At 37.2% G+C, this 57,671-nt stretch carries 50 protein-coding genes, 2 pseudogenes and 1 riboswitch; of the genes and pseudogenes, 16 read left to right on the forward strand and 36 right to left on the reverse strand.

What is annotated here, in order from left to right; genetic code table 11:
* Positions 1–407 precede the first annotated feature (407 nt).
* The 10 genes from ACWM35_RS10445 to ACWM35_RS10490 form a co-directional block, all read right to left on the reverse strand.
* Entirely contained in the window at positions 408–1,460 is a 1,053-nt protein-coding gene (locus ACWM35_RS10445; protein ID WP_454818011.1) for a hypothetical protein, read from the reverse strand.
* Positions 1,461–1,838: 378 nt separating this feature from the next.
* Entirely contained in the window at positions 1,839–6,461 is a 4,623-nt protein-coding gene (locus ACWM35_RS10450) for a family 43 glycosylhydrolase (RefSeq protein WP_454818013.1), read from the reverse strand.
* A gap of 117 nt (positions 6,462–6,578) precedes the next feature.
* The gene (gene yjfF / locus ACWM35_RS10455; protein ID WP_454818015.1) at positions 6,579–7,625 is read right to left on the reverse strand and encodes a galactofuranose ABC transporter, permease protein YjfF; all 1,047 of its coding nucleotides are present in this window, start codon (positions 7,623–7,625) and stop codon (positions 6,579–6,581) included.
* Entirely contained in the window at positions 7,622–8,626 is a 1,005-nt protein-coding gene (locus ACWM35_RS10460) for an ABC transporter permease (protein ID WP_454818017.1), read from the reverse strand. Before ACWM35_RS10460 ends, yjfF begins: the two co-directional genes overlap by 4 nt.
* On the reverse strand, positions 8,616–10,133 hold the full coding sequence (locus ACWM35_RS10465) for a sugar ABC transporter ATP-binding protein (protein ID WP_454818019.1): 1,518 nt from the start codon (positions 10,131–10,133) through the stop codon (positions 8,616–8,618). Before ACWM35_RS10465 ends, ACWM35_RS10460 begins: the two co-directional genes overlap by 11 nt.
* 171 nt (positions 10,134–10,304) lie before the next feature.
* Positions 10,305–12,185, reverse strand: coding sequence for a substrate-binding domain-containing protein (locus tag ACWM35_RS10470; RefSeq protein WP_454818021.1), 1,881 nt, complete (start codon positions 12,183–12,185; stop codon positions 10,305–10,307).
* The gene (locus ACWM35_RS10475; protein WP_454818023.1) at positions 12,178–13,377 is read right to left on the reverse strand and encodes a response regulator transcription factor; all 1,200 of its coding nucleotides are present in this window, start codon (positions 13,375–13,377) and stop codon (positions 12,178–12,180) included. The genes ACWM35_RS10470 and ACWM35_RS10475 overlap by 8 nt, the downstream gene beginning before the upstream one ends.
* A gap of 39 nt (positions 13,378–13,416) precedes the next feature.
* Positions 13,417–15,189 (reverse strand): sensor histidine kinase, encoded by a 1,773-nt coding sequence (locus tag ACWM35_RS10480; protein ID WP_454818025.1) that lies wholly within the window; start codon positions 15,187–15,189, stop codon positions 13,417–13,419.
* 123 nt (positions 15,190–15,312) lie between these two features.
* Positions 15,313–16,323: an ABC transporter substrate-binding protein gene (locus ACWM35_RS10485; RefSeq protein WP_454818027.1), complete on the reverse strand. Its 1,011-nt coding sequence runs from the start codon at positions 16,321–16,323 to the stop codon at positions 15,313–15,315.
* A 383-nt stretch (positions 16,324–16,706) separates the two neighbouring features.
* Positions 16,707–19,421 carry a family 43 glycosylhydrolase gene (locus ACWM35_RS10490; RefSeq protein WP_454818029.1) on the reverse strand — a complete coding sequence of 905 codons (2,715 nt, stop codon included), beginning with the start codon at positions 19,419–19,421 and terminating at the stop codon, positions 16,707–16,709.
* Positions 19,422–19,629: 208 nt separating this feature from the next.
* Between ACWM35_RS10490 and ACWM35_RS10495 the strand changes: the two genes are divergently transcribed.
* Together ACWM35_RS10495 and ACWM35_RS10500 are read left to right on the forward strand one after the other, a co-directional pair.
* Positions 19,630–20,655, forward strand: a complete 1,026-nt coding sequence (locus ACWM35_RS10495) for a phosphotransferase (protein WP_454818031.1) — start codon at positions 19,630–19,632, stop codon at positions 20,653–20,655.
* 108 nt (positions 20,656–20,763) lie between these two features.
* A complete protein-coding gene (locus tag ACWM35_RS10500) occupies positions 20,764–21,636 on the forward strand; it encodes a LysM peptidoglycan-binding domain-containing protein (protein WP_454818033.1) in 873 nt (290 codons plus the stop codon).
* A 155-nt stretch (positions 21,637–21,791) separates the two neighbouring features.
* On the opposite strand, the gene ACWM35_RS10505 is transcribed toward ACWM35_RS10500, so the two are convergent.
* The 4 genes from ACWM35_RS10505 to ACWM35_RS10520 all read right to left on the reverse strand — a co-directional run bounded on the left by ACWM35_RS10505 (position 21,792) and on the right by ACWM35_RS10520 (position 25,487).
* A complete protein-coding gene (locus tag ACWM35_RS10505) occupies positions 21,792–22,100 on the reverse strand; it encodes a putative quinol monooxygenase (RefSeq protein ID WP_454818035.1) in 309 nt (102 codons plus the stop codon).
* Positions 22,101–22,254: 154 nt separating this feature from the next.
* Positions 22,255–23,007 (reverse strand): GNAT family N-acetyltransferase, encoded by a 753-nt coding sequence (locus tag ACWM35_RS10510; protein WP_454818037.1) that lies wholly within the window; start codon positions 23,005–23,007, stop codon positions 22,255–22,257.
* Between the two features lie 186 nt (positions 23,008–23,193).
* A complete protein-coding gene (locus ACWM35_RS10515; protein WP_454818039.1) occupies positions 23,194–23,973 on the reverse strand; it encodes an SDR family NAD(P)-dependent oxidoreductase in 780 nt (259 codons plus the stop codon).
* 731 nt (positions 23,974–24,704) lie between these two features.
* Positions 24,705–25,487, reverse strand: coding sequence for a C39 family peptidase (locus ACWM35_RS10520; protein WP_454818041.1), 783 nt, complete (start codon positions 25,485–25,487; stop codon positions 24,705–24,707).
* A 238-nt stretch (positions 25,488–25,725) separates the two neighbouring features.
* On the opposite strand from ACWM35_RS10520, the gene ACWM35_RS10525 reads away from it, so the two are divergent.
* Positions 25,726–26,151, forward strand: coding sequence for a DUF3995 domain-containing protein (locus tag ACWM35_RS10525; RefSeq protein ID WP_454818043.1), 426 nt, complete (start codon positions 25,726–25,728; stop codon positions 26,149–26,151).
* Between the two features lie 186 nt (positions 26,152–26,337).
* Here ACWM35_RS10525 and ACWM35_RS10530 read toward each other — a convergent pair.
* From ACWM35_RS10530 to ACWM35_RS10550, 5 genes and pseudogenes are all read right to left on the reverse strand, one after another.
* Positions 26,338–27,006 (reverse strand): annotated as a pseudogene (locus ACWM35_RS10530) (DNA alkylation repair protein).
* Between the two features lie 317 nt (positions 27,007–27,323).
* A complete protein-coding gene (locus ACWM35_RS10535) occupies positions 27,324–27,812 on the reverse strand; it encodes a DinB family protein (RefSeq protein ID WP_454818044.1) in 489 nt (162 codons plus the stop codon).
* A 233-nt stretch (positions 27,813–28,045) separates the two neighbouring features.
* Positions 28,046–28,645, reverse strand: coding sequence for a pyridoxamine 5'-phosphate oxidase family protein (locus ACWM35_RS10540; protein WP_454818045.1), 600 nt, complete (start codon positions 28,643–28,645; stop codon positions 28,046–28,048).
* Positions 28,646–28,858: 213 nt separating this feature from the next.
* Positions 28,859–29,257: a VOC family protein gene (locus ACWM35_RS10545; RefSeq protein ID WP_454818047.1), complete on the reverse strand. Its 399-nt coding sequence runs from the start codon at positions 29,255–29,257 to the stop codon at positions 28,859–28,861.
* Between the two features lie 176 nt (positions 29,258–29,433).
* Positions 29,434–29,925: a DinB family protein gene (locus tag ACWM35_RS10550; protein ID WP_454818049.1), complete on the reverse strand. Its 492-nt coding sequence runs from the start codon at positions 29,923–29,925 to the stop codon at positions 29,434–29,436.
* 567 nt (positions 29,926–30,492) lie between these two features.
* On the opposite strand from ACWM35_RS10550, the gene ACWM35_RS10555 reads away from it, so the two are divergent.
* Positions 30,493–31,125 carry a DUF2238 domain-containing protein gene (locus ACWM35_RS10555; RefSeq protein ID WP_454818051.1) on the forward strand — a complete coding sequence of 211 codons (633 nt, stop codon included), beginning with the start codon at positions 30,493–30,495 and terminating at the stop codon, positions 31,123–31,125.
* Between the two features lie 223 nt (positions 31,126–31,348).
* On the opposite strand, the gene ACWM35_RS10560 is transcribed toward ACWM35_RS10555, so the two are convergent.
* Entirely contained in the window at positions 31,349–31,864 is a 516-nt protein-coding gene (locus ACWM35_RS10560; RefSeq protein ID WP_454818053.1) for a DinB family protein, read from the reverse strand.
* A gap of 209 nt (positions 31,865–32,073) precedes the next feature.
* Positions 32,074–32,631 (reverse strand): pyridoxamine 5'-phosphate oxidase family protein, encoded by a 558-nt coding sequence (locus ACWM35_RS10565; RefSeq protein ID WP_454818055.1) that lies wholly within the window; start codon positions 32,629–32,631, stop codon positions 32,074–32,076.
* 713 nt (positions 32,632–33,344) lie between these two features.
* Here ACWM35_RS10565 and ACWM35_RS10570 point away from each other — a divergent pair.
* From ACWM35_RS10570 to ACWM35_RS10580, 3 genes are read left to right on the forward strand one after another with little or no spacing between them, the layout of a single operon-like run.
* Complete coding sequence (locus tag ACWM35_RS10570) at positions 33,345–33,686, forward strand: PadR family transcriptional regulator (protein ID WP_454818057.1); 342 nt, start codon at positions 33,345–33,347, stop codon at positions 33,684–33,686.
* On the forward strand, positions 33,679–34,161 hold the full coding sequence (locus ACWM35_RS10575) for a hypothetical protein (protein WP_454818059.1): 483 nt from the start codon (positions 33,679–33,681) through the stop codon (positions 34,159–34,161). The genes ACWM35_RS10570 and ACWM35_RS10575 overlap by 8 nt, the downstream gene beginning before the upstream one ends.
* Positions 34,158–34,685, forward strand: coding sequence for a permease (locus ACWM35_RS10580; protein WP_454818061.1), 528 nt, complete (start codon positions 34,158–34,160; stop codon positions 34,683–34,685). The genes ACWM35_RS10575 and ACWM35_RS10580 overlap by 4 nt, the downstream gene beginning before the upstream one ends.
* 205 nt (positions 34,686–34,890) lie before the next feature.
* On the opposite strand, the gene ACWM35_RS10585 is transcribed toward ACWM35_RS10580, so the two are convergent.
* Together ACWM35_RS10585 and ACWM35_RS10590 are read right to left on the reverse strand one after the other, a co-directional pair.
* On the reverse strand, positions 34,891–35,370 hold the full coding sequence (locus ACWM35_RS10585) for a GNAT family N-acetyltransferase (RefSeq protein ID WP_454818063.1): 480 nt from the start codon (positions 35,368–35,370) through the stop codon (positions 34,891–34,893).
* Positions 35,363–36,541, reverse strand: a complete 1,179-nt coding sequence (locus ACWM35_RS10590; RefSeq protein WP_454818065.1) for an MFS transporter — start codon at positions 36,539–36,541, stop codon at positions 35,363–35,365. The genes ACWM35_RS10585 and ACWM35_RS10590 overlap by 8 nt, the downstream gene beginning before the upstream one ends.
* Positions 36,542–36,693: 152 nt before the next feature.
* Here ACWM35_RS10590 and ACWM35_RS10595 point away from each other — a divergent pair, with 152 nt between their 5' ends.
* The 4 genes and pseudogenes from ACWM35_RS10595 to ACWM35_RS10610 all read left to right on the forward strand — a co-directional run bounded on the left by ACWM35_RS10595 (position 36,694) and on the right by ACWM35_RS10610 (position 41,115).
* Complete coding sequence (locus tag ACWM35_RS10595) at positions 36,694–37,569, forward strand: LysR family transcriptional regulator (protein WP_454818067.1); 876 nt, start codon at positions 36,694–36,696, stop codon at positions 37,567–37,569.
* A gap of 402 nt (positions 37,570–37,971) precedes the next feature.
* Positions 37,972–39,207: pseudogene (locus ACWM35_RS10600) on the forward strand (IS110 family transposase).
* A 724-nt stretch (positions 39,208–39,931) separates the two neighbouring features.
* A complete protein-coding gene (locus ACWM35_RS10605) occupies positions 39,932–40,306 on the forward strand; it encodes a MerR family transcriptional regulator (protein WP_454818069.1) in 375 nt (124 codons plus the stop codon).
* 47 nt (positions 40,307–40,353) lie between these two features.
* Positions 40,354–41,115, forward strand: a complete 762-nt coding sequence (locus ACWM35_RS10610; RefSeq protein ID WP_454818071.1) for an SDR family oxidoreductase — start codon at positions 40,354–40,356, stop codon at positions 41,113–41,115.
* Positions 41,116–41,273: 158 nt separating this feature from the next.
* Here ACWM35_RS10610 and ACWM35_RS10615 read toward each other — a convergent pair whose 3' ends face one another.
* The 6 genes from ACWM35_RS10615 to ACWM35_RS10640 all read right to left on the reverse strand — a co-directional run bounded on the left by ACWM35_RS10615 (position 41,274) and on the right by ACWM35_RS10640 (position 45,924).
* On the reverse strand, positions 41,274–41,690 hold the full coding sequence (locus ACWM35_RS10615) for a GNAT family N-acetyltransferase (protein WP_454818174.1): 417 nt from the start codon (positions 41,688–41,690) through the stop codon (positions 41,274–41,276).
* A gap of 92 nt (positions 41,691–41,782) precedes the next feature.
* Positions 41,783–42,319, reverse strand: a complete 537-nt coding sequence (locus tag ACWM35_RS10620; protein WP_454818073.1) for a GNAT family N-acetyltransferase — start codon at positions 42,317–42,319, stop codon at positions 41,783–41,785.
* A gap of 220 nt (positions 42,320–42,539) precedes the next feature.
* On the reverse strand, positions 42,540–43,037 hold the full coding sequence (locus tag ACWM35_RS10625) for a GNAT family N-acetyltransferase (protein ID WP_454818176.1): 498 nt from the start codon (positions 43,035–43,037) through the stop codon (positions 42,540–42,542).
* A 136-nt stretch (positions 43,038–43,173) separates the two neighbouring features.
* The gene (locus tag ACWM35_RS10630) at positions 43,174–43,827 is read right to left on the reverse strand and encodes a lysoplasmalogenase (RefSeq protein WP_454818075.1); all 654 of its coding nucleotides are present in this window, start codon (positions 43,825–43,827) and stop codon (positions 43,174–43,176) included.
* A 272-nt stretch (positions 43,828–44,099) separates the two neighbouring features.
* Entirely contained in the window at positions 44,100–44,633 is a 534-nt protein-coding gene (locus ACWM35_RS10635) for a GNAT family N-acetyltransferase (protein ID WP_454818077.1), read from the reverse strand.
* Positions 44,634–45,006: 373 nt separating this feature from the next.
* The gene (locus ACWM35_RS10640) at positions 45,007–45,924 is read right to left on the reverse strand and encodes a DNA/RNA non-specific endonuclease (RefSeq protein WP_454818079.1); all 918 of its coding nucleotides are present in this window, start codon (positions 45,922–45,924) and stop codon (positions 45,007–45,009) included.
* A 486-nt stretch (positions 45,925–46,410) separates the two neighbouring features.
* On the opposite strand from ACWM35_RS10640, the gene ACWM35_RS10645 reads away from it, so the two are divergent.
* Genes ACWM35_RS10645 through ACWM35_RS10655 form a run of 3 tightly spaced genes read left to right on the forward strand, consistent with a single transcriptional unit; the run spans position 46,411 to position 47,685 of the window.
* Complete coding sequence (locus ACWM35_RS10645) at positions 46,411–46,830, forward strand: MarR family winged helix-turn-helix transcriptional regulator (RefSeq protein ID WP_454818081.1); 420 nt, start codon at positions 46,411–46,413, stop codon at positions 46,828–46,830.
* Between the two features lie 19 nt (positions 46,831–46,849).
* Positions 46,850–47,242 (forward strand): rhodanese-like domain-containing protein, encoded by a 393-nt coding sequence (locus ACWM35_RS10650; RefSeq protein ID WP_454818083.1) that lies wholly within the window; start codon positions 46,850–46,852, stop codon positions 47,240–47,242.
* Between the two features lie 5 nt (positions 47,243–47,247).
* The gene (locus ACWM35_RS10655; protein ID WP_454818085.1) at positions 47,248–47,685 is read left to right on the forward strand and encodes an EVE domain-containing protein; all 438 of its coding nucleotides are present in this window, start codon (positions 47,248–47,250) and stop codon (positions 47,683–47,685) included.
* 177 nt (positions 47,686–47,862) lie between these two features.
* Here the strand turns inward: ACWM35_RS10655 and ACWM35_RS10660 are convergent, their stop codons facing one another.
* On the reverse strand, positions 47,863–48,750 hold the full coding sequence (locus ACWM35_RS10660; RefSeq protein ID WP_454818087.1) for a TetR/AcrR family transcriptional regulator: 888 nt from the start codon (positions 48,748–48,750) through the stop codon (positions 47,863–47,865).
* A 126-nt stretch (positions 48,751–48,876) separates the two neighbouring features.
* On the opposite strand from ACWM35_RS10660, the gene ACWM35_RS10665 reads away from it, so the two are divergent.
* Complete coding sequence (locus ACWM35_RS10665; protein ID WP_454818088.1) at positions 48,877–49,449, forward strand: hydrolase; 573 nt, start codon at positions 48,877–48,879, stop codon at positions 49,447–49,449.
* 937 nt (positions 49,450–50,386) lie between these two features.
* On the opposite strand, the gene ACWM35_RS10670 is transcribed toward ACWM35_RS10665, so the two are convergent.
* Together ACWM35_RS10670 and ACWM35_RS10675 are read right to left on the reverse strand one after the other, a co-directional pair.
* Positions 50,387–50,881, reverse strand: a complete 495-nt coding sequence (locus tag ACWM35_RS10670) for an N-acetyltransferase family protein (protein ID WP_454818090.1) — start codon at positions 50,879–50,881, stop codon at positions 50,387–50,389.
* A gap of 232 nt (positions 50,882–51,113) precedes the next feature.
* Positions 51,114–51,572, reverse strand: a complete 459-nt coding sequence (locus tag ACWM35_RS10675) for a DinB family protein (RefSeq protein ID WP_454818092.1) — start codon at positions 51,570–51,572, stop codon at positions 51,114–51,116.
* Positions 51,573–51,775: 203 nt separating this feature from the next.
* Between ACWM35_RS10675 and ACWM35_RS10680 the strand changes: the two genes are divergently transcribed.
* On the forward strand, positions 51,776–52,225 hold the full coding sequence (locus ACWM35_RS10680) for a DUF1569 domain-containing protein (protein WP_454818094.1): 450 nt from the start codon (positions 51,776–51,778) through the stop codon (positions 52,223–52,225).
* A gap of 337 nt (positions 52,226–52,562) precedes the next feature.
* Here ACWM35_RS10680 and ACWM35_RS10685 read toward each other — a convergent pair whose 3' ends face one another.
* From ACWM35_RS10685 to ACWM35_RS10700, 4 genes are all read right to left on the reverse strand, one after another.
* Positions 52,563–53,357 carry an SDR family NAD(P)-dependent oxidoreductase gene (locus ACWM35_RS10685; RefSeq protein WP_454818096.1) on the reverse strand — a complete coding sequence of 265 codons (795 nt, stop codon included), beginning with the start codon at positions 53,355–53,357 and terminating at the stop codon, positions 52,563–52,565.
* A 103-nt stretch (positions 53,358–53,460) separates the two neighbouring features.
* Positions 53,461–54,474 carry a helix-turn-helix domain-containing protein gene (locus tag ACWM35_RS10690; protein ID WP_454818098.1) on the reverse strand — a complete coding sequence of 338 codons (1,014 nt, stop codon included), beginning with the start codon at positions 54,472–54,474 and terminating at the stop codon, positions 53,461–53,463.
* Between the two features lie 621 nt (positions 54,475–55,095).
* Entirely contained in the window at positions 55,096–55,581 is a 486-nt protein-coding gene (locus tag ACWM35_RS10695) for a DinB family protein (protein WP_454818100.1), read from the reverse strand.
* Positions 55,582–55,919: 338 nt separating this feature from the next.
* Entirely contained in the window at positions 55,920–57,266 is a 1,347-nt protein-coding gene (locus ACWM35_RS10700; RefSeq protein ID WP_454818102.1) for a TrkH family potassium uptake protein, read from the reverse strand.
* Between the two features lie 108 nt (positions 57,267–57,374).
* Positions 57,375–57,559: riboswitch (cyclic di-AMP (ydaO/yuaA leader) on the reverse strand.
* Between the last annotated feature and the right edge of the window lie 112 nt (positions 57,560–57,671).

Genomic DNA, 57,671 nt, shown 5'->3' on the forward strand with positions numbered 1-57,671 from the left:
GAGGTTAAGTTTTGTAATTTTCTGATAATAAAAACGACCTATTTCTATCAGCCTATTGTTTATGAAAAAGTATGAAGAATCATCCTTAACGCGATAAGAAGTGGCGGTAACTGAAACGAAATAGTGAGTTTCGTTACCGTCACGGATCAGATACGATGTTAGCGGGTATGAATCCAAAGCTTTCGTTACTGCAACTGGACAAATTCTCCGTTAATTGGGAACGAATCGTTGGCTTTCATTACCTGCATTGCTCAAAAGTAATCCCGTAGTATCAACATATCAATTTAAGGAGGTGCTTTCATATGCCAAAACGGCCAACTGTAATTATTACCGGAAGGTGCGAATTTTTATAATTCGGGCTTCCTGTTTCAATAAAAAAGCAATCCTTTTTGGGGATTGCAATATATTTAAAGAATATCTGTAACACCACTCTCAAGTTTCTCTCTTACATCTGAATAAAATTTAGTGTAATCCGGTTCCCTTGTTGCTAGAATAGCAGATTGTGTAGCCGGGTTTAGTGGCTTATCTTCATCTAGAAAACTAATCATTTGATTATTATTTTTTACATCATTGAACATTGAAACAAACCAATAATTTAATAGAACAACTCTCACAATTTCTTTAAGTTCTCCATAGAAATTGTATGTTATTCTATCTGTTCTTTGTCCGTGAATATACAACGAACGTTCATTATACAACTTTTTTATTCTTGAATAGATTTCATCTTTCTTATCATTATCAAAATATAACTTACTTGTAAATGTTGCAACTTTTTCAGTAATTTTCTCACCGTCGTTATTAAATAATGATTCAAGTGATGCGAATAAACATAAAAGTTTAACTGGGATATCATTAACAGAAAAGGATTGATTAAAATATTCTAGTGCACGAATATACTCTCTATTTACACTCATCATTTCTGTCATTAAATCCCAACGTATATGCAATTTTAGTCTATTAGATTGTAATTCCAAATTTTTTTTTGAAAACCTTGAATTATGGTCCAATGGCGAGAAATCTTTCGCTAAACTGCGCTTTTCTATCAGGTTCATTTCTTCATCATAAACCTCAAGTTTACTTACAGGGATAAAAATATCAAGGTTTGTTACCAATCTAAGTACGTTTTCAAGGTAAAAGACTTTGTTAAATACTTCAATTAAGTTCTCTTCAAAGTATTTTTTAATACGATCTTTTGATTTCCCAATTTTATTTGAAACCTCAATTTCAATTGGAACATCATTTTCAAAGCAACAATAATAATGTTTTTCATCACCTTCAAATTGCATTAACCAAGAGAAGAGATTAGGATTTGCTAAAAATGGATTAGCATTAAATGCTTCTTCATATTTCGTTAAGTCTATTTGTTTTAGTTTGAAAATAAACTCGTCCACACTATAATCCTTTTCCATGGGATGTAATCCGTATACTACTGCTTCAAACCTCAATTTTAACTTTTTCATTTTTTCCACCTTTTTGATTTTTATTTTACAGCAATGGATATTTAAAGTGACCATTTAGTCTAACTTTTCTTAACATAAGCTTCAAGTTCCTCCCACCTAGCTATAAATCTCCATCTTATGTCAAAACCTCCTCAAGGAAATAAATGAGGAGGTTTTTTAATGGACTAAATGGATATCCAAAAGGAATGTGAACTCCGAATAGCAATGGTTAGTTTTTGTTGTGGCATATGAAAGCACCTCCCTTAAATTGATATATTCATAGTACCAAGAAGAGCTGCGTGTTTATATGCGTTGTTTGATTGGGGGTTTACGCTCAAAAACTAAAATAAAGGTAACGAAAAACTGTATTTCGTTACCGCTATCCGTTTTAAAAAGAGTTTATTTCCATGATTCTATTAAGGCTTTTGCATCCTGATTGAGAATCTCCTTCGCATCCTCCTCGATGAATTTATCCATCGACTTGTTATTTAAATGCTTTAAGAAATCTTCTATTTTTTTGCTAGCTTGTTGTTGGTTCTTTTTCTCAAGCTGATGCTCTGCTTGATCGAGATGAGTCCTTAAATGGGCGACTATTGGCTGCTTGATCACTCCCTCCGTTTCAAACCGATCGATCAGTTGTTTAATAGATTCAATACTGGTGGTCACTTTAATTTTCAGCTTATTGGAAGTTACCGAAAAGCCGTTCAAAGTTACCTTGGCATAAACTTCGGCCGTTCCGACTTGATGAGCCGTTAGTTTCCCATCTTTAATCGTAATGACCTTTTCATTGCTTGAGATAAACTCGATGTTTGCTTTGCTTAAGTCCGCATCCTTTCCATTTCGAAGCTTGCCCGTTACTTTTAGATTAGAGGTTTCAAAGCGAACAAGAGTGCTTTTTTCCGTATCAAGCTTAACGGAATCTAACATCTTATTGCTCGACGGCATCGGCTGCGGAGTAACAGTCGGTCCCCAAACCTCCATAATATCCGGTCCATTTTCTTGTTGCACAAATTGTACCCGGTCGATCGCCAGTTTTCTAGGTTCAGTCGCTTTCGTACTATTATGGGTATGGTAAACCATAAACAATTCCGTCTTGTCTGGCGAGTGAATGAGCGAGTGATGTCCGGCCCCTGGTACGACAATATTGGATTTCATAATCGGATTGTATTCATATTTGGTCCATGGCCCCATTGGAGTAGGTGCCGTGGCATAGCCGACTCCGTAATCAGGACTTTCAAAATGATTCGCTGAGTAGGTTAAATAATAGGTATCGTTATGCTTGATGACAAACGCTCCTTCATTCACAGGATAAGAAGGCTGTTTTGGACTCTTTTCCCACTCCTGTGAAGCCCGCATCACAAATTTTATTGTATCTTCTTTGATGGATTTCATATCGTCGTTTAACTCGGCGACATAAATGACATTTCCTCCCTCAAAGCGGACAAAATACATATACTGTTTGCCATCCTCGTCGGTAAAAATATGTGCATCAATTTCTGGCGTATCAGGATGTATTGGTTCCATTTTTTCCTGAATAAACGGACCCAATGGCGAATCACTTGTTGCCACTGCTAATCTCTCTTCTACCGCATAATACATATAGAACTTTCCATTTTTCTCAATGACCTCTGGAGCCCAGAAACGGTTCTCACCCCAAGAATTGTCTCGATGCAGAGCCCATTCCTCATGCTCTTTCCAGTTTACTAGATCCGTAGAGGTATAAACCTTGATACCATTTGTCATCATCGGCCAATCCGCTGTATGCGTCCCATATAAATAATAGGTTCCTTCATGATAAAGGACATAAGGATCCGCGATTCCCGGCATGACTGAGTTCGTGTAGGTCGGACCCGTAACCTCCTCTTGATAAGGAGTCACTTTCAAATTATCAAATGTGGCATCCGCATGCCAAGTTCGAAACCCGATTTTTCCCGTGGTCAAGTGCGTATTGCTGACCAAATCGAATTTCGGATATGGATTTGTATTTAACGGATTGTCGTTAATGAATGCCTGGATATGACCTTCCGATACCACGACTTTCAGTTTGTACATTTCATTGTATTTAATCGGCATTTTTCTAGACGCGATTTCTGTCCATTTGCCATCGGTAAATTGACCAAGGACGGCATACTCGTTCTGAGTATTGATTCCAAGGAAATACCCTTCAAGTGCATCAGCTCCAACGGCTAAATCAGAGGCTCTAAAAATCATCCCTGCCTCCGTTCCACTGGTAATCTGAACGTCTGATTCTAAAATATAGTCCGTGAATTCAGGATTCTCTAAGGCCGTTTTAAACCCAGCTCCACCTTTAACGGTGTACTTTCCATCTTGGATCGACCAGCTACCACCATAGGTCTTCCAACCATCTGCTTCACCGTTATTAAAATTTTCTTGGAATACTGGCTGCTCTTTATCACTTTCAACCGTGACAACGACTTCATCATGATAGACACCTGATTCATCCTCTACCTTAATAATCGTTCTGCCTGCGGATTTCGCTTTGACCAATCCTGTTTCCGAAACCGTGGCAATCGAAGGATTTTCAGAACTCCATTTTACCGTTTCACTTGGACCTAGATTCTTTAATTGCTTTGTTTCCGATTCGTTTAAAGTAAGCTTTTCTACGTCTAATTCCACTCCACCGGATATAGTCCGAATCGCAAAATAGTCAAATGTGGCATCGATTCTGTCATTGGAGGCGACGATGTTATTCGCGAAGAAACCGACTTTCAAATCCTTAAGGTCTGCGGTCACAGGATCAGCTGCTTGGATCCATTGGTATCCATCCCAATAATAGGTGGTATATTGATTTCCTATCTTCTTTATTTTTAACGTCATCGTATTACCACCAGGGTGTGCTGCAAAGTTACCTGGCTTTCGGTACACTTGTTTTAATTCATAAGCCGTTTCAATCGTCGGTCCATCCACCCATACATGGGCCAGCTTCACTAAATTATCGGCATCCTGCCAGACAAACAAGCCGGCTTGTTGATGGTTTTTCGTGATTGAAGCGGTTACTTTGGTAACAATTTCAAAATCTTTTCCCTCTTCGATGTTTTGTAAAAAGACATTGTTTTGGCTGTTATTATTTTGGTAAATATCTGTAGGAGTCGTTTGAATCGTCAGCGCACCAGGGTTCTTCGTTAAACTCCAATCTTCCTTGCTTTCTTGAAAAATAGACCATTGGTTATTTAAAGTTGTTTTATCAAAGTGATCCACTGTAAAAGCAGAAAGATCTGGCTCTCCAGGTTCACCGCGAACCGTTATATCCAATTCAGCTGTCACTTTTCCATCCGCACTTTCGGCTTTGATTTTCGCAATACCTGGAGCAACTCCATTCACAGCTATTTTCACCGTACCAGTAGCCGAATCTCTTCCAAATTCGGAAACCGTTGCAATCTTAGGATCGGATGATGAAAGTTTTAGATTCTTATCCGTTCCAACAATTGGACGGATACTCGCATTCACTGTCACCGTTTCTCCCTTAGCGATTGACACTTCTTTGTTTTCAAAGCCTATGGTTTCGATCGCTTGCTCTGTTTCAGTAGTCTCCACTGGTTGCAGAACAATTTTGTCAATTTCGGCAAAATTCGTCTTCTTTGAAAGCTTAATCGTATTTTTTCCAGCCTTTAACGTAACATCCATCGAAGTTGGATTGTAATTCTCCCAACCATAATTCTTATACTCGATTGCTTGATTCTCTCCGTCGTTCACCTTTACATGGTGCTGTGTCGGAGCACCTGCGGCGGTTCCGTTCGCTGCCATAACAACAAGGCTGTATAATCCTGCATCTTTGACATCGACTTCAAATTGAACATAATCACTATTCTCATTATCAAGCCGGCCAACTACTTTCCCTCCGGAAGCATTGGCTGAATTACGAACAAAAGCAATTCCACCGACAAGGGCATTCTCTGCTTCGTACTCATATCTTGGGATGACGGGTGTTCCCGACGGTTCTTGAAGCTCTGCCCCATAGGCAACTGGGGCACCAAAGTTAGGTGTTCCATCTTCATTCCAAGTAAATTTCTGTGCTCTTACGCTGCGGTTCGCCCAGCCGCCATTGGAATTTTTAAAAGCGTGATAAACGATCCAATCCTCTTTCCCATCCGGTGACTTGGTAAAGCCATGATGCCCAGGGCCGTACACTCCCCCTTCAGGATTCTTTACAAATACGGGTGTCTTTTTCTTGGTCCAAGAAGAAGGGTTCAGAACATCGCCATCGGTATTGGTTAATTGACCTAACACATAATCATCCATCCAGCTTCCATTAGCAGAGTATATGATGGAGATCGTTCCATCCTTGATGATGACTTCCTGCCCTTCCTGAATCGTCCCTTCCCATGGCTCGGTTGGTGAGGAGATTTCAACTCGAGGTCCACTAATCGTCCAAGGGTTACTCATTGGGGCAATATAGGTGCGCTGCGGCATCCCATCGTTCACATTGCGCCAACCGGACCAGACAAAGTACAAGGAACCATCTTCCTTTTGGAAGGCCATTCCATCAATCGCCCACATATCGGATGGGTCCGCTATTTTCCCTTTAAAGGTATAGGTACCTTGTGGATCTTGAGAATTCCCCTCCAGAACATACATCCGATGATTCTCATTTCGTCCATCATCAGCCGCAAAATAGATATACCATTTGCCATTGATGTATTGTATTTCAGGTGCCCAAATCTCCTTTGAATACATCGTTCCGCTTGTCGGGGTATATACAGTCACTCGCGGGGCGGTTCCGATATCTTGTAGTCTTTTGGCTTTTGCCACAATAATCGAGGAGTCTTTGTCCGATTTTACGTAATAATAATACCCGTCCCGATAGACCACACTGGGGTCAGCCGAACCCGCGTGGCCAGAAACAGGAACGATTGGATTCTTAAAGGTATTGGCTGAGGTATTTCCTTCTACAGCTGCCTCCACATTTTCTTTTATAAAAGAAGGTAAAAACGTGAAAAGAACAAGAACAAACACTAAAACCTTGTGAAATATTGTTTTTCGTTTAGGCGAATTTCCTTTCAAAATGTGAACACTCCCTCACTTTAATAATTGACTCTAGCAAACCATGAAAATGGTAAACAATGAACAACATACACGTACCCTTACCTGTCAAAAGATAAGGGCAAGCGATGATAGTTCCTACTTAAAATCACTCGAAACAGGCTGTGAATGAACAGGGAGAGTGGACGTTTGTTTCTCGAGGCGAATGACTTTCCTTCTGCCTCTTCTCATCACAATCAAGCGTTGCAGGAGAATGAACAAGAAGAGCAGGAAACCGACAACAATCTTCGTCCACCAAGAACTTAGTGTTCCTTGAAACATAATCAGTGTTTGAATGATTCCCATACTCAACACACCAAGTGTCGGTCCAATTAAATAACCGAACCCGCCTGTTAACAAGATCCCGCCAATGACACACGCTGCAATCGCATCCATTTCCATCCCTAGTAAATGCAACCCATAGCCTGACAGCATATACAGGGTAAAAACTAATCCGCCTAAGGCAGAACAGAATCCTGAAAGGGTGTAAACCAAAATAATTGTTCGTTTCACTGGTAATCCCATTAATTTCGCCGATTTGACATTTCCGCCAATCGCATACACATTGCGGCCGAATTTCGTAAACTTCGCCATGAAAATCGCGATGATCACCACTACAATGGCCACAATCGAACCGATGGATACATAACTATCACCCACGATGTAAACCTTTGCTCGTGAAATTGCACTATAGGTTTCATCGGTAATGACGATGCTGTCTGTACTGATAAGGAAGCTGGCTCCTCTGGCTAAGAACATCCCAGCAAGGGTAACAATCCAAGGGTGTAAATCAAATCGGTCAATCATATAACCTTGAAAGGCACCAAAAACAATTCCGATTAACAAGGTCAATAGGATCACCGCATAGGCATTCACACCCTGCTCCAATAACGAGGCAGAAACCATACTGACAAAGGCAACTAAGGCGCCCACAGATAAGTCGATTCCACCTGTTATAATGACAAAGGCTAAACCGGTAGCAACGATGATTAAATAGGCATTATCAATGAAAAGATTGAGAAAAACTTGGGTACTGAAAAATCCTGAAAAAGAGAAGGAACCGTATCCGTATAACAGAAGAATAAGGACGGTGGTGGCAATGATAAATATATGATTCTCTTTCACATTCACTTTTAGTGTTCTCATGAGAAGCTCACCTTCTTCTTCGAAAACTTCAAAAATAGCTTTCTAAATTCCTGAGATTGGAATAGACAAACAAGAATGACGACAATTGCTTTTACGACCATAACAATTTGAGGATTAATGCCGACAGAATAAATGGTGGTAGACAAAGTTTGAATAAATAACGCACCCACGATGGTTCCACCCAAGAAATACCTGCCGCCTCGCATCGATGTCCCGCCAATGACGACGGCTAAGATCGCATCCAGTTCAATCCACAAGCCGGCATTATTCGCATCAGCACTGCTCACATTCGCACTGACCACAATCCCAGCGATTGCCGCACATAAACCACAAATGGTATAAACCAACAGAATCATTTTCTTTGGCTGAATTCCGGCAAATTTACTCGCGGTCATGTTGTTTCCAATCGATTCAAGGAACAGTCCCATCGCGGTTCTCTTCTTTAAATACATCATGATGAGGAAAATCGCAGCCCCGATAAAAATCGGAAATGGCAGTCCTAAGAGAAAACCTGAGCCCAGATATTGATAAACTTCATTGTCAATCGTGAGAATTTGTCCGCCCGTGATCAATTGGGCAATCCCTCTGCCCACAGTCAATAAAATCAATGTTGCGACCATCGGCTGGATTTCAAATACTGACACCAAAATCCCATTCCAAAATCCACAAACAATACCCACTAAAATGGCAGCTATGAGTGCAACCCAAACGGAGGAGTTTTCCATTAAAGCAGCAGCTAATGCGCCCGAGATGGCCAGTACCGAACCAACCGAAATATCAATTCCCTCTTTGGCGATGACCAAGGTCATCCCAAGGGAAATAATCAATAAGGGCATGACTCGATTTAAAATGTCGATAACGCTTCCAAACAGATGACCGTCTTTTATTTGAATCGAAAAGAAGCCAGGCAATAAGAAGAAATTCATTAGGAGGAGAACGGCCAATGCAACAAGCGGCCAGAAAATTTTCATTTGGGTAAACTTGTAAAGATTATCCTTCATGTATTGGCACTCCTTCCGCAATCATATCCATGATTCTGGATTCGCTCATTTCATCCCGATTGAGTTCTCCGATTTTTTTTCGATCGCGAAGAACAATGACGCGATCACAGCAAGCCACCATTTCTTCCAGCTCGGCAGAAATAAATAGAATGGATATTCCTTGAGCAGCCAAGTCCATAATCAACTTGCGAATCTCAGTTTTGGACCCAACATCGATTCCCCTAGTAGGTTCATCTAAGATTAATAGCTTAGGGTCGGTTGCCAGCCACCTGGCGAGGATTACCTTTTGTTGATTACCACCACTTAAATTTTCAATTCTTTCCTCCATATTCGGAGTTTTAATGTTTAACAGCTCTATATATTTTTGAGCGATTTCCCTCTGCTCTTTCATCGGAATGTACTTGAACATCCCTCGCTTCGTTTGTAGACCTAAGATAATATTCTCACGAATGGAAAGATCATTGACGATCCCCTCGACTTTTCGATCCTCTGGACAAAAGCTTAGTCCATGATCGACGGCTGCCTTTGGTGTCATGGTGCGGATTTGCTGGTGATCAATCTTCAGGATCCCTTGGTCAGCCTTTTCAATCCCAAACAGTACCTTGGCAAACTCTGTTCGACCAGAGCCCAACAACCCTGCCAGCCCTAATATCTCTCCTTTTCTCAAGCTAAAATCAATCGGACTAATCATCCCTCTGCGTCCTAAATTTTGCCCGCTAACAAACACCTGCTGTTCATTTCTAATATTCTTGTTCTTTTTGTTCGTATCTTCTCCCCATTCTCTGCCGATCATTTTCGATACAAGCTCTGTTCTTGAGATTTCTTTTGTGAGGTATTCGCCAATTTGTTCTCCATTTCTTAAGATCGTGATTCGATCGGTAATTTCATAGATTTGGTCCAAAAAGTGGCTGATGAAGACAATACCCATACCTTCATTTTTTAACTTTTTCATCACTTCAAATAACTGTTTCACTTCGTTTTTATCCAAACTAGAGGTTGGTTCATCCAGTATCAGAACACCACTTGAAATGTCGACCGCTCTGGCAATCGCCACCATTTGTTGGATCGCCGTAGAATAAGAGGATAGGATTTTCGTCACATCAATATTAATTTTTAGCCGCTCGGATAGAATCTTCTCGGCCAGGTGATTCATTTCCTTCCAATCAATTCTTCCTCGTTTCTTCGGTTCCCTGCCGATAAAAATATTTTCGGCGACAGAAAGGTTTTCACATAAGTTGATTTCCTGATAAACGGTACTGATTCCTAAACGTTGGGCATCTAGTGGCGAAACAGGATTGATTGGTTTTCCTTCTAAATAGAACGAGCCCTCATCCTTTTCATGTACGCCTGTTAACACCTTGATTAACGTCGATTTCCCAGCCCCATTCTCCCCCATAAGGGAGTGAATTTCTCCTCTTCGCAAATGGAAATTTACGTTTGATAATGCTTTTACCCCTGGGAAGGACTTTGATATCCCTACAGCTTTTATTAAAATCGCAGAACTCATCTATATCACCTACTTTTGTCAATTTCACTCCAAGTTCATTTCATTCATAGGTTAAGTATAAAGAAGCCCCAAAAAGAAGTATTTAAAATATATCGTCATTTTTTATAATTTTCAGTTAACTAAAGCTAAAAAGACACGTATGGTTTGCATACATGTCTCTTCCGTTCACGATTAATAATTTCGTTTCTTCATTTCCTTTCGTGCTTCCTCTTGGGTAAAGGTTCGTTCCGAAGTAATAATTTTCATCGGGATTTCTTTTCCAAGCACGAGATCTTTCGCCGATTTCATGATCTGTGGTCCTAACAACGGGCTACACTCTACCGAAAAATTTAATTTTCCGGTACTAAGAGCACTAAAGGCTTTTTTGGTCGCATCAATGCTAATGATCTTAATATCGATTCCCGGCCGTAAACCGAATTCTTCAATCGCTTCAATGGCCCCAATCGCCATATCATCATTATGAGCGTAAACGACATCGATTTCCTTGCCGTATTGATTCAGCGCCTTTTTCATCATTTTTTTCCCTAAACCGAGGGTGAAATCCCCTTGATAGGATTCTAAAATTTGATAGTTTGGACTTTCATCCAATACCTCTTCAAACCCTTGTTTTCTTCCTTCTGCCGGAGCCGAATTCCGCGTTCCCTCTAATTCAATGATTTGTACGGTTTTAGGTGATTCATCCTTCACTAACCATCTAGCCGCTCTTCTCCCTTCCTCGACAAAATCCGAACCAATAAAGGATGTCCAAAGGGAGGGATCCTTTACATTGATCTCTCGGTCGGAAAGAATGACGGGAATACCGGCCGCTTTGGCTTCTTTTAGCACCTCTTCCCATCCATGTTCTACTTTTGGAGAAAAGGCAATCACATCTACTTTTTGTTTGATAAAATCTCGTATGATTTCGATTTGCTTTTCCTGGTCGTTATCTGCGTTTTCTAAAAGCAGTTCGACTCCTGCTTCTTTGGCTGCCTCGACGATGGACTGAGTATTTGCCGCCCGAAATTCGCTTTCATTTCCCACCTGGGCAAAGCCAAGGGTTATTGGACGATTTTCAACCTCTTGAGTATGGACGAGCTTTTCTTTTTCTTGAAGATAATCCTTTACATTCTCTTTATTGACCTCATGATTTCTTAAAATGATTTTCTTGGGAATGACTTCTTTTTTTCCAAGAATTTCGATGGCATACTGAATCGCTTCCTTACCACCTGTAGGCGTGATGAAGGTGGTATTGATTTTCTGCTCCTGCACTAATTGCAAACCGCCATTCGGCTTGTTGACCCCGTCACTACCAATAATGACAATATCCTTCAGTCCTAAGGATTGAATCGCTCGATAGGCACCTAATGCCATCGCATCATTATGGGCATAAATCAAATCTGGCGGATTTTCACGATGCTGCAGCACAACCTTTAATTGATCCTCTGCCGCATCCCGTTGCCAGTTGGCCACCAGGACATCGCTGATTTTAAAAGCTGGATTTTTAAGTAATGACTCTTGAAACCCTTTACTTCTTTCCTCTGCTTGCAGTGCATTCGTGATTCCTTGGATTTCCACAATGGAGCCACCCTTTTGATCCAGTAGATTCATAGCGGCTTCAGCAGCCATTTCACCAATAAAATAATAATCGGATCCAATATAGAGGCTATAATTGTAGCCAGTCACTCCTCTTCCAAGCACTATCACAGGGATTTCCTGATACATCTCAGAAATAACGGGAGTAAGTTTGGAAGAATTATCAATGGAAACAATTAATAAATCGATGCCATAATCCTTTAAGGTTTGAATATCCTTAATTTGCTGTTCCGTACTTTGCGCGGCATCTGTATAAATGACCCGGATATTATCATGTTTGGCCACTTCGTTCTTTAATTCCTCATTCATCAAAACTTGCCAAGGTTCTAGCAAATTAGGCTGTGATACACCAATCACATAGTCCACTTCTTTACCTAAGGAAGCGCTTCCAGTTGATTCTGCCTGTCCCCATAAATAGAAAAGGAAAAGGCACACACTCGATCCCAATAGAACGGTGCCAACAATCAGCTTGTTATTCATAGACCTTTGCACCGCCCCTATACACCGTTGGCGAAATGCCTGTTTCTTTTTTAAAGGCGTTACAGAAATAGTGTTGCGTGCTATAGCCTACTCGATCGGCGATTTCATAAATCTTTAAATGGGGATCTTTCATTAACAAAAGGGCTTTTTTTATCCGTACTTTTGTAAGGTAATTAATAAAAGATGCTCCTAGCTCGGTTTTAATCCTTTTACTTAAATACGTCGGACTGACCTGAACCATTTCCGCTACCTTATTTAAAGAGAGGCTTTGTTCAAAATAGTGATGGTCGATATAATCCTTTGCCAGGATAACGAGAGGAGAAAGCGTATGATAAGAGGTGATCTCCTCTTTTAACAATCTGTATTGCGTTGGAAGCTCCCATACATTCCCCATCATTTTTTCGAAACAAATAATCACTTTTCCTAAAAAGCTTTCTGCGTAGTCTTTGATCTCTCGGTTGATTCGCAACAATTCCTCACTATCGACATTAGGTAGAAGGAAAATCAAGTGTCCCAGTGGATCTTCAAACACTTCAGCATTTGGATGCGCTTTCAAATAATCCCAAATGATATTTTTCATCGAAAAAGAAATCAGCGAATCATTCCATTGTTCCCCTGTGGCCGTTTCATCAATTTCGCTAACGACTTTGAAAAGAGCGATTCCGACTTGATTTTGTAAATGAATATGTAATATTTGAGATTGTTTCCTTACTTCCTCCAGTGAAAGAAGACCTGTTGCCCATTCTTGTAGAAATTTCTCTTTTAGTAAGGCTCGGTTGTCTTCGATTTGTAAATCTAATAGTCTATTTCTATTATTCTTCTCAAGGACTTTAACCGCATTCTCGACGGTCTTGATCAATTCTTCTTTATTGACAGGTTTTAATAGATAGTCAAATGCATCCATTTTTAGTGCTTGCTGGGCATAACTGAATTCATCATACCCGCTGATGACGATAAAAATGGCTTCCGGTAGCTTCTCCCTTAATTCTTTCATTAATTCTAATCCATTTAAAAAAGGCATATTAATATCCACAAATAGGATGTGAGGCTGTCTTTCTATCGCCATTTCTAAGGCGATTTCTCCATCCTCCGCTTCCCCGACGACGGTAATGCCGTAAGCCTCCCAATCAGCTGCAAACCTAAGGCCTTTCCGAATGGTGAGCTCATCTTCGGCAATTAATAATTTCCACAATCGTAACCCCCCTCACTTTTCTATCTATATAAAAACTAGTTATGGTAATTTAATAGGAAGTAATGCGATGATGGTCGTCCCTTTTTCATATTCGCTTTCCACCTGTAAGCCAAATGGGGAACCATGGGTCAATTTAATTCGTTCATTCACATTATATAATCCATACCCTTTTTTATGTTCATCGCTCATCGTTTCTAGAGCGTGATTTAATTGCTGCAAACGTTCTTTTTCGATGCCAATCCCTGTATCATGGACGGTCAATTCCAGTGCATCATTCTTCTGTCGGATACGAATCGTAATTTTCCCTTTTCCGCGCTTATTTCTGATTCCATGATAAATCGCATTTTCCACTAGTGGCTGCAAGGTTAGCTTTAGGAGTTGATAATGCTTCACGGCTGGATCCATTTCGATTTCATACTCAATCTTCGAATCATAGCGTGTCATTTGAATGATAAGATAGCTTTTGATATGTTCAATTTCTTCTTCGATGGTGATGAATTCATTTCCTTTATTTAAGCCAATTCGAAATAATGTCGTCAGGGCATTGACGATATCGACAATCTTATAGGCTTTATATTCCTGCGCCATCCACTGAATCGTATCGAGCGTATTGTAGAGAAAGTGTGGTTTAATTTGTGCCTGCAGTATTTTCAGTTCGGCTTCTCGTTTACTTTTTTGTTCCTGATAGACCAATTCGATCAGTTTTTCAACCTGCTGGATCATCTTATTGTAGCTGTTACCGAGCTGACCAATTTCATCCTGGTATTTGGACTGAAATCTCAGGTCGAATCTTCCTTCCTCTACCTTCCCCATCAGGTCCATCAACTTCTTCACTGGCTTGGTAATGGTACTGGCAAAAAACAGAGAAATGATCGAACCAATCAGTAATGTCACGAACGCAATGATTAAGGTATAGCCTTGGACTTTCGAAACCACCTCAGTCGTTTCGTCGAGTGAAAATACTCCGGCAATCTTCCATTCGATATCGGGAATGGTATTGTAAATGATTTGGAACTTATGGCCATCCATCTCTTTTTCAATCGGTGGTGAAACTTTATCAGCAATCCACGAGGGATGGATATGATAAACCGTGGAATTCACTGGTGAATAGACAACGTTACCATCTTTGTCCGTTATAAAAATAAAGCCACTTTTCCCAATCTTGATTGATTCAATCTCATTTTTTATGAAATCCAATTTTAAATCGATTAGAATGACTCCTGTCACTTCGTTTGTAACCGGATTGACAATCGATTTTACTAACGATAAGACATTATTTACTTGATAACTGAATTGATTTTTTAGATTTCTACCAATGGGGTTACTGATTAATTGAACTTTCCCAGGGGATTCCACGGCCCTTTTGTACCAGCTCTCTTCTGTAAGCGGATCTCTGGAAACGCGAATTAATTCATTGCTGATGGATTGATCGTATTGATTGACGATGATGGTACCCGCAATCTCAGGATGGCGTTGTTGATAGACCTCCATTTGTTCTTTTAAACGACTGGTCATTTCTTCCGATGTGGTTTCCTGTTCCATAAAATGTTTCACATCAACTTCATTTGCTAAATAATACATGATATTCTCATTCTCTTGGATCGTACTATCAATCGAATCCCACACTTGCTCGAGCATTTGATCGGTGTAGGCATTCGCCTCTTCCTCCATCGATTGCTTATAAATGTTACCACCTAAGATACTTAACGTTGCTATACATAGGATAATAATGACGATAAAATAGAATAATAGTTTAAATCGAATACTAACGTTTCTAAGGCGCGAAATCATTCTTGAAACAATATGGCTCACCCTTTCATTCAGGCTTATATCTTTCTATTATTATCAAGTTTGCAAAGGATTTCAAACATTTTTAATATTTCGTTAATAAAAAATCGAAATTGCGACCTCACAATTTCGATTTCTCTCTGTCTATTAATATTTGCGTGATGGTAATGCTTCCTCTGCTGCTTCTTTTCCAACGAAAACGGTTTCTTCTGTTTTAATCCATCTTTCGATTTCTTTTCCTTCTTTTAAATCGATGGCCGCTTGTGCAAGTTGTGGTCCAAGTAATGGATTACATTCCACGATGATATTGGCCTTTCCTGCTGCAACGGCTTCAAAAATATCTTTGATCCCATCAACCGAAACAATTTTGATGTCTTCGCCTGGTTTTAATCCGTATTCTTCAATCGCTTGAATCGCACCTAAAGCCATGTCATCATTATGGGCGTAAACAGCATCAATGTTCTCTCCATCCGATTTTAAGAAAGCTTCCATTACTTCTTTTCCTTTAGCACGGGTAAAATCCCCAGTCTGAGATTTTAGGATTTTGTAGTTTGGATTTTCCTTAATGACATTTGCAAAGCCTTCCATACGGTCATTGGCTGCACTAGCGCCAACGGTTCCCTGTAATTCTACAATGTTTACCTTTGTATCTTTACCCATGAGATTGATTAATTCAGTGGCAGCGTTTTCACCTTCAAGGATAAAATCGGAACCGATAAAGCTGGTATAGAGGGATTCATCTTTTACATCAATACCGCGGTCTAATAGAATGACCGGAATTTTAGCATCTTTTGCTTCTTGGAGTACGGTTTCCCAGCCTGATTCCACAACAGGTGCTAACGCAATGATATCTACCTTTTGTGCAATGAAGCTTCTAAGTGCTTTAATTTGATTTTCTTGTTTTTGCTGGGCATCGGAGAATTTCAATTCAAAGCGAGGATCGTTTCCGATGGTCTCTTTGATGGATTCCGTTTCTGCAGTTCTCCAGCCGCTTTCTGCCCCAATTTGCGAGAAGCCAACAACGATCTTTTCTGACTTTTTGCCACCTTCTTCATTTTTACTGCCTGTACTAGTGGAATCACTATTACACGCGGCCAGTAATAGTACCAAGATCACGGCTGAAAATAGGTATGTTAGTAGTGTTTTCGTTTTCCTCATTTTCTTTTCCCCCCAATAGTTTTTGTCTCCTTTAGAATACAAATAATCGAAAAAAATGTATTTATAATAAAACGGTAATATTTGCAATTTTCAGTTTTATAGTATTTCCTTTTTCAATGTGATTATGAAAATAAATGGAAAAATTCCGTTTATTTTGGGAAATACCACTATTTCCTTCAAAATAAAGGAAGTTTTTCCGCTTATCTTTCCCAAATCTATGGATTTTGTCATATTTTGAGCAGTTAAGCGGAAATTCTCCGCTTATTTCTGCTTATTAGCTTCTCTAAATACAATAGCGGAAAATTCTCCGCTTAACGGATTCTCATTTACACACAAAAAAAGGATGTTCCAAAGTTACCTTTAGAACATCCTGAAAAATATCTCTATTTCATCGAATCTAGCACAGCATGAATATCCGTAACTAGGTTTTCCTTTGCCTCTTCGTCAATAAATTTATCTTTAATGTGGATTGCTTTTAAGCAATCATTTAGTTTTTTCTCTGCTTGCTCCTGATGGCCTTTATCGAGGTGATGTTTTACCTGGTCAAGCGTATTGTGAAGTTGGCTTGCCAATGGGTGTTGGATCTCACCCTTCTTTTCATACTCACTTACCAATTGATCAATCGTATCCACACTCGTGGTGACCGTAAACGCGAGAACATTCGAGGATACGGTATTGCCATTTAAAGTTACTTTGACATAGATGTTGGCTGAACCTGGGCCATGTGCCGTGATTACGCCATCTTTTACGGATAGCATGTCGTTGTTAGAGCTCACATACTCAATGGCAGCTTTAGATAAATCAACAGGATTCCCATTCGTATCCTTTCCGCTAATGGTTACGTTTGTTGATTCATTTCGGTGCAGGTTCAACTTCTCAGCAGAAATGGTGACCGAATCCACGGTTGGTAAGACTGGGTTTGGAACATCTGCTTGATACATCGTAATATAGTCTAGATTCACATTACCAATGGATCCTTTGTCAATCCGATAACTAATTACATTTTTCCCTGCTTTTAAGGATAAACGCTCGGAAGCGGTAAACCATTCTTCCCAACTAATCGCTGTTTTATCAGGTGAAATCGTCTTAACATGGATTCCGTTAACGTAGACATTCACTTTTGCTCTGGCCGGCAATTGAGTGGAAGGATTATGGTTATATTCGCCATTCACTTTCTCTCCATAGGCATACCTGAGACCAACAATATAATCTCCAGCTTTTTCAGCATTGACGGTAAAGCTCGCTTCTGCCCCTGCTGTTTTTGGAAGATTGATATAACCTTTTCCTTGATAGTTTGCATAAGAATTACCTTTTGCGGTTTCCCCATAGAGAATCGCTTCCTCTGCTTGGTACATATCCCCTTGACCTAAATCACCAGAAGGCAAATCTTGCCAGTCATAAGGAGATACCGGTTCACCAAAATCAGGCGTTCCGTCAGCGTTCCAACCAAATTTTTTAATATTCACTTGCCGCCACCAGTTGCGCTCGACATCCTTGTAAACTCTTGAATGGTAAATCATCCAATCCTCCGTACCATCTGCCGATTTCACAAAGCCAGCTCTGGCAGGACCAGAGACATCACCAGTTGCAACGAACACATCCTCTTTACGAGTCCAAGAGGCAGGATTTAAAATATCGCCATCGGTATTCATAAAATAGGATAGTCGATAGGCATTGGATTGATAATCACCTTCTGATAGGGTAATAAATACCTTTCCATCTCTTTGCAGGACACGTGGACCTTCCCCGCCACCGCCTGGTAAGAAAGAACGATCTGCTGAAATCGTATACGGATTATCCATCGGCGCAATGGCTGGACCTTCTGGTTCACCGGCACCTAATGTTCCCCATACCCCATACAATTGCCCGTTATATTCAAATACCGTAAAATCATTGGCTTGTTTATATTCGCCATTTTCACCTGTATAGAGAGCCCCTTTATCCACGTACTCACCTAGAGGGTCATCCGAAACAGATTCCAATACCGTGGCCATATGCTTGTAGCCATATTCTTTTAAATCTGCACAATAGTAGATATACCATTTGCCGTTAAAAAAGAAGATTTCCGGGGCAAAAATACGAGTCTGTGTTCCTTTTGAATCAAAAACCATGACCTTTTCCCCTTGATCGGTCAGAGTCCGAGACCTTGATACATAAACCTTGTTGTTCGAGTCTAGGTTACTGGAAGATACAAAGTAATAATACCCGTCCTTATAGGTAACAAACGGATCCTGCCCCTGGTATAAAGGATTGTTAAATTTATCAAAAACAGAAGAGCTTGTCACTCCCATCTCCATCATAAAGTGTGAACGGGCGACCGAAACCTTTTCGGCCTCTTTAATTAGTAATTCTGCCTTGTCCCGATTATTTAGTTCTGTCCCATCAATTGTCTGAAGAAATTCCTCTGCCGTTGCTTTTACTGTCCTTAATGTTTCTAAAACGGTTTCATTTACTTTATCAGCAAAGTTGTTTGTTAAATAGTCTACTTTTTGGATTTCTCCTGCTAAGTCCTCTTTTTTCGCTTCAATCACACGATTGATTGGGAAATACAGCGCTGATTCTGGAACAACTTCTCGTTTTTGACTGGCACTTTCCCATTCCATTTTCAGCCAAGCACCGCCCCAGCCTTGGAGATATTCAACTTTGATATCATAATGCTTTCCAGCTTCCAATCGAATGGGCGCACTTTGTTGTGGGATTTCCCATTTTTGCTGCCAGAAATCAATGATTAACTCACCATTGATCCAAAGTCTAAAGCCGTCATCCCCGACCATGTGGAAGGTATAGTCCTCAGAATATTTCGGTACGATTGTCCCCGTAAATCGGGCTGTATTATAATCCGGGGTACCAGAAAATTCATTGAATATGCTAGTGAACGAGTCACCATTCAAATTGGCCATGGCTCTTTCTCCACGGAAGTCATTGAATTTGAATACCGTGATATCCTCCCGATCATCAGGATTTCGTTCTACTTTAAAAAACTCACCCAATAACCCATGACCATCCATCGTCGGATCGGCTGCATGACTCACGCTGAGTGGGCTGAACATACCAGCCAAGAGAATAAGAGTCATAAAAATCCCAAACACTCGTTTCATTTCGGTTTCCTCCTTAAGATTTGACTATCTTAAGCTTACAGAGGTAGAAAAAAATTGTATTTATAATAATGCGGGATATTTTGCAATTTTCAGATTAATGTCATTTTGATAATTACCATAAAATATGAGTTTCTTTCTTATTCTAGTAATGAATTTTACAGCATGATAGACTATCCTCAAACACTTATCGTAAAGGAATGGCAAACCCATGGCACAAGAAACTACACAAATGGATGAAATCCTCGCCCACTACTTCGCACCTGATAGCTGGACGACAACGGTTGGAAAAAGTGGTGCCAATAATACCACCCGATTTGTTCAAGCTCAGGATGAACGATTCGTGCTTCGCATTTACGAAACTCATCAGGATGAAAAAAAGGTCATCTATGAGCATGCCATTCTCCTTGCCTTAATGGAGAAATCCCTCCCTTTTTCTACACCTAGGCCGGTCTTCACTCAAGATGGCCATTCGATCGTGAGAACGAAAGAGGGAAAACTTGCTGGGTTATTCTACTATTTGGAGGGTGTCAATCCAGTTCTTGAAGAGTTGGGAGAAATTGTGTCTTATGGAAGATTGGCTGGTCAGTTATCCTCTTCGCTTGCCCAGGTTCAAATGAACAAGCTTCCGGTTTACAGACCGTACTACGAGATTGAGAGCGCTCATCCCCATTGTCCATTACCAGAGGTTTTGAACTTTTGCAGCCACCCTTCTGGTGAATTTTTGGAGCAGACTTCAGAATTAAAGGTGATTTCTAATCAGCTAGTTACCTTCATCAAGCAAGTACCCATGTTAAAACAATTGCCACATCAACTCGTTCACGGTGATTTAAACGGGTCCAATATTCTGGTTGATCAGGACGGAAATGTGTCCGCTGTCCTGGATTTCGAATTTGTTACCCATGATTTAAGGGTGATGGAGCTGGCAGTTTGCTTATCAGACTTTATCCGTCCTAACAATGAGGAGACCCTTACTTTTTCAAAAATTGAGGCCTTTCTTTCCGGATATGGTCAAACTCCTAGATTAACAAAAGCGGAAATTCAGGCCCTACCCGTCTTAATCCAGCTAAGAAGTCTCGACGTGTTCATCCATTTCCTCGGCCGCTACTGGGATGGGGTTAACCCTAGTGATACCGTACAGACCTATATTCAAAGGTGTGCCGGACGCTGTGATTGGATTCAACATCATCAAGACCGGTTGATTGCCTTGTGTAAGAGGTATGTATTAGATTACTAACGGATTTATTAATGAACATCGCCCATTTTTGTTACTCCGCAAAAATGGGCTTACTTATTGGAATCAAAATGGAAAATCACCTCGTCAAATGATATGAGGTGATAAAAAATGAAGAAGTTAAAACGTTTCCTGCAGGTTTTCCTTTGTACGGTGCTGTTCGGTTCGGTCTTTTATTTCTCTACTAGCGAGGCAATCGCGAAGGATCAATATATAACGATAAAGAAAGGAGATACACTATACAGCCTTGCGAAAAAATACCATATTTCCGTGGCTGATTTAAAGGAATACAATCAATTGACGAGCGACAAGATTATTGCTGGTCAAAAATTAGTAATCCCAGACTTTGACGAAAGCAAACCGTTTTATGTTGTCGTTGGTGGTTCCTTTAGCAAGAAAAGCAATGCCGATAAACGCGTCACTTTTTTGAAAAAGAAAGGGATTGAAGCGATTGTTGTGAAGAAAGTTATCGATGATCAAATCTACTATCGTGTTCAGACAGGGGTTTTTTCCAGTAAATCCAAAGCTGAAAAAATGAGTAAGAAGTTAAAAGATAAAGGGATAAAAGATGCTTATTTTTATACAGAAAAGGATCTTCAAATTAATGGAATCACCGTAGGTTCCACCTATAATCAGCTAGTGAATAAATTCGGTCAACCCACAAAAACAGAAGACGATCAGAATTCAAGAGCTCTTTATTATCAAGGTGAAGCTCCTGGGGTTCGGGTGACTTTTAATGCAGCCAACGACCCGATTGATCAACTGCAAGTGTATCCAGAGTTTTTAAACACCACTTCTATTCCTACAGACAAAAGCAAAATCCTCGATGCGTATGGAAATCCAAATGAAATCAAGATCGTTACCTGCTATGAAAGTGCCAAATGTGAACAAATCGTTTATCAATTTAATAAAAAACAATTAATCGTTGGGATTGACCGGGATGGAAAAACCGTTCAGTATTTGGATTTACAAAAAGTGAAATAACAGTTCGGTCTGACTTATTTTCCCTTAACAAGACAGGTTGCCCATTCCTTACTTTGCCCCATTTCCACGAAGGGATTAGTAGAAACCAAAAAAAGCTTGAGATTCAAGATCTCAAGCTTTTATGTGTTGTCCTAGTTGGGAGGTTGGTGCATTTTCTACGAAATCCCCTTTCCTCCCATTGCTACTAAGGTGCTAATTCTCTCCATTCCCGTAATAATCGGTTTTGCCCGACTTATTAACGTTTGGGTCGCTTCAAGTGCTAACGAGGCTTGGTGCGCTACTTCATTCGTCCACACTTCGTAGACATAAACACAATTCGGTTCTTTTTCAGCAATATTGACGAGATAGATTTCACAGTCATCGAGATTGTTCATGGATTCAGCTGCTTGTAGCAAAATATCCACCATGTTATCCCGTTCGCCTTCCTGTACCGTAAACTTGCCAAATAGACTAAATTTACTCATTTTGATGGTCCTCCTTCCTTTATGACCTGTTACTGATTTCTATATTTTTCCACCATTATCCTACTATATTTATAAAAAACATCATTTCATTTCTGCCCGTTTCTCCTGTTTTTAAACCAAGAACACGTTAAAGAGCAGTGGACATCCACTGCTCCTATACTTCCACTACTTGCGTGTAGTATTGATACGCTACACACTGATAGTTCTGCTTCTGATACATATCTCTTGGGGTGTCTTGACCATCTGCAACTAGGATCACCGTCTTATCGTCAAACGTGTCCATCACCCATTTTTGGATTCGGCTGCCGATCCCTTTTTTTTGTAACGACGGGAGCACTCCCAAATTATCGATTTCGACCATTTTTCTCGATAGAATTAAATCCACGGCACCTGCAGGCTCCCCTTGGTACAATGCCATGAGCTGTATGATTCTCGGGTTTTGGAAAATGCTTTTGTTTAATTCTTTCTTTTGATTGGCAAAACGGTTACCAAAGATAAGATCCTGTTGATACTGTAATTCCAGAAATGCCTCTAATGTTTGATTGGTTACCTGTTGAATGGCAATATCCGGGTTATGCTCCACGCCTGGAAATTGATCAGGTTGAATGGCATATAGTTCGAGAAAACCAATATCATAGCCTTTTTGATTGAGATAATACTCTAATTCGAGAGGAATTCTCTCATTTTCCGGAAATTTAAATTTGATATGCTTCTGACCATGTTTCTGATGATAGTCTCTTAAATAGCTTTCTGCTAATTTCAATTCCTCCAGTGTAGGATAATGTTTATATTCAATAAAACTACTATCATATCGAGTTAGCATTTCTGGAAAATGATACTGTTTTAATAAACTATCTTCAGCGACTTTATGTCCATGAATGAAAATATCGTTAAATGTGATTTCCATACGTTCCTTTTCCCCTTTGTAACCGATTCGTTCTCACACCTCAGATCGAAGTAATTCTATATTTCTTTTACTATATTTATTTTTTCCTATAATCATACTAACCTTACCCAAAATTCACCATCAAAATTTCAATCATAAATAAATGCTTGAAGTATCTTACCATACTCCAAGCATCGCATATGTAACCTACAATGTTCCTGCCACACCGCCATCAATATTCACTGAAGTACCCGACACATAAGAGGCAGCCTCAGATACAAGGAACGTAATCACGTTCGCTGCTTCTGCTGTATTTCCGATACGTCCTAATGGAATTTGACGTTCTTTTTGGGAGAATTCTTCCCATGTGAGTTCTGGTGCTTCTCTTTTCCACATTTTTTCGATTTGCTCACTACGAATTAAGCCGATGCATACCGTGTTGACTCGAATATTGTCCGGGCCAAGATCCTTGCTCATCGCTTTTGTCAGCGCCATGCCTGCTGCTCTGCTAACGGAAGTAGGCATAGATGTAGCCGGCGGTGTCTTCCCACCAACTGCAGTCACATTGACGATGGCTCCTTTTCCCGCTTGGCGCATATAAGGTACGGCGTAACGGGAACAATGAATCGCTCCAAATAATTTTAAATCGAGGTCCTGTCGCCACAGCTCTGTTTCAACTTTTTCAAAATGATGGGCTTGTGCCGTTCCGGCATTGTTGACTAATACATCTAGACGTCCATATTTTTTGACCGTTGCCTCTACTACATTTTTGCATTGGTCTTCCTGTGTGACATCCGTTACCACATAAAAAACCTCTTTACCCGTTTGTTCAAAAATATAGGCAGCGGCTTCCTTTAAACGCTCCTCATTTCTGGCACATATCGTTACTTCTGCGCCTTCTTGCACTAAATGAAGTGCCGTTTCTAGGCCAATCCCCTTGCTCGAACCAGTGATAATAGCGACTTTTCCTTTTAATCCTAAATCCATGATTATATTCCCCTTTCTAGTACCCCGTTTTTTCTATTTCTACATTTATTTCTTTGCTACCCCTTTTACTAACCATCTTCTCATTATCCCTCATTAAAGGAAAAAATTATAGAATGACACCCGAAAAATCCCCTTTTATTCAATGATTGTTTTAATGACATCGTAACCTCACATATGTCCAGTTGCAATCTGAATATTTCAATAATACCACTTTCCTTGTTAAAAATAGTTTTCGGAAGCTTGGCAACAAGGACGATTTCATTTTTTGTAGAATGTCCTTTGTTAGGTTCTCATTACCTTGTGAGTTGGTTAACTGAAGTCCTTCTTCTCCATGGGGGATAAGAGAAGTTTTTTCCGTTATTATTTGCAAAGGTGAGTTCTTTTCGGGATAAATTAGCGAAGTTTTTTTGCTTATGCAAGGAAAAAATGCCTTTTTTTAAACTTTACGAATCAATAAGGGAAATTTCTACTTCTATAAGACTTGTTTTTTAAAAATATATTAAAATTAGCGAAAATACTTCCCCTATTTCCAACTCGCGGCCAAACCTGATCCCCACCACGGGCGTCGTTGATTCGGAAAAAGATAAAAGCACGTAGGGAAAAGTTTTCACCACGTGCTTTATCAGTAAACTCAATTTATGATTCCACAAAATGCCCCGCGATAGCAGAAAAATTCTCCATATCCTTTCTCAACTCCCGAAACGAAAACATGTTTAATATGATTTAAACGATTATTGATAACTGACAGCTTGTTTCCCCATTTGAATCCATGATTCCTCGAAGCTGGCCCTTGGGACCGATTTGTATGGTTGTTCCGCTAGAGGATCATTTAAATAGACATTTTCTTCGTCATAACCCACTACTAATACACTGTGCTCACGATAAGTAATTTGTATTTCCCCTGAGGCGGTATTCCAAGTCTTAAATTCACTTTCCGGAAGCGTTGCAAATCGAGAATTGGTAATCACCCATACAGGAGAACCATTGTTTATCATCGAATAAATCGATTCGATTTCTTCTCCTGTTAAATCTATGATTCTACCAGGTAAATAGGATTCAGCCAAATTGGCAATAGGAGTATGGTATACACCTAAACCTGGATGATCAAAACTATACATATCACCCACGAATCCAACATTGGGATTCCCATTAAAGCCATTTTCATCCCAGAAAGGAATGGTATTGATTTCTTCGGCAAGCGTCATTTTGTCGACCGTAACACCTGCAAACTGAAGAAGCATCGCGAGACTGGTTACCTCGCAGCCTCGCGGCAGTTCAGGCAGCTGCTGAATCAGCGGGACGTTCTCGATCATGCTTTGACTAGCTGTATGAGGTTCCACTATATTTTCTGATGATAAAGCTTCTGTTTCCTGTCCTTCTTGGTTCATTTCTTCTATGACATTATGATTCTCAGTAGCTTTAGTATTGGATGGTTTTTGCGCTTCAGCATAATGCACACCTACAAAAATAAGCATCCCAATCGCGAGCATGAATGAAATAACGTTCGTCTTCAATCAATTTCTCCTCCAGTTTCTCACTTTTTTATCCTATGCAAGTTTCATTGGTTAGCCCTATTATGAAGGGGCTATCTTAAACTTTTCTTAAAAAAGGGCAATCGGGAAGAAAAAATTATTTTAACGAGTCAATTATCAAAAGTTTGCTCAGTAAACTCCTTGCGAATATTTTGCTAAAATACTTGATAATAGAGTATACTAATTTTACCAATTTAGCAGATACGGATGAGGTGGTAAATTGATAAAGATTTTAATAGGAATAACCTCTTTAATATTCATTATTATCGGTGTGTTACACGTTTTTTGGGCATTTGGTGGAAGTTGGGGAGTCAATTCGGTTCTTCCAACTAAAGATGACAGTCAATTGCCAGCTTTACAACCAAGAATGTTAGGTACACTTTTTATCGGATTCCTTTGCTTTTTTGCATCTATCCTTCTATTAGTTCAAATCGATTTGTTCGCATCTTTTAACTCCTCCCCTCTTTCAAAATGGCTTTGTATGGCAGGAGGACTTGTTTTCTTGCTTCGTGCTATTGGTGAAGGAAAATATGTAGGTTTTTTCAAGAAAATCAAACATACTAAATTTGCAAAACAAGATACTGCCTTCTATTCACCCCTTTGTGTATGGATTAGTCTTACTTTTTTTCTAGCATCTTTTGTTTGAAATCATTGATATTTACTATTACCAACAAATGGTGATAATTCAACAATAAAAGCAATGGAGAATGAATTCCATTGCTTTTTCTATGGCTATTTTTCTGTTAAAATCAACACTAATTATGATGTTTCAAATGAGTCTTTGAATTCCTTTATTCTTTGCATCAAACCCTAATGAACCTTTCAGAGGTATCTAATTATTATGTCGTTTGTTAACTTCAATCTTAATGAACTCCGGTAAATAGCTGGGAGTACATCCTTTTGATACTATTTCATCTTTGTAAAGACCCGTTTTCTCACCAAGTTTAATACAACGTACACGATTCTTTTCATCATAAACGCCTATCCAGCCTGCAGTGAAATTCATAGCCCATTGAACTTCCGGTTCTTCCTGCGTAATATTAGCTTCTAATGCAGATAGCAAGTATGCGGTGTTATCAGGTGGTGTTTGTCCAGTCCATCTCAATCGCCCTTGATAATATCAGAAAGCTCGCCTTTGAAGAGCAGAAGGACTATTTTCCCATGACTCCATCAAGGCAATGTTCTTCTTGTCTTTGGTGAGCTGATTGGCCATTAACCAATCCATTAAGTTATTTCGCTCATCAAAAGTGTGAGTCTGCATATCCTTATCAAGCTTATTTAGCACTTCTTGTGAAAGAAGTCTTTTGTCCATAATTAAGATGGCTAATAGTCTGGGTAAAAACCCTTCGGTCAACCAAAGTTCCATAGCTAATTCGTGATCTTTTTTAATGTCCTTCGCGATTTTTCGTAAGTCGCCTAGTTTCGTTTTACTATTGATCTGGAGTAGAATGTTTTCTGCTTTTGAAGAGCGTTTTATTTCTGTACCTTTTTTTTCATTCATTTTACACAACTCCTTTAGTAAAGCAGTGTTTCATAATATGTACTTGACAGGATATATCAAGAACTCAATATCGTTTTAAGTCTTATTACAGTGGTATGCCTCCAAAGTTAATATTGTAGCATTTATCATATTAAAGCTTTCGCCACCTATAAGAGAAGAGCATCCATATTAAATTTACTTCCTTTTAATTGGATACGAAAAGAGCATTCCTTTTTAAAGAAACGCCCACGTTACTTTAAGTATGAAACTTCACAACCTTACTCAACGAAATAGGCAATATCATTTAAACATTTCTAAAAAAAACTTCTTGAATAAAATTAATCTTCTGTTCCTATAACATCTGTATTTGGGGGTTCATATCCCATCTGTCTGAGCATAGCTACTATTTGTCCCTTGTGATGAAACTCGTGGGTAATGGTGTGCGTTAACAATTTACCTGGAGTAATAGATATTAGTTCGGGTGCTTCTCTCCAAGGGATCTCTTTTTCAATAAGTACGTTTAATTTATGACCATATAGTTCAAATAATTCATTTACTATTGAATCTACTTGTTCAAATAGTGTTATTATTTCTTCTAAACCGAGGTTCTGTATTTCTTCCTTTGGAGTAAGTGGTTTTTTTGTCTTCAATAAAACAAATGAGCCAAGCCAAGCAACATAGCAATCTGCTATATGAACTAATGTGTCTCTTACACTTTGCCAACCGAAACCATTTGTATGAGTAAAATGATCAGGATCTAATTTCCTACAAAAATCTATCAGAGTTCCTCTGGTTTGTCGAACCCATCCATATTCGTGTTGAAGCATCAAAACACCCGCCTTTAAAAAATATAACTACTTATTCAATAGATGTATAGAAAAACCCTTTCTTTATTGGATATTCATTTCTTATCTCTAATCACTCAATTGTTTTATATCCCCCGTCGTCTATGCTTGTTCAACTAACCTGCCCCGTTCGTTCAATAAGAAAAAGCTGCCTGAAATGGCAGCTGACCTTGAAGAAACGCTCCCTTTAGTTTAAGGGCATCTCTTCACTATCTTTACTGTTTCATACTTTGTTTTGTCTTGAAGAAGTCCCCACCCTTTTGTTTTTCATCATCAGTTCCCCAATACATTTCTTTGTTCATTTGTTGTAGTTTTGGGATATGTTTTGAACAGTGAATATACGCTTCATCAACTTTAACCATCACCCACCGTTTGGGTTTGTTTCCTTCTTTTTCTTCAATATCATTTAATATCAATTCAGGAATATTAAATGAGCATAAATGGCTATTTTCTATAATGGCAGCTTTACCATTAACATGTAACCCTATGTTATTCTCAAAAAAATCTATAAACATTAGTCCAATATGTGGGTTTTCTATGATGTTTCCTAAACTTGCCATAACTCCATTCCCTTTATATTCGGGATAAATGATTGTTTTATCATCAATAACACGTACAAAACCTGTTGAGCCAGCTCTAAAAGAGGAGTCACAATTTCCATTAGAATCAGCCGTTGCTATGAACATCATACTTTGTTTCGAAATAAAATCTGTCATCTTATTGTTTAGGTAATTAAGCATTTGATTTTCATAAAAAGAGGATGCTCTCTTGGTTGTTCCATATTGTTCTTGAAGTAAATGTTCTCCTCTTGACATCATCCAACATCCTTTTTAATAATTTGACTATTATTTTAACACATAGTTTGGACGAAATAAGAAATTGTTAAATCTCAAAGTATTGTAATTATTTGAAGTAACCTGACCCGTCACATAAATAAGAAAAAGCGATCCAATTAAAGAATCGCTCCCGTTAGTTTAACAATATATGCTTTTTATTATTGGTATGAACAGGATATTAAGTTCTTCATATTATTTAGGTAGATTTAGTTGCCACGAAACTCCAAAACGGTCATTTAACCAGCCAAATTTCTTACTGAATCCATAATCTCCTAGTGGCATAAGTGCTTGTCCACCTTCGTTCAGTTTCTGATAAAGATTGTCAAGTTCTTCTTCAGTATTACAAGTAACAAATATTGAGAACGAAGGTGTGAAGGAAAACTGATGTTTTACATTACTATCAATGCACATAAATTCTTGACCTTTTAAGGTGAAAGTAGCCTGCATGACAGTTCCTTCATCCCCACTTTCATTTGCACCATATCGAACAATATTTGTAATTGCTGAATCCTCAATCAGAGATGTGTAAAAATTCATTGCTTCTTCTGCTTTGCCATCTTGAAACATTAAAAATGGTGTGACCTTATCCATAATAAATCTACTCCTTTTAGTATCTATTTTCTAAATAATAATTCAACTTGTATTATAATATCAATTCTTTTACTAACCTGCCCCATTCGTGCAGTAAGAAAAGGCTCCCTATTTGGCAGCCAGATTTTCAAGTAACGCTTCAGAGTGATGAACAAATATAATGTAAGTTGTCAAATTTATTCGCCATTAATATTTGCTTTCCAGCTTTTTTGTAGCTTCCGTATGTAAACGATTTGTCCGATGTGGTAAGCGTTATGCGTGGACAAATTCCCTAAAACCTCCCACCATTTTACGGACTCAGGGAAACCATTCACATCGTTTTCTACCTTTTCATTAATCAGAAGGTCCTGCCATTGAAGCAGGACCGCTAAGAGGGCGTCTTTTAAGTCAACAAACTTTTTATTATCCCTAATCATAAAGCTTTCATTATTGTCACTTAAGGGAGCAACAACATTCACATTAGATTTTTTGTACCTCTTTTGCCAAGTGTCATTCCAGTAAAGAAGATGTTGTACGATTTCTGCAATACTGTTGCTTTCATCATTAGGTTTCCAAAAGGCTTCTTCTTCTAATAAGTTTTCAACGGATTCCGAAAACGGAACGTACCAGCTAGGGTCGTTTGCATTTGCTAATAATTGATCTGCCAAAACATCTTTAGCGTGAGACATACGAATCACACTCCTTTTAATGATAGATTCTATATTCGTCTCCCTTCTGAAAACTCCTTCATATTTCTAATGATATTTTCCTTTAACATTTGATGCTTCCTTGGGCATTTCACTTTCAACAATTTTGCCGGATTCTAAATCGAAAGCATCTGCCGAAGCCCCAACATCATTGGAATGTAAATTTTCAAAAGACGTACCAAACAATCTAATTGTTCTCATGTAGTAATTAGCCATTTGGAGGTTCTATCTTATAGATTCTAATAAAGAAACCTAAATTGGATAATTTAATATATATGTTGAGGTTGTCATAAAGCTATTCCAAGAATTATTGATTATTTTTTATTGATGTTCTTCATTTTGAATTTCTTGATTACGGGGGCTTAATGCTGTCATTGATGGATTGAGTTTGTTGAGCTGCGCTTTGCTACAATTGTTTTGCGCCTTTAAAGCAAAAGTTTCAATAGTGCTTGTGTACTTTTTACCCACGCTAAAGTTGGTTTTATAGATGATGGAAATCTTAAAAAAATATAATTATTAAATATCGTATAAACATAAGGAGTGAAAAAATTGGCTAAAGACGGATGGTCAAAATATCATGTATTTCTGTTACTGCTGGTCATTGCTGTTTTTATTTGGTCTATGATTAAACCAGCTGGATATTTAATATGGACTATGGAAGTACTACCAGGCATTGTTACTCTTGCTATCGTCCTTGTAATATATAATAAGTTTCGTCTAACCACATTGTCCTATCTCATCATAGCCATTCTTTGCATCATGATGTTCATAGGAGGTCATTACACTTACTCAGAAGTTCCATTTTTTAATTGGATCAAAGATTCCTTTGATTTAAAGAGAAATCATTATGATCGCTTTGGACATTTCCTTAAGGGAATGTCTGCGATTGTCATAAGAGAACTATTTATACGAAAAAGCCCTCTTAAAAGGGGCCCTTGGCTGGTTTCAGTGGTATTAAGTTTTTCATTAGCAATTGGAGCCTTATATGAAATTATTGAATGGATTGCTTCTAATATAGGGGAAGGCACTAAAGCAACTGAAAAGTTTTTGGGAGCACAAGGAGATATTTGGGATGCACAGTGGGATATGTCGTTAACATTTGTTGGTTCAATCCTCTCCCTTCTCCTGTTCACAAACGTTCATAACAAGCTATTAGAAAAACAATTTCGTAAAAATTTTTAAAAAAACGTAGGAAGAATAAATGGAAAAGATTATACCAAAATTAAACACTTCATTTACATTCCATTTCTTCCTCTAACCTGATCCGTTTGCATAAGAAAAAGCTGCCAACGGCAGCTCCGATAACATCATTTAAGCACCACAATTCGAAAGGTAGGATTTCAATTGATCGAGATTACCTATAAATCCCAATTTAATAGCCTTTTGTCAATTGTTCATCGATTACTTAATTATCACGTAATTCCCTAAGTAATTGGAAAATCTGTCCCCTATGATGTGATTCGTGCTCAACCAAATGATAAACAACCCATTCTGGGGTTACTTCATATTGTTCAAGTACCCGAGGTTTTCGCCAATCGTTTACGTCCATTGAACGAAAGTAGGTAAGAAATACTTCACGAACTTTTTTTAGGCGATAAAAATGTTGTTCTAAACTTTCCCCCTCAAAGTGAGTTAAATTATTCTCAGTTCGACTTTCTAACGGAAATAATGAGCTAATTTCAGGATCCCAATCGGTCCCAATTACTTCCACATATAGCCAATCTGCCTCGACTAATGCAATGTGATACAAAAGAGTTCCAATTGATTGCCTTTGACCTATTCTTCTATCTAGTAAGCTATGGCTCATTCCCGTTAATTCAGTTATAAGGGTACGACGAACATCCTCTAAACACCATAACCACCGGCCAATTTCTGCTTCATATCCTGTTAATGAAGATACAAGTAACGATTTTTTATTCAATTTACCATCCTCCTTTTAAAGTACTAACATTCTACTAAAAGTTAACTCTTCCTCTTTTTTTAATATTCCCATCCATCTTTTTAATGGATAGTACTATTTTAATCTTCAGCTAACCTACCCCTAAGTGGAAAAAGCAAAAAGATCGCCGCAGCGATCTTCATCTTTAACTCTAGCACCCGTACGTTCAACTAGGACTTTACTATTTACCGTTAATAAAACTTTTCTCCAATTGGTGTAACTATTCCATCCATACTAATAGAATTTTTCTTTTTACGATATTCTTCTAAGTCTTGTTCGCCTTTATTGGTAGCCCACTGTTGAAGAGTATCTCGTTCACCATTGTATGAATAAAAAGGAATACTAAAACCACAAGACGTTTTTACCGTTTCAATCTTTGCATGAATTATTTGACGAGAACCAGGTAGGATGTCAAAATGCTTAGCCATGTCATTCCATTCTGGTGAGTCTGGTAATACTACCTTACCTCTTCCGTATAGACGTAAAATCATAGGGGGACCTTCAAAAGCTAAGAACATAAATGTGATTCTACCGTTATCTATTAAATGGGCACTTGTTTCGTTTCCACTACCAGTTAAATCTAAATAAGCAACCTCATTTGGTGAAAATATCCTTAGTACGTCATGACCTTTAGGTGAAATGTTAACATGTCCGTCTGCTGATAGTGGTGCTGAACCAACGAAAAAAATCCGTTGTTTTCTTATAAATTCTTCATGTTTTGGAAGTATTGATGAATAAACTGTTGCCATAATATATTTCCTCCTCGTCTCACCAATTGTTTTAATAAATAGTACCCGGTCATAATCTTTTTATTGCTCTATTTTTCAATAGACACACCAGGTATGGATATATTTCCACCCATTGTGGATTGGTAGGTGAGTAAACCAGTTGATACTCCCATGATCGAAATGGTTTCATCTTCTAAAACCCTAGAAGTGACAATAGGAGAATCAAACTCTCCAAATAGGATTGTATCATAATTATCACCATCAACTAACCTTATTTGAGTCGTACCTTCACCTTCGATTACTTGAACACCCTTGCCTTGGAATTTAACTTTTTAAGCGACATAATGATCAAGAGTTCTTGCTAATAGATCGTAGGTGATCCCAGTATCATTGCCTTTCTTAGCTTGTTCTTCTGCTACTCTTTTTGCATCCGCTTCAGCGGATGCCGTAGCAACCTGATCTTAAAGTATGTCCTCTGTTAGTTTAAGTACAATCCTTCACATTCTAATTTCTATTTCCCAGGTTGTTTTGCTATCACAAGAGATGGAACTGTTATTCCATTCTTAATCCACCATCCAACTAACCCATAAGAAAGCAGAACAGAAAAAATAAACAAGAATTTTTTTAAAAAAAGACATACTGTCAGTGACATATTACTGTCAATAACAGTATACTGTTATTAACAGCAATAAATTACCAAAAAATTTTACATTTACATTAGGAGGTTATATATCATGAAACATACAGGGAGACATACAGGTGCATTTCTTCTGCTGTTTTTAACAGAGGGAGATAGCTATGGAGGAAAACTCCTTCAGAAATGTGAAGAAGAGCTTCCCATCAACCCAATTGATAGTGCCATTCTTTATCGCACATTAAAAACATTAGAAAAAGAAGGTGCTGTTGAGTCTTATTTGGACACATCTGATCAAGATAAGCTGATAAAAATGTACAAAATTACTACAGTTGGGAAAAGAAAATTAGAAGATTTTCAAATAGATATCGAAGAAAAAATGAAAAACTTATCATTCTTCTTAAATAAATTCAAAGAATGGAAGGAGTCTAGTCATGATTAATGGTGCTATTCTTTATGCTTTGGCTATCATTCTCCTCAGTATTTCTTTTATAAAAGATCGAAATAAAACAAGAGATGCTCTATTAAAGTCATGGAAAAGCTTTCTGAATATTCTTCCTGACATCTTATCAATTATGCTTTTCGTTGGGCTATCTCTATCAATATTAACTCCAACCTTAATTTCTTCCATTATTGGAGAAAAATCTGGATTGACAGGTATCGTTTATTCAACATTAATTGGTTCTATTGCACTGGTTCCAAGCTTTGTTGTATTTCCTCTTGGACACACATTAGTCCAAAATGGTGCAGGACTCCCTCAAGTAGCTGTATTAATGTCTACATTAATGTCCGTAGGAATCACAACTTTACCTATGGAACAAAAGATATTTGGGCGAAGTTTTGCCTATTCTCGTAACGTTTCTGCAGTGGTAATGTCTCTACTATTTTCATTTATTATTTGGGTGGTGATGGGATGAATGAATTAAAAAGGTATCGTTTTTTTTTCATTTTATTATTTGGGCTCATTATCCTTACCTTAATAAACCAATCGGTGGGATGGAACGCATTTCAATTAACAGGAAAAAGCATTTTAGATATGCTGTTTCTACTCCCTCCTGTCTTACTATTTGTAGGTTTGCTTGACAAATGGGTGGAGAAAGAAACACTTATAAGATATATGGGAGAAAAATCCGGGATCTATGGCATTTTGTTCTCCCTATTATTAGGAGTAATTGCAGCCGGTCCCCTCTACGTAGCTTTTCCAATTGCGGCACTATTACTAAAAAAAGGAGCAAGCATACGCTATATTGTATTTTTTTTAGGAGTTTGGACAACTGCGAAATTACCGGTTATTGTGTATGAATTAGCTTCATTTGGAGTTAAATTTACACTCATTCACATTTGTTTTGGTTTGTTATTTTTCTATTTAATGGGTATTATTTTTGAAAAATTTTATAAGCCTCAACATTTGTTAAAGTATGATCTAACTAAAGACGTGTAGATATAGATCGATAATCTATAAGCCCTCAATCCCAGATTCTTTTGTAGCTGCAACATTTACTAAAAGAATAGAGGATACAGTATGCACTGCATCCTCTTTTTAACTCGCTTTTACACCTTAATATAACTCCAAGGCAACATAAGACTAGAAACTTAATCGTCTAACTAATTTAAGTATTTTTGGCATACATTCTTCAAATTTTATATTACAAATAAAGTGACATTATTTTTTGTTCTCCATTCTTCCCAATTTTTCTTTTTCCTGTATCATTAAATCCCACATTTTCGTACAACTTTTCCGCGGGGGAATTTTTACAATTTACTGCCAATACAACTTCGTTTTTATTGGAGAAATGTTTTTTAATGTAATCTCTTAACCTCATTAATCCTTCCTTTGCATATCCGTTTCCTTGATCAGTATGGTTAATAGAAAATGCAATTAATAATAAGGCATTTTGATTATCCGTGTAATCCAAAACAATTTCTCCTGAACAAAGAACGAAAAAACCAACTGGGTGTAAATTATTAAGAATGATAACAGGGTTTCTTGTAGGATTTTCTTTAGCCTTACTAACCATTTCTAAAGGCATTCCTGTAAATTGTGCTTGTTCATCGGGCAGAAAAAAATGCATTAAAATGGAGTCATATTGAGCATCATAACTGGTTAATTTTATTTTATTATTCATTGTAAACACCTTTCATTTCCTTATTACGATTTAGATTTTTATTAGATATACTTACGATCATAACTGAAAGTAGACTCAACAGGCATAAGAATAACCAAAATAGATTTGGTTGATTTATAGAATTTAGATAACCAAATATATCCCCTCCCAGGACGTTTCCTAGTGTTCCTCCTATAGCCATCGAAATATTTGAAAATCCGATATAAGCTGCTACTAATCCCTTGCTTGGAGCTAAACTTATTGAGATTGAATGGTAGCACGGTAATAACATCATATTACCAATCGATATACCTATTAGGCTTAAAATAATACTGTACATATTAGAAAATAATATACTTAGTGGAATAAATAGTAGTGCCATAATCAAATATGAATTTAGAAAGATAAACCATATACTCCGTTTCTCGACTATTTTGCTAACGCGAAATTGGAAGAATATAATTAGTAATGTAAAAATCGGAAAAAGCCAACTTGATGAACCAGTATCCTTCTCTGCAATAATAGGAATCGATAAATAAAGTTGCTGATTCATGAAATAAAATGGAATCATAATAAAAAAAACAGAAATGTATTGTCTATCTTTCACAATTTGAGAGATCTTGCTAATCCATTTAACGCTGGTTGGCTCTACCTTAAAGTCCGGAAACTTGGTATAGATCAATGCGATGACAAAAAAGATACCTCCCGTTACAAAGGAAAGAGTATCGAATTGATTTTTATATAATATCATTCCAATCATGGGTCCTAAAACAGCACCAAGATTTTCAACCATATTCATAAGAGCATATGTATCTTTTTGCTTAATTGGATTAGAATAAAAAGCTAGTGTTGCTCTCAAGGATGGGCTAAAAAAAGCACCTCCTAATCCACTTAAAGCTGCTGATATCAGGATAGTTAAACCATGTGTTCCGATTCCCAAACCCATAAAACCAATGCCTCGCATAACAAAACCTATAATGGCAATTGTTTTATTGCCAAACCTCTCTGCTAGTAAACCACCTAAAATGGCAAGTCCCTGTTGTGCGGTTATTCGAATCGCTAATATCCAACCAATAAAGCTTACAGAATATCCCCTAGACTCACTAAAATATGTTGATATATAAGGGATAAACATAAAAAAGGTAAATGAAACGATAAAATCTATAAATAAAATTCCATTCCTTCTATTCACTAAATATAAGTATTTTTGTATATCAGGTCCTCCTTTCCATTATCGCATCCGTATTTCTTCACTTACATTAATATTAATATTTACTTATTCATTAGAAAAACGAAAAAATATGCTATAATTTATCAAAAGTATTGATAAGCAGGTGGGGTTTAATGGAATTTGAACAAATGGAAACATTCCTATTCGTAGCTAGAACCAAAAGTTTTTCCCGTGCTGCAGAATTACTTCACGTAGCTCAAACCACAGTATCTGTCAGGATTCAACAACTAGAACGTCAAGTAGGAAGAAAATTAATTGATAGAAATACTCGAAGTTTAGAACTAACCGCTGCTGGTACAGCCTTATATCCATATATCGAAAGGGTTATGGATCTTATTGATGAAGGGAAAAGTGTCGTGGAGTTATCTGATCGATTTAGCGGGAGACTCATAATAGGAGGACTAAACTCATTATGGGATCAAACCTTTTCAAACTACTTAACTTCGTTCATAAATCAAAATCCAGATATAGCAATAAAAGTGGTAAACGGCCATACAGACGAAATATATTCAAAAATTAGAGACGGTACAATTGATATTGGCTTCGTCTCAGCACCTGCTCCCAATCATTCTTTTGAAACTGTACCTCTTTATAATGAGGGAATAATGTTAATGAAGTCTCCTTCCTATCAATTGAATATGAAGACGATTAAACTTGCATCTATTACGGATTTTCCGATGATACATATGGATTGGGGACCACCTTTTTCTGATTGGCTCAAAACAGAAACTGGAGGCATGAACTTTTGGGGACTAGAGGTTGATTCTTCAACATTATTAATCGAACTCTTAAAATCAAACATAGGAATAGGATTTCTCCTTGAAAACTTAGCTAAAAAATATATACAAAATGGAGAATTAGAGGAAATCTCCTATATAGGAAAACATCGAACTCCCTTGAAGACAATCTATTTAGCTTACTCTAAGCGAAAAAAAGACAAAGTTGTGATTAAGGAATTTGTTGCATACATGAAAAATATTTATAAATAGATGGGTAGAGTCATCCTACCCATCTTTTTTTGTCCATGAATCTTTGCTTCAGTTTAGATAGAATCTTTTACATATTTATTTAACGCTAACAAAACTATAGAGTTTCCTTTTAATATTGCTCCACAATCTGGACAGATTGTGGAGCACAAGTTAAACAACGATCTTCAACTAATCTGCTTCTTTCGTATTATAAGGTTAGCCAGAATGCTAAATTTTTCTGGTTGACCTTATTTATTTTGGTCTTATTATATCAGTAGCCAGGGTAGAACGTAACTGCCCGTGGGGCTTCGACCCCGTCAGCTAAACGGTTCGCCCCCTACTTGTAGAAACATGATTGAGGCTGGTTGGGACCTAGATCTCGTATAACAAGCGAAGCTATGATACTGCATGGAGGAATTAGAAATGAATCCAGTCATTGGTCTGGATGTTTCAAAAGGGGAAAGTCAAGTTCAGGCATTTTTAGATAAAGGCAAACCATATCGTAAGAGTTTTAAAGTGTCTCATACTATTGAAGGTCTTGATTTACTTGTAGAGTTTCTGGAGGTCGTAAAGAGAGAAACAGGTAAGAAACCACCTATCGTTCTAGAAGGAACAGGACATTATCATTCCTCTGTTGTTCAATACTTGGAGGACCGTGGATATTTAATGATCATCATTAATCCACTAATTTCTTATAAAGCTAAAAGTTCAAGTCTTCGGAAAGTAAAGACAGATGCGGTCGATGCTTACCATCTCTGCGAGATATTTTATAAAGAGGATCTTGAGCCATATAAAAAGCGTGGAGTTCAACTTTTAAACCTTCGAAATCTTACCAGATAGCACGAGAATATAACTGGGGTATTAATCCAAACAAAGCTACAATTTCAAGCCATTCTGGACCAGCTCTTTCCTGAATATAGAGGGGTTTTTGGCGACTTATATTCAGTAGTATCACTATTAACTCTTTCAGAGTTTCCCTCATCTGAAGATATATTAGAGGCAAGTGTTGAAACCATAGCTGACAAAATCGCTCGATTATGTAAAAGCCGTTCATACAGATGGGCTAATGAAAAAGCCATACAACTCAAAGCTGCCGCAGAAAGAAATCCTTTTGAAAGGACTTTGTATCAGAGTCATATTTTGAGTCTTGGTATGTATATAAACATCATTCTTCAATACAAAGAGCACCTATCCAAGTTAGAGTCTGAGATAGATGCCCTCGCTAAAGAAGTTGAAGAATATAATATTATCAAATCTATCCCTGGTATCGGTGAAAAGATCGCGGCAACGATCATTTCAGAAATTGGGGAGATAGATCGATTTACTGATCCTAAAAAGCTCGTAGCTTTCGCTGGAGTTGATCCTAGTGTATTCGAATCTGGTAAGTTTACAGCCACCAAAAATCGAATCACGAAAAGAGGCTCTAGTAGGCTTCGTCACGCCTTATATATGGCTGTGCGTTGTGCAATACGTGACTGTCGTAAGAGCAAAACAAGTGATGAAATCATTCCTCGAAATAAGAAATTACGAGAGTTCTATGATAAGAAACGTGATGAAGGAAAACCTTTTAAAGTAGCAGTTATTGCTTGTGTAAATAAACTCTTACACTGGATATTTGCCCTTTTAAAAAACAAAACGACTTTCCAAGATATAGCTTAGAGTCTAAATTAAACTAAATAGTACAAAACCTTCCAAAAGCAGACTTAAGGAAGGTTATTTGATATGCACATTTTTAGTATAGCATGAGCTATATTAAGTTTTTATTGAAAAATATTGACAAACTATTAGCTTCTTTAGTGGAACAAGAAAAAACTGAGGCAGCAGCCACAGTTCTTAAACGCTAGCACCCATTAGTTGAAAAAAAATAAATGATAATTACCCTTTTATCTCATCCAAAAATATATTAGGAAGGTTAGGATTGTTCTTCTTCAACTTATACTTTTGGACTTTATTTATGTAAAAGTTCTGTTATGCTTTCTAAATTGCTCAAATTTATCACTACCCAAAAACTTAGTTATTTATCCTATTCGTCAAAAGGATAAGAATGTCCTTCTGCAACTATCCTCCTTCTTTAGCTCAATAACAAAAAAGGATTGCCGTAGCAATCCTCGTTCTTCAACTATTGCACCCGTAGTTTAAGTTCACCTTTTCACATTTTTGTTTCTAGTGGGAATAATTAACGATTTAACTATTGTGGTTCACATCATAAATCTATTAAAGGATACTTTATTTTCCTTTAATGTTCCTTTTGTGACCATATGTCTGAATTCATTAACTGGTACAGAATCAAATATTTTTTAGTTTTTTTGTTGACTTAAACCACGGTTTAAGTCGTATTATAATCCTGTCGACAAGAGTAAAGATAAAATTTGGAGGTCTCCCGATGAAATATTGTTCAATTAGCGAGGCTGCAGCAAAATTCAATATTACAGAATCAACGTTACGTTATTATGAAAAAAAGGGACTACTGCCACTGATTGAGCGTGATGATGCTGGTAGGCGGTTATTTTCAGAAGATCAAATTTCACTCCTTGAAACCGTTATTTGTTTAAAAAATACGCACATGCCCATAAGTGGTATTAAACAATATATTGATTGGGTAGTAGAAGGAGACAATACCATTGAACATCGACTTGAAATGATGAGGAACCACAAGCAGGCAGTGCTAGATGAAATTTCGTTAATGACAGAATCTTTAAAGAGGATTGACTTGAAAATTACACGTTATACAAAACGCACTGTTCCAGAAAAGGTATAAATTTGTTTTTATTAAGTGAAGAAAATAATTGGAAAAGAGGAACTAAAATGAAACTTTCAGGAAATACAATACTTATAACAGGTGGAAGTGCTGGGATAGGATTAGCTTTCGCAGAGCGCTTTATAAAAGCTGGAAATAAAGTTATCGTTACTGGACGACGTGAAAATGTACTCCAAAATGCAAAAGAAAAATTCCCGGACCTTATTACCCATGTAAGTGATTTGAGCACTGAATCTGATCGTATATCATTGTTTGATTGGGTAACAGAGAACTATCCAGAAGTGAATGTGTTAGTGAACAACGCAGGGATTCAACAACGTTTTAATGTGTTAAAAGCAGATGCGAAGAACAATTGGAATTATTTCAATAAAGAAATTACAACTAACATTGAAGCACCTTTCCATCTGTCTATGCTGTTTGCTCCATTTTTTGCTACTAAAGAAGAAGCGACTATCATTAACGTCACATCGGGGTTAGCTTTTACTCCTTTTGCCATTGCTCCGATCTATTCAGCAACGAAAGCGGCACTTCATTCATTTACAATAAGTCTACGACACCAACTTTCTGATTCATCTGTAGAAGTAATTGAAGTTGCTCCTCCGGCAGTGAATACAGATTTAGGCGGAGCAGGGTTGCATACTCATGGAGAACCGTTAGATGAATTCGCAGATGGGATTTTTAAAGGATTAGAAGAGGGTAAACAAGAAATTGGATATGGTACTTCAGTGGAACGACTACGCATGTCACGAGATAAAGTTGATGAACACGTAGCAAATATGTACAATGCAATGAAAAATACCATTGAATAACTATCTTTGATTCATGTTGGAACATGAAAAAGCAAAACTCGCTCAAACGTAGCGAGTTTTCTTTTAATTATCCATTCCTTTTTCAACTAAACTGCCCCTTTTGTTCAATAAGAAAAGGCCACCAAATTGGCAGTCAGATCTTAAAGTATTTTCCCCTGTTAGTTGAGTAAATTTTTTTCAAGTATGATTTTATGTAATCCTTTTTCATCCGTATAAGTATCAATTACATCAAAACCATTTTTAATGTTTATAATTAACATTTTACGCCATTTATTCATTGTTTTTGTTTGAACAACTTTATAACCATTTTCCTTTAAATAATGATGTTGCTTTTCCATTAACACTGAAGCAATACCATGTTTTCTGTAATTAGTATCAACTCCACCTAACCAACTATAAAATTTATTACTATCAATTGCATATCCAATCTTATACCCAATAACTTTTTTGCCATCCATTGCAGTGATTACTAATAATTGAGGTTTACTTGCCATTTTGTTAATCAAGTCATTAGTAGTACCGAATATATCTTTATGTAGTTCTAAAATTCCATTTAAAACATCAGCATCAGGCATTGAATTGAAAATAAAGCACTCAAATCTCAAATAATATCCCCCTTTTCTAATCTAATCGCTAAGAATATATATTTCTTGGTTTCCTACTTTTTTTAAAAGTCGATTCTATAATATTTAAAAGTCACTGGGATATTTTTAGGCTGCCATATTTCATCATAAGAATATCTATAAGTCATACCTGATTTTTCTAGAACTTTACCGCTTCCGATATTATTTACATCATGAGTTGCAAAGATGAACTTAAACTCATCATGTTTTAAACGTTGTATTAAAGCCTTGCTTGCTTCAGTTGCTATACCCTTACCCCAGTAACCTTTTAAAATTCCATATCCTAATTCGGCGCTTTCTTTTCCTTCATCGATCCCAGAAACACCTATATAACCAATGACTTTATGACTCTCTTTTTCTTCTATCGCATAAAAATAAGCTATTTCTTGTTCATATTTTTTATAGATATTCTTATATAGATAATCCTTTGTTTCTTCAATAGATTGAAACGGGAACCATGGAAGAAATTTATTTACTTCTTCATCGCGATAGATTTCATACATATCTTGCAAATCATCATCAGTGAACTTTCTTAAAATTAATCGCTCTGTTTTGATTGTCCGCGTATTTACTCTTTTCACTCTAAACTCTCCCTTCCAATTAGTATAAAACTACCTCTACAACTACAAAATCATAATTTTAAAGTACAAATGTATTACTAGAGTAAATAGATGATTAAACTAAACTATCCTTTAACACAATAAGAAGTTCGACAAAAAAAGAGGCAAAAATCCTGCTTTGGAATCAGTGCCCCTGTTAATTTAAATTCACTTCTACACACTCTTTTATCTGTATTAGAAATTATCGTCCACTTATTAATTTATAACGCCAATTGTTACACTGCATAAAGTTTCTTGGAGGATATTCAAATTCGCATTCAGAAATATACTCAAATCCAACCTTCCGACAAATTGCATTTGAAGCAGGATTATTAATTGAAGGGAATGCATGAATGTATTTGTATATATTTTCAGTAGATGCTTCCTCTATTGCCAGCTGAACTGCTATTGATGCTATACCTTTTCCTTGATAAAGTGGAAGAACGCTCCATCCCGTTTCATATACACTTTCATTATTCCAAGTAGTTTGCCAATAACCCACTGAACCTACTGGTACTATTTCAGGTAACAATTTAATACTAAACATTCGTCCTTTATTTCCAAGGTCAAGATATCGTTTATGTCGTTTCATAATCTGCTTGGTACTCTCTGGACCTCCAAGATAATGCATCATTTCAGGAGCATTTAAATGAAAAAGTAAATCGAGATCGCTATCCTCCCAAGGTTTTATTTGAACCATATCGTTAATTGCCTTCAAGTTTTCCCATCCCCCTATTCTTATTAACTATTAACTATATTTCTGGAGAAAAGGTATAAAATCTCTTTATCTAATGGTATTGTTGTTAAACCATCTTGCCCTTTAGATGAAAGAAAAGCTACTCTTCTTTTCTAAAATTATTTAATAAGCTTCCTAGGCTATGAGCAATTAAAAACTGTGCCGTGTAATAAGTAGACATAATAAATAAACTTGATTGTGGCACATCCGATACAAACATATTCCACGATAAGATAGAATCAGATAGGACGAATAAAATACTTCCCCCTATTGCCCATTTATCTCCTGTCATAATGGCTGACCAGGCCATAAGAGAAATCACCAAAACATAAGCAACAACAGGAATAACAAGATTATTATCTCCATTTTCCAACATAGCTTTGATCAGCGAGTTACCAATAAAGTAAGAATAACCTAAAATAAGAATGATCATTGCGAAGCGGGTTTTAGAAAACTTCCATGTTCTAAGGAATCCGAATAAGTAAAACAAATGCCCTATTAAAAATGCTGCTAATCCAAAGATAAAAGAACCTGCGATTAAACCATCTCCCAACATACAAAAAAACAATCCAGTTAATATAATCCAATGTGTAGCTTTAGGTTTTGGCATGCAATGAAGGTATGCATAAATAATGATTAAAACCATAGGAATCAATTTGAAAGTGACTTTAAGAGGTTTAGGATCTTCGGGGATCAAAAAGATATAAATTCCACTCATTATTAGAATTAAAAGAGGTAGTGCAAATTTGTTCATACCTAGCTCACTTCCCAACATTTTTTATATTATAGGTTGTAGATTAATAGGACTTCTACATATAAACTAGATATCCTCTATTTATCGCCTAATTTAAACGCATGATATTTTACGGAATGAAACAAAAAAAGGCGGTTAATCCTTGCTGGATCAACGCACCGGTAGTTGATTTGTATCAGATAAGTCTGTTTCCTGATTTAAATAACTCCATTATACATTTTTCTATATTGAAAGACCCTTCATAAATTGATGGGTATTAGTATTTATCGGCATTAATTTTCTAAACAACAATAATCTAATGAATAGACATGTTTAAATACCCAATTTTTAAAAGATTGATATTCTTGTTCATGGAATGGCTTCGGGTAAGACATTAGTACAAGTGAGACCGGGTTTTGCCCTTTTGCAAGTGGTGGTTGAACATACCCCCACTGACTAAGGCTAAAGCCATTTCGTTCATAAAAACTAACTCGTCTTTTTTCGATTTCCCCCTCCGGCGGTTCGATTTCAACCACAACAGGTTTTGTCTGTTGCTTAAAAAATTCTTGGAGTAGTTTCGACCCTAAGCCGCCATTGCGAAAGCTTTCTTTAACGGCAAAATGCTCCAGGAAGATAAAATGAGGTCCATTCCATGTGGCAAAAAATGCACCAAGCTCATGATCCTTTTCATAAACATAAATTTGATAGTGAGGATGTGAAAGTAATGCTCGTTGTGTTTGGTAGGGCCTATATTCATCACTAGGAAAAGAATTTTCTATTAATTGATAAAGATTTTCAAATTGTTCTTCTTTTAAAATCGTTAGCATATGCTGCTCCTTACTGACTTGTTGTTTTGTTATGGCTCGTAGAATATTATTGTTATAGTCTAGATTAAATCACTTCAATCCCTATTCTTCTATTTGATAAATTTCTGTATCCCCATTTGTACGTGAAAATGCAGCTCAAAATGTAGGGTTACACTGGCTATTGTCCCCCTACATTTCTTATACAATTTGTACAATAATTAACCTTGATTTTATAACTAGACCCTTAAAATCAAACAAAAATGACCTACAAATTAGGATACCATTTTGTAGGTCATTTTACGTTACATTTTTACTGATGATAGGCAACGGAATCCGTTATAAAAATAGCAGCCTTTCTTCACTTTTTTGTTAAATATTTATATAGCTAATTTATTTACTCACCCACTAGTCCATCACCATCGCGATCGTCCATATATTTATAGAGCCAGTGATCACTCGTTATTGGCATGCGATAACCTGCTGCTTTTGCTTCTTTAATCGTCACTTGTCCATTTCCATCTGTATCAACATTGGAAATATCTTCAGTAACATTCGAATTATTTGAGTTAGTTGATTTACTTTCAGTTAAGCCTAGAGATTTATTTATCTCATCAGGGTTGACGTTATCAAACTCATCTACAATCTTATTTCCTTTTAAAGTGTAAGTGTACTTATAATGAGAAGGAATCTGTGTTTCCTTATTCGGATAGGTAATAATAGCTTCAAAATTAGTAGCCCCACCAGCTTTACGTATGGCATCTTCCATATAAGCTTGATCACCATGTCGGTTAAGCGTACTTTCTTGTGGAGTAATATTGTAAGCATTGGAAACCCCTCCGAGAGAATCTGCAATGATATGTCCTTCATCTAAATCTGCTCTTTCTACACCAGGAACTTTTGCTTCATCAGCGAAGTATCTGCCAGAAGATGTTATAGGCTCGGTACGATCATCTTGTAAAATGATTTCGTCAGCAATGACACGCACTAGTTGCCCGTATTCATTCGTAAAGGCCCAATACTCCCGGTCTCCAAAACCAATCTTTACGACGACGTTAGGTTCGCGATGTCCAGACAAATCACCTCCATCAACTTCAATTCGTTTGTAACCCTGAAACAGTTGATCTTTTGATTGAGTTGATGTTTCCTCTACTACTTGTTTTTCAGACGTAGTTTGTTCTTGTTCACTATTTTTTTTAGTTACTTCTTGTGAATCAGCTTTCCCATCAGTATTTGATTTATCTTCTACGTTAGAACAACCAACTATTAATAAGGCAGTAAAAAGTAAGATTAAATAGTTTATTTTCTTTTTCATTTTAGGTCTCCTAACCGTATTTTTTACTGAACATTCTAGAAATCTTTGAATAAAATATAATTTAACATTATAAACCTATTTATAATAGTATAATACATTAGATACTTTGTTCGAAGTATGGTGTTAAATTCCAAAAAAGATTAGTAGAGTCCAATGCACTAAAAAAGGCACAATTCCAATTCAAGAATTGCCCCCGTTTATTTTTCATTTATGCATCGATAAAGGTTAATAAAGGATCAACTACAATTATCACAAAATAAGCAAACATGCCTTTGCTGAGGCATCTTACCGCAATGTGAATGAAAGTCTTAATATTTTATTATTAAGACCAAATCACTTATTTCCTCATAAACTTTTAAGGAAACCCCTGCCATTCAAAGTTACTGTATTTCAAAACTGAAATTGACTTAAGTACTTGAATTCTAAAAATTAATCAGTTAAACTGATTATATATTTTACTGATTATATACCGAGGTGATTATTTAGTTGGAAAGATGGAATCAATCTTATGGTTTTTTGCTAGGAAAAGTTCTTCAACAAATGGAAACTAAGTTTGCTGAAGGACTGACTCCTTATAAAATTAACGCTAGACAATATGGAGTCCTTTTATTTATTAGGGGAAACCCTTATTCTTCACAAAAGGATATTTCTGAAAATCTACAAATTGATCGGACAACTATGGTAAGCCATATTGATCACCTGGAAACTTTAGGATTTGTAGAGAGAACTAGGAATCCAAATGACAGAAGATCCTATAGTCTTTTAATCACACCAAAAGGGACTCAAGTATTAGATTCACGTTGGGAATTTCTCATTGAAACGGAGTTAGAAGTACTAACCCCTTTAAACAATCAAGAAAAACACTTACTGAAGGAGTTTCTTGTAAAAATTTGGAGTACACTTTGAAACAGGAGGTAATCTATTTATGAATGCACTTGATTATTTTAATGCACGTCTGGAAGCAACTATTAGTCCTATGGATTATTTAAGATTGGCACAAGTTGAACCAGAAAGATACTTTTTAATTGATGTCAGAAACGGTCCTGAACAGGTAAGAAGTTTAACAATTAAGGATGCTAATGTCATTCCTCAACAAGAGCTACCAGAACGCTTACATGAAATTCCGAAAGATAAAGAAATTATTGTTTACTGTTGGGATGTCTGGTGTAACACAGCAGCCAAAGTAGCAGCTTTTTTGTTAGAACGTGGCTATAAAGTAAAAGAGTTAACTGGTGGGATTGCAGCTTGGAAAGAGATGAATTTTCCTGTCTCTGATTCTCCACTAAATGCTAATCCATCTGATAACTGTGGATGTTAACGCTAATGCAGAATAGAAAGCGGTTTTGGATTGGTGTTGCTTCAGGTGATCATGTTTTTAATGCAGTTCAAGGTGGATTCGCTCAGCTTTGTCATGGCAAACATGCACCTTTAAGAAAAATGAGCTCGGGTGATTGGATTATTTATTACTCTCCTAAAGTCAATTATAATGAAAGTACTCCTCATCAAAAATTTACTGCTATTGGAAAAATTATTGATGATGATGTTTATCAGGTGAATATGGGGAATAATTTTATCCCTTTCCGAAGAAATATTGATTTTATTCCTTGTATTGAAACACCCATTAAACCACTAATTTCCAAACTGTCGTTTATTAAAAGTACAAAATACTGGGGTTATTCCTTTCGATATGGTCATATAGAGATAAGTGAAAAAGATTTTAAACTAATAGCAGAAAAAATGGTTAATTTAAAAGGAGATTAGAACATTCTAATCTCCTTTTTGCTCATGATATAAGCACCAAAACTTAAAAACTTCTTCAGCTATCCTGCTCCGTTAGTCGAAGAACCACCAGGTCAAAATTGTATGATTTGACACGACTCGTATTCCTTCAAAACTGCTGGTATTGCCCCTTTAGATAGACTGAAAAGCGGGAAAAATCTAATATTCCGAATGAACAATATTCCTCAACTGGACGACCAAACTTTTAAACTCCTTCTCCCTTTCCAAATAGTATAGCGAAGCTTGTACCAAAGGGAGATTTGGTTCCGCCTTTCTAACCTCCGTCTGGATAAAATGGCAAATTTCTTTTAGCTCCGAACGATATTTGGCACTGGACGGATGAGTCTCAAGAACCAAATTCATCTGCAGAAACAGCTCAGTAAGGATTTGTTCCTTCTCTATTTGACGGTCCTCGAGCCCCCAGCTTAAATACCTATCGAAAGAAGCCTGTTTCAGAAGAGGCTTTCGATTGGAATCCCTCATATGCTTAGAGAGCACATTGAGTTTGTCCAAAATGAAATTTGCCGTTTCCTCGAGTGATAACGATTTTTCCTCATAAACAAGCCAAAATAGATACTCCTTCAAAATCGCTCGATAGATGGAAACCATATCCCACAGAAACGGATAGATTTCTTCGCCGTACATTTCCAGCAAGCAGTCTCTATGCCATCGAATGAGCCGCCCTCTAAACTGGTGTCTTAGCGGTCCGAACTTGGGATCCTGCTGTATGGGGAGCTCCGTAAATTCGACAAGAATATGCTTGTACTCTATAAAATAACGAAAACGGAGAATGATCTGTTGCAGAAACTTCTCCTTTGAAGCGAGTTCTGGAAGGCGTGCCAACTCATCGACTTGATCAAAATAGACATTAAGGCATTGATTAAACACCTCGCTGAATAAGTCTTCCTTCGAAGGGAAAAATTTATAAACTGATCCCTTGGCAATGCCGCAATCCTCAGCAATATCCTGTATCGTCGTTGAAAGAAAACCCCGTTCTTTAAAAAGCAGCGTCGCCGATTTTATAACCTCTTCCTTTGTCACACTCATAAACAAAATCTCCCCACTTGACTATTTATGAATTAGAGTACAAAATATAGAACATAAAGTCAAATGACCGTGTGTTTATGATTTATAACTAATGGTCAAACATTGAAAACGAGGAGAATTATGAAAATGGAAAAATGGTTGGATTTGCAAAAAACAGCGTTGGTTGTCATTGATTTGCAAAAATGGCTAGGCAGCCAATATGCCCCCTATTCCGCTGAGCAGGTTGTTTCTAACGCAGCCGCCTTGGCAGATGCCTTCCGTGAGCACGGTTCGATGGTTGTACTAGTCCGAGTATCGAGCAAAGATATGAAGGATATCCCGAAGCCGAAGCTGGATTCACCTGCCCCACCACTATATTTGCCAGAAGAATGGGATCAAATTGTCCCAGAATTGAAAGTAGCCGAAACGGATCACGTCATCACCAAGAAGCAATGGGGAGCTTTTTACGGAACGGAGCTCGACCTGCAACTGCGCCGCCGAGGAATCGACACTATCGTCTTATGCGGCATTGCTACCGGGATTGGTGTAGATACGACCGCTCGGGAGGCATTTATGCACGGGTATCAGCAGATTTTTGCTATCGATGCAATGACCGGGTTTTCTCAAGCGGAGCACGATTACGTGAAGGATAATATTTTTCCACGCATTGGGCGCATTCGCACAACGCAGAAAATCCTCTCTGCCCTTGCGGAAGCTTGACTTTATCAGATGTGCCCTCGGATATATCACTTGGTTCCAGGGGTGTTTTTTTTATTTAGAGGTTCTAGGTTTAAAGTACACCTTTTCTCCATCTTTGTTATGTATCCAAAGAATTTTCGAATGAATTTTTCGGTTTTTTTTATTGATTTAAACCTCGGTTTAAGTTGTATGATAGTCCTGTCGACGGAGGCGTCTCCCAGATCTGAGTAATCTCATTTCGCTTCACTGTTACCACATATGTCAATTGCCATATTCTTCATTAATTTCATTTCATTAATGCATTTTCAAATGAGGTTCCCTGATTATGGGAACCTTTTCTACATAGTATTTTTTTATTCATCAAACCAATCCCGTTAGTACATCAAGGAAAAAAGGGCACAGTAGCGTTCCCATCGTATATTTTTTGTATTAATTGGATTTTTTTAGATAACGTTTAAGATTTGAACAAATAATGATACACAAAGACTTATAAAGAAGGTCATGAGCCAATTTATTTTTTTGGTTGTCTTTAAAAGTATGTTTAGTACCGAACCAATAGTCATACAAACCAAAAAAGCAACTAAAATCATTATAAATCCCAATAGAATTCCTCCTAATCAATTAAGTTTTACCACTACCACAATTCATTATTGAAGGTTTCTGTCCATTTGTCCTCATCCATAAGTAGGAAGCCACACTTCTCTAAATTCAATTTTTCTGGATACACTACATTTAACTGAATTTAGTTAGTTGTTTCATTGCATCATATTCTACAGGGTGTCTCCGGATCCTCCACGTTCCATTAGCCTTTATAAACCTATAGGTCATCGAACCTGGCACGGTAGTTCAATAAATCTAATAAAAAGGCATTAATCCTCCTTGGATTAACCTCGATTAACTTAATAAGAAAAAGAGCTGCTGAGCAACCCCTACGATACTCTTTTACCCTAGAAAATTTCTAACTGGATGATATTTTATATATCATTGTCCACGATGATCCTGATGAACCACAATGTTCAAATCCAAGTTTTTTATATAGTTGTAAGGCCTGTGTGTTCTTAGGATCAACGCTTAGAGATAGTGATGAATAACCATCTCTAGAAGCAGTTTCAAATAACTTTTCCATAAGCAGGTTACCTACTCCCTTACCCCTTACTTTATTTATAACGGCTATACCTAGTTCAGGAGTTTTATCATCTACATATCCATAACCTTTTTGATTTTCTGTAAATAGACGATACCATGCAGCACCAACAGGTAAATGATCCTCAACAGCAATTATTGCTCTATCACCTTTTCTTCCCCATCCTTCACAATATTTTTTGATATGAGGTAAATTTAACAGTTCTTCTTTTGGTGGTTTATTCTCAGGAATATGAAAAGCTTCATACATCATATCCGTTAAAAAATCTAGTTCATGCTCACTTTGCTCCAAATATTTTACATGTATCAAAATAAATCACCCCAATATATTTATAATCATTTGGTATATTAAAATCTAGAAAAACAGCTGTTCCTTGGCAGCTGTTAATGGAACATTAAATCCAACTTATATTGTTCACCAGATACCCCTGAAAGTAAATTAAGTGGAATTAAGTTATTTATAATTTTACGGCATTCGTTCATAACCGTTCCTCCCAAATCTTCAACTCTTGCACCCATTCGTTAAAGAAGCAGTATCAATATTAAGCATTATTTTTAATAAGGATTTGGTTGTTAATATGATGTTCCATATGTTTAAGATAATCTTTTACGAGCCACTCTAATGTTACTTGTTGATTATTTCCTATATCACAAAGAATTGATAATTTCTCTTTTGGAATTTTCGATATTGTATTTATGATTTGCTTATTTAATGCTAAAAATAGGTTTAATATCTCATCAAGTGGTCTTTCTTGATAATTCTGAAGTAATACCCATTGGTTTTGATTATATGTTTGGATATCAAATGGTTGTTCTTCGTACTGAATCTTTATAAACCTATTAATATTATTTATTGCAGAGTCGCATAGATGTCCTAAAATTTCTTTTTTTGACCATTTATTTGGTAATGGGCGATTTGATATTTCTGTTTCTGACATTGAGTTATATATCTTCGGTAATATTTGTATCCAGTGGTTTATTCCATTAATTATATCCTCCACACGCCTTCACCCCTTCAGTTTGTATCTAAAAAACAATATTCGTCTAAAGACATCAATATCCCTTCTTAAACTAAACTGCTCCTTGAAAAAGCCGCCAAAAATGGCAGCTGATCTTGAAGAAACGCACCAGTTTGTTGAAGAAGGATTAAGTGCAGATGAGGGTGAATATAAATAATAGTCAATATGTAAAGGGGATTTCGCTTATGAAAAATATTTTTAATCATTTGCAAACAGAGGAAATTTTAAACCGTATAGACAAGTTAAATCCGAATTCACAACCGCAATGGGGAAGAATGGATGTTGCTCAAATGCTAGCTCATTGCTCATCGTTCCAAGACATAGCGATGGGGAATTCTTTTCCCCCGAGAGGTTGGTTAGGAAGGTTAATAGGAAGATTTGTAAAACCAATTTTGTACAATGACAAGCCGATACCTCACAATATGTCCACTATTCCAACCATTTTGATAACAGATAAAAAAGATTTTGATACAGAAAGAGAAAAACTGAAACAAAAAATTATTGCATTTCAAAATGGTGGACCAGAGAAATGTACAACTCATCCACATCCTTTTTTCGGCAAACTTAGCTCCGAGGAATGGGGGAAAGGAATTTATAAGCACCTTGATCATCATTTAAAGCAGTTTGGAGTTTAGTCATCTAAATCCCAATTTTGTACATCAGAATTTAAATGGTACTGCTCCCCTGAAAAATAGTGTACGACGAAAAAAAGAGATTACAACTTTGCTATTGCACTAACCTGCTCCGTTAGTGAAACAAGAAAAATGATCGCCACAGCGATCACTTCTTCGACTCTTGCCCCCTATAGTTTAAGTGATAATCTTCACAATATAAAAAGTCGCCTTCTTACTAAAGAAAAGCGACCTTTTGTGGAATAAGAAAGGAAATAGGAAACTCCAATTCTATAGTATTAGAGCATACTATTGTTATACTTTTGTTAAACTTATATACAATATTTAAAATAGAAAAATACTAAAAAATAGTCGGTACCATTCCCCCATCCATACGGATAGGAGAACCTTTAAATGCGGATGCATAAGGACTACAAACAAATGTAGCTAGTCTACCTATTTCAATTGGCTTGATAAATCGTTGTATTTCAGATTGAGGTAGGTTTGTAGTCATAAATTCTTTCTCTTTTTCTGAAAAAGTCATATCAGCATTAGGGTATATACCCTCAATTATTTGATGAACATTTTCAGAGAGTGTTGGTCCTGGCATGATTGTATTGACTGTTACTTCTGTTCCTATTGTTAATTTAGATAAGCTTTTTGACAATGATAATAGCATTGATTTTGTCATACAATACTGAGGCATTTGTCCTGATGGCATGATTGCTTCTTCACTCGCAATAAAAATAATGCGACCATAATCGTTTTTTATCATTTTAGGTAAATAAAATTTAGATAGTCCATTTGCAGCAAGTACATTAGTACGGAAGTATTTTTCCCATACTTCATCGTCAATGTCCTCGTATTGCATAATTTCATATATACCCATATTGTTAACTAAAATATCAATAGTGGGGTATTTTTTAAATAAAACTTCTCTTTGTTGAATATCGACAATATCGGCTGTAGCATTTTGAGGAGAGGTAGCCGGGAAATCCGATTTAATTTCATTTACGATTATTTCTACCTCTTCATAATTTCGTCCATTTATTAGTACATTGACACCTTCTTTGGCAAGTTCAATGGCAATTGCTTTACCTATACCTTTCGTTGATCCTGTAACTAAAGCTGTTTTATTGTTTAATCCCATATCCATAATACATTTCTCCATTTCATTTACCTTTTATTTATTAAGTTAAAATAACTCGCTTCTACCCTTTGAGGTAATAATTTGTTAAAAAATTCCTTTTAAGACAAAGTTAATTTATCGAGTTTGTATCAAAATGTTCAGTACGCCAATTTGAGGGAGTATCACCTTCCCAAATGCGGAAGGCTCGGTAGAACGAGTTCTGGTCTTCATATCCAATCATGAAGGCTACTTCTTTAATATCGAACGAGGGGTCTGCGAGATACTCTCGAGCTAACTCATGTCGAACTTGTGACAAAAGATGCTTGAAGCTCGTGCCTTCGTCAGTAAGGCGTCGCTGCAAGGTACGATCGCTCATCCCCAACTCGCTTGCGACAGTCTGAATGTCAGGGCGCCCTCCTGTTAGGCTACGTCTCAAAATCCACTTGACCATTTCGGTGATTGAGCGACTGCGTTGCTGCTCATCCAACGATTTGTCTATTACGGGAGTCAGAATCTCCAGCAACTCTTCGTTGTACGAGACAAAAGGGAGGTCCAGATCTCCTCGATGTAGCGTCAACCTGTTACAATTTGCACCAATCCGGATATGGCAGCCGAAGTAAGCTTCAAGTGATTGTATATCGCCCATTGAGTGTGTAAATTCGACAGATTTCGCCATCAACTTTTGGCCTGTGCCCCTACGTCCAAGCTCCAAAAGAAATGCCAGAGTGATTCCAACCAGCATCGGTGGACCTGGTTGCTCGGTATACAACCAATCTAGTTCAATTGTACAGTTCTCACCTCCCTCGGTGATACGTAAGCTTTCAGGGGGACACATTTGTTTGTACCGTGCCATTCGTTTTAGAGCGTCACGGTAGTCACGAGCATGATAAGTAGCTAAGACTGTGGGTGGAAAATGCGCTGTTTCAAAGACGGTCGTAAGCTTGATAATTCCTTTGGCAGTGTCATCAATGAGATCGGAATAAGCCTGCCAAATCGCGAAATATTGGTCGGTAGTGACAACTGGGTCAGTAATAATGGTGAGCGGTAGTCGTGCTTTTCGAGCAACTTCGTGGGGGGCAATCCCTAATTGATGTATGCCTGCCCAAAATCCTGCTGGGATTTTAATACGAGTATGAGACTTCATAATGGGTCCTCCTTTAGCTATCTACACATTCACTAGTTTTGGTTGTGATAGTGTTCTGCCTAGTTAACGGGACAGATATTATATTACCTATTCAATATAGCCTTGTAACTAGCAAAGGGCGACATTTTACTAGCCAACTACGTCGAATTAATCCGTTAGTAATAGGCACCAATAACGTAATGAAGCTGCCGTTTATACAGGCAGCATCATTAAAAGACACCCTAAATAATCCCAATTACCTAAGTGGTTTAAATTTGTTTTAATGTTTTTATTTGTACCTACACTTCAGAAAGCAACTCATTATAATCTTGTGCTTAATTGATCTTAGCATTAAATTCAATTTACCTGGTATCAATATGTCTATACTCACTATATGACCAGATTTTTAAAAAAAGCTAATGACGATTGTTCAACTAAACTCCCCTTTTGTTCAATAAGAAAAGGCCACCAATTTGGCAGCCAGATCTTCGAGTAACGCCCCCATTTGTTTAAGTACAATACTTCACAAACCCTTTTTGCTCCACAAAACAGTCCTGAAATTGCCAATGGAAAAGGCGATGCCACTTTAGAGCATCGCATCGGTTAATGAACAGAAACTAAATAAATTAATATCTATTTGAATTATTTTTTCGAATAAGAGGAAAGCCCCCGACCGATAAGGTTTGCAGAAATGGGCTTTCTTCCCAATTCTCTTGCCCAAATTGATAATTGTCCTATATGGTGAATTTCGTGAGCAATGGCATGTCGCATAACTTCACCCCAAGTATCCGTTACAATTCTTCCATCTGGCAGGGTATCGTAAAATAATTGATTTTCCATACTAGCATCCCAGTTGTTCACAAAGTTCTCTACTTCTAAATGAAATTCTGCGTCCAATTTTCGAACCTTGTTCAAGCTTTTATAATTATCGAAACTCTCCTGAAAGTCAGTTTTACCCTGTAAGATACGTATCCAACTCCACTCGACGTCAACAATGTGGAAAAGTGTTTGCAATATACTTCCCATTCCACCCGTTCGTTTTTGCAAAAGCTCTTCTTCACTTAACTCTTCACACCAACGATACCAGTCTTCTCTTACCATCCAGTTATATCTAAAAAGTGTTTGCAATAAAACCCCTCCGCAATAAGAAAATAAATTAACCGTAAAATATACTTTAGGAATATTAAAAAACCTTATTTAGTATTACAAATTCAACAGACAAAGTATAAATTCCTTGTTCAACTAAACTCCTTTAGTTCAAGAAGAAAAAGCCACCGAAATGGTAGCTTGATCTTAAAGGTGTTGAGTAGAAGGGCAGAGTCTATGGACTTATAACTCAACAAAAAGGCCGTTAATCCTGCATGGATTTACGCCCTCGTTACTATAAGCTTTTCTGGGTCACCTGAAGACCAGCCCAATTGTTATCGTTGAGGGACTGCCACTGCAGTCCCTTCCTTCGTTTTTCCCTAGCCAATTAATATTTTTTCCTCCGCATATCTCACCTTGGCTTCTTTTCGATTATATAAAAGCGCAAAAGCCATGGTTAAAGGTCCAAGCCTACCAATAAACATCATAATGGTAATCAAAACTCTGCCAAAAGTAGATAGTTCGGGAGTGAAATTTGCAGACAAACCTACTGTACCAGCAGCTGAAATCGTTTCAAATAGAAGTATACTCATATCAGCATCTTCGGAAAAAGTTAATAGGAAGAAGATGAGGAAGATAAAAAACATCCCTGCCACAACAATCGATAATGATTTATTAACCAATTCCCACGAAATTCTCCTTTTAAAAATATTTACTTCATTTCGATTCGTAATCACAGCCCAAAAAGCGAAAATGATGATGGCGAAAGTTGTGACTTTAATACCGCCTCCAGTAGACCCTGAAGATGCACCAATAAACATTAAAGCCATCATGAATACAAGGGATGAAAGGTTCATCGCCCCAATATCAATCGTATTAAAGCCTGCAGTCCTTGTTACAACGCCTTGAAAGTATGATGCCCATAGCTTATCTCCGAACTGCATATTTCCAATAGTAGCTGGATTGCTAAATTCTGAGAGCAAAATGACTAAGGGTCCTAAGATGTTTAATATGAGTGTCATAAGTAGTGCCACTTTTGAATGTAAGGATAATTTTCGAATGGATTTTTTAAAAAAGAGATCGAGAATTACTGTAAAACCAATACCTCCCGTTATAAAAAGGAAGGTGATCATTATATTTACAGTGGGATCACTTACCCATTTACTCAGATTGTCCGGTTCAAGACCAAACCCAGCATTATTAAAAGCAGAGATCGAATGGAATATTCCATAGTAAATGGCTTTCGTCAGCGGCATTTCAAATGACCAACGAATGGCTAAAACAGCTGCACCCAATAGTTCCACAATAAAAGTGATGAAAATGATCCGTTTTACCAGGCTAACAACTCCCGCAAGAGAAAAAACATTTAATGATTCTTGAAGTAATAAACGTTCCTTTAGTCCAATCTTTTTACCCAGAATAATAAACATAAATATTCCTGTGGTCATAAATCCCCAACCACCAATTTGAATCAAACATAGCAGAACGATTTCTCCAAATAATGTAAAAGTAGTTCCCGTATCTACTACCGCCAAACCTGTTACACAAACCGCAGAGGTCGCCTCAAATAAAGCATCAACGAAACTAAGTCCACGTCCCTCTTCATGTGTGGCTATTGGTAGCATAAAGAGTAACGTACCTAATAATATTAGGCTTCCGAAACCAATAACAAGTATTTGGGCAGGATGCAATTTAATTAAATTCCCATTTCTTTTTAACAACTTCAAAATAGACTCTCCTTTTTTATTAAATAATTTTAAAAGGAAAAAACCACGAAGAGAATATCTCTACGTGGCTACTTTTTGCATGATAAAAAATATGCCAAAACACGATGATTGATGTCTCTTCAAACGCTTACGAGGTTAGCTGTCGGACTCGGATCTGAATGTAACCCTACCAAGAAAGAATGCGTAAAACATCTTTTCTTAAGATTCACCCCAAGACAATAGTTTATGAGTGATTTTAACTATTGCCAAGTTGGTTCCCCCGTTTCCTAAACGGAATTAAGCGATAATAATATATTTTTTATGAAGAAATCTTACTCCCAATCATACCTATTTGTAAAGAAATAATTTAAAATGCACCCATTAATTAAAAGTAACTGAATAAAATACTGCAAAAATCCTTAAATC

Source organism: Neobacillus sp. K501, assembly GCF_053749995.1.

Coding starts and splice junctions, on each gene's coding strand:
- ACWM35_RS10445 (WP_454818011.1), bottom strand. CDS start 1,460: ATGAAAAAGTTAAAATTGAGGTTTGAAGCAGTAGTATACGGATTACAT.
- yjfF (WP_454818015.1), bottom strand. CDS start 7,625: ATGAGAACACTAAAAGTGAATGTGAAAGAGAATCATATATTTATCATT.
- ACWM35_RS10460 (WP_454818017.1), bottom strand. CDS start 8,626: ATGAAGGATAATCTTTACAAGTTTACCCAAATGAAAATTTTCTGGCCG.
- ACWM35_RS10465 (WP_454818019.1), bottom strand. CDS start 10,133: ATGAGTTCTGCGATTTTAATAAAAGCTGTAGGGATATCAAAGTCCTTC.
- ACWM35_RS10470 (WP_454818021.1), bottom strand. CDS start 12,185: ATGAATAACAAGCTGATTGTTGGCACCGTTCTATTGGGATCGAGTGTG.
- ACWM35_RS10485 (WP_454818027.1), bottom strand. CDS start 16,323: ATGAGGAAAACGAAAACACTACTAACATACCTATTTTCAGCCGTGATC.
- ACWM35_RS10490 (WP_454818029.1), bottom strand. CDS start 19,421: ATGAAACGAGTGTTTGGGATTTTTATGACTCTTATTCTCTTGGCTGGT.
- ACWM35_RS10495 (WP_454818031.1), top strand. CDS start 19,630: ATGGCACAAGAAACTACACAAATGGATGAAATCCTCGCCCACTACTTC.
- ACWM35_RS10500 (WP_454818033.1), top strand. CDS start 20,764: ATGAAGAAGTTAAAACGTTTCCTGCAGGTTTTCCTTTGTACGGTGCTG.
- ACWM35_RS10505 (WP_454818035.1), bottom strand. CDS start 22,100: ATGAGTAAATTTAGTCTATTTGGCAAGTTTACGGTACAGGAAGGCGAA.
- ACWM35_RS10510 (WP_454818037.1), bottom strand. CDS start 23,007: ATGGAAATCACATTTAACGATATTTTCATTCATGGACATAAAGTCGCT.
- ACWM35_RS10515 (WP_454818039.1), bottom strand. CDS start 23,973: ATGGATTTAGGATTAAAAGGAAAAGTCGCTATTATCACTGGTTCGAGC.
- ACWM35_RS10535 (WP_454818044.1), bottom strand. CDS start 27,812: ATGCTTCAACACGAATATGGATGGGTTCGACAAACCAGAGGAACTCTG.
- ACWM35_RS10540 (WP_454818045.1), bottom strand. CDS start 28,645: ATGTCAAGAGGAGAACATTTACTTCAAGAACAATATGGAACAACCAAG.
- ACWM35_RS10545 (WP_454818047.1), bottom strand. CDS start 29,257: ATGGATAAGGTCACACCATTTTTAATGTTTCAAGATGGCAAAGCAGAA.
- ACWM35_RS10550 (WP_454818049.1), bottom strand. CDS start 29,925: ATGTCTCACGCTAAAGATGTTTTGGCAGATCAATTATTAGCAAATGCA.
- ACWM35_RS10565 (WP_454818055.1), bottom strand. CDS start 32,631: ATGGCAACAGTTTATTCATCAATACTTCCAAAACATGAAGAATTTATA.
- ACWM35_RS10570 (WP_454818057.1), top strand. CDS start 33,345: ATGAAACATACAGGGAGACATACAGGTGCATTTCTTCTGCTGTTTTTA.
- ACWM35_RS10575 (WP_454818059.1), top strand. CDS start 33,679: ATGATTAATGGTGCTATTCTTTATGCTTTGGCTATCATTCTCCTCAGT.
- ACWM35_RS10580 (WP_454818061.1), top strand. CDS start 34,158: ATGAATGAATTAAAAAGGTATCGTTTTTTTTTCATTTTATTATTTGGG.
- ACWM35_RS10585 (WP_454818063.1), bottom strand. CDS start 35,370: ATGAATAATAAAATAAAATTAACCAGTTATGATGCTCAATATGACTCC.
- ACWM35_RS10595 (WP_454818067.1), top strand. CDS start 36,694: ATGGAATTTGAACAAATGGAAACATTCCTATTCGTAGCTAGAACCAAA.
- ACWM35_RS10605 (WP_454818069.1), top strand. CDS start 39,932: ATGAAATATTGTTCAATTAGCGAGGCTGCAGCAAAATTCAATATTACA.
- ACWM35_RS10610 (WP_454818071.1), top strand. CDS start 40,354: ATGAAACTTTCAGGAAATACAATACTTATAACAGGTGGAAGTGCTGGG.
- ACWM35_RS10615 (WP_454818174.1), bottom strand. CDS start 41,690: ATGCCTGATGCTGATGTTTTAAATGGAATTTTAGAACTACATAAAGAT.
- ACWM35_RS10625 (WP_454818176.1), bottom strand. CDS start 43,037: ATGGTTCAAATAAAACCTTGGGAGGATAGCGATCTCGATTTACTTTTT.
- ACWM35_RS10630 (WP_454818075.1), bottom strand. CDS start 43,827: ATGAACAAATTTGCACTACCTCTTTTAATTCTAATAATGAGTGGAATT.
- ACWM35_RS10635 (WP_454818077.1), bottom strand. CDS start 44,633: ATGCTAACGATTTTAAAAGAAGAACAATTTGAAAATCTTTATCAATTA.
- ACWM35_RS10640 (WP_454818079.1), bottom strand. CDS start 45,924: ATGAAAAAGAAAATAAACTATTTAATCTTACTTTTTACTGCCTTATTA.
- ACWM35_RS10650 (WP_454818083.1), top strand. CDS start 46,850: ATGAATGCACTTGATTATTTTAATGCACGTCTGGAAGCAACTATTAGT.
- ACWM35_RS10655 (WP_454818085.1), top strand. CDS start 47,248: ATGCAGAATAGAAAGCGGTTTTGGATTGGTGTTGCTTCAGGTGATCAT.
- ACWM35_RS10660 (WP_454818087.1), bottom strand. CDS start 48,750: ATGAGTGTGACAAAGGAAGAGGTTATAAAATCGGCGACGCTGCTTTTT.
- ACWM35_RS10665 (WP_454818088.1), top strand. CDS start 48,877: ATGGAAAAATGGTTGGATTTGCAAAAAACAGCGTTGGTTGTCATTGAT.
- ACWM35_RS10680 (WP_454818094.1), top strand. CDS start 51,776: ATGAAAAATATTTTTAATCATTTGCAAACAGAGGAAATTTTAAACCGT.
- ACWM35_RS10685 (WP_454818096.1), bottom strand. CDS start 53,357: ATGGATATGGGATTAAACAATAAAACAGCTTTAGTTACAGGATCAACG.
- ACWM35_RS10690 (WP_454818098.1), bottom strand. CDS start 54,474: ATGAAGTCTCATACTCGTATTAAAATCCCAGCAGGATTTTGGGCAGGC.